The sequence below is a fragment of the Collinsella sp. AF11-11 genome, from assembly GCF_003465485.1.
Taxonomy (GTDB): Bacteria; Actinomycetota; Coriobacteriia; order Coriobacteriales; family Coriobacteriaceae; genus Collinsella.
The window spans coordinates 40368-94599 of the sequence record NZ_QSAS01000008.1 but is presented as its reverse complement, the minus strand read 5'-3'; the positions used below and the strand labels follow the sequence as shown (position 1 = coordinate 94599).

The window sequence follows — 54232 nt, the reverse complement described above, 5'->3', positions numbered from 1 at the left end:
AAAGCTGGCCGCTGCGCGGCCAGCAGACTAAAGTCTTGAATAAAAAAACCGCCCCGTATGGAGCGGTTTTGCCCTTTATATATCGAGCGCCTCGGCCATCGCTGCCGTAGTGATTGCCGTGGTTCCACAGCAACTGCCCACCATTGCGGCGCCGGCATGTCTCCATTCGATGCATGCGCGCGCGAAAGCTTCGGGATTCTCGTGCCATACGGGGCCATCCTGAGTCTGGACCGGATCGCCTACGTTGGGACGCACCGTGACGGGAGTAGTCGCCGATGCAACCATCCTGGGCACCGCCGCATTCGCGGCCGCGAGCGAACAGCAATTAACACCAACCGAGTTTGCGCCGTGTTTTTCGGCGTACAAAACGGCTGCCTCGATGTTGAGGCCATCGCCCAGCAGGTCGCCTTTATCGTCAACGACAAAACTCACCAGAACAGGCATGCCGTCGGCGGCATCTCGGACGCCGGCAAGCATGGGCTGCAGATTACGGATAGACGTCACCGTCTCGATCAGCAGACCGTCAACACCAGCATTGAGCAAGGCGTGCGCCTGTTCGCGCGCAATGCCTCGGATTTCACGATACTCGGCAGAGTCCTCGGCAAACCACTCAATACCGATCGGGCCCATCGAGCCCAGCAGTAGCTGAGGGTGCGCCTGGCGGGCATCGTCGACGGCCCCGCGATTGACCTCCGCCACGGACGGCGCAATCTGGTCGTGCTTGAGGGCATAGCTTGATGCCTGAAAGGTATTGGTAATGAGCACCTGCGCGCCGGCGGCGACATACAAGCGATGGATACGAGAAACGGTCTGCGGCTCTGCCAGATTCCAAAACGCCGGTGGAATGTCGGCGGCATCGTACTCACTCAACAGAACACTGCCCATGGGGCCCTGCGCCAACAAGGTCTCGCTCGACAAGCGGCGCGTAAGTTCCTCGGCACCAAAGCGGTTGTAATAACTCGTATCCATATATATCCCGCTATTCCTCGACGCTGATTCCCTGCTTTTCGAGATAGGCGAGCCAGCGGCTCATCGTGTCCTCGGATAGCGCATGCTCCATCATGCAGGCCTCGGAATCGGCTCGCTCAAATTCGACACCGAGCTCCTGAACCAAAAACGTGCGGATGAGGCGATGACGGTACCAGATAGCCGTGCCAACCTCGCGGCCGCGATCGGTCAGGATCACCTTGCCGTAGTGCGATTGCTCGACAAGCTCGGATGCCTTGAGAGCCGAAACCGCTTTATTGACCGATGCCTTGGAGACGCCAAGGCGCTGCGCGATGTCGACCGATCGAACGCCGTTGGTTTCCCCCTCTTCGCTTTCAATGCGAACCATGCACTCCAAGTAGTCTTCGTTCGCCACCGTCAGATGTAGTTCGCGCGAGCTATTTGTCGTATCCATGATCTTCCGTCCCTTCTGCATTCAATGGCTGATTCTACCCCATCCAAGCGTCGCGGTATGCCGTGGCATACCGTGCTAGAGTTCTTGTTGCACACGACGACCAAGATTGGAGCGGTCTTTATGGAAAACACCACCACGAACCCCGATGTCCTCGAGCGCTTTTTGCGCTACGTCCAGATCAACACGCAGTCCGAGGATGCAAACTGCGACCAGGTACCCTCGAGCGCCGTTCAGTTTGACCTTGCCAACGTGCTGGCTGAAGAGCTGCGCGAGCTTGGTGCGGAAGATGCCCACGTGACCGAGCACGCCTATGTCTGCGCGCATATCCCCGCAAGTGCGGGCGCTGAGGACAAGCCCGCCCTGGGCCTGATCGCCCATCTCGACACCACCGAAGTTGCACCGGGTGCCGGCGTGAAACCGCACATCGTACACTACGAAGGCGGCGACCTGGTCTGCGGCACGGTTGACGGTAAGCCCGTTGCCATGAGTACCGCCAAGCTTCCCGCCCTGAACGACCTCGCGGGTGAGGACCTGGTCTGCAGCGATGGCACCACACTGCTGGGCGCGGATGACAAGGCAGGCGTCGCCGAGATCATGTCGCTTGTCGCGCGTATCGCTCAGGACCCTTCTCTGCCCCATCCCGCACTCGGCATTTGCTTCTGCCCTGACGAGGAGATCGGCCACGGAGCCGAGCTGTTGGATATCGATACCTTTGGCTGCAAGTACGCCTACACGGTCGACGGTGGCCCCATCGGCGAGCTGGAGTGGGAGTGCTTTAACGCTGCCGAGGCGACCGTCCGCTTTGAGGGCCAGTCCATCCACCCGGGCGACGCCAAAGGCCGTATGGTCAACGCAGGCAATCTGTTCTGCGACTTCAACGCGTTGCTCCCCTACGTACAGCGCCCGGAGTATACGGAAGGCTACGAGGGCTTTTATCACCTTGAAGGTGTATCTGCAACCGTCGATCACGCCACAGCGCGCTATATCGTCCGCGACCATGACGCCGCCAAGTTCCAGCAGAAACTCGACCTTATTGATGCCGCCGCCTCGATGCTCAACCAGCGTCTGGGTGAGGAGCGCGTGACGGTCGAGATTAAGCAGCAGTATCGAAATATGGCCGAGATCGTTCGTGACTATCCCGAGCTTATTGATGTTGCCAAGGAAGCCTACCTTGCCTGCGGCGTTGAGCCCCAAGTGCTGCCGATTCGCGGCGGCACCGACGGCGCGCAGCTGTCGTTCCGCGGTCTGCCCTGCCCCAACCTTTCCACCGGCGGCTATTGCTACCACGGCGTCAACGAGTTCGTCCCGGCCAGTTCGCTCGTCAAGATGACCGACGTCCTGCAGGAGCTCGTAGCCCGTTTCGCATAAGCCTGGCTGCATAAGCCCAAAAGACGATTCGCCCCGTCCTCAACCGAGAACGGGGCGAATTTTATGGTGCAGGGAGTGTCCCCAAGTGCCGGCACAAAAGGAACGTCCCCAAGTGCCGAACAACGACTAAACGAGCGAGGATTATTCGACACTCAAATGCCGAGAGTGGATAATCTCCCACTTTGAGCCCACAAACAGACCAAAAACGGGAGATTATCCACTCTCGCTTTGCGGGCACTCATTTAAGTACGTCCCCAATGACTACCCTGACTAATCATTGGGGACGCCGATGTCTTGGCAACGCCAGCGAGCGGGTCGCATTTGAGACAAGGTGACGTGAAACGAAAGGGCGCTGACCTTCTGGTCGCGCCCTTGAAGTTGAACGTCAGATTGTCCAAATGCGGCCCGCGCAGCGTCAAGCGGTTACGCGGTTTGGTAAAACCGCGTAACCCTAGTAGTTGGCCTCGTAGCCGTTGCCGTCGCCGGTCGGCTCTTCGTAGTAGTCCGAATCGCTCGAATCGCTTGAGTCATCGGAATCGTCAGAGCTGACCGATGAGGTTGCGGTACCGTTTGCGTAATCGTCAGACGTGTTGTTGTTCAGGTCGCCGATCGTAGAGCTGGAACCGTCGGAAAGACCCATGGTGTTGGGACCCTTGGGATCCTTGCCAGCATCGACGCGCTCCATCATTTCCTTGAGCTCGTCCTCGTAGACAAAGACGTAGCTCACACCGTCGATCATGGTGCTGTCGTCGGCGTACGAGGGCAGGTTGGCCGAGTAGATACCGTCGACATCCATACCGCGCATGGCGTTGACCGTAGCCACGATATCCTGAACGCTCATATCGGTTACGAGCATATCGGACAGCGAATTAACCAGGCCAAAGATCTTCGTGGCATCGAAGTTATTGAGAATCTGGTTGGCAAGGGCGCCAAGCACCTGACGCTGGTGGCGCATGCGCGTGTAATCGCCGTCGGCATAGGTGTAGCGGCAGCGGGCATAGGTAAGGGCGGTGGCACCGTCCATATGCTGCTGGCCAGCGGTAATCTTAATATCCAGGTGCTCGGGGTCGTCAACATCATCGGTTGCGTTAATGTCGATACCGCCAACCGAATCAATCAGCGCCTGCATACCGTCGAAGCTGACCTCGGCATAGTGGGAAATCTGAACACCGCACAGCTCGTTGACCGCCTCGACCATGGCCTCGGCGCCGCCAACGGTATGGCAGGCGTTGATCTTCATGGTCTCGCCCTTGTACTCGACCTTGGTGTCGCGCGGAACGGAAATGAGCGTCGCCTGCTTTTGCGTGGGGTCGATGCGTGCCAGGATAATCGAGTCGGCACGATACGTATCCTCGCCCGGACGGCCGTCGGTACCAAGAAGCAGCACGTAGAACGGATCCTTTGCCTCATCGGTGTCAACCAGAACCCGACGCAGATTGTCGGTAATGACATTAGAATCGCCGAGCTTGCCCATAATGGTGGCAAACCACAGGCCGGCAGCGGTAGTGGCACTCAACAGCACGCCAAGCACGACAATGAGCGCGACGTGACGAATCGTGTGGCTACGACGACGTTGGCGAGCGCGCTCGGAATAGCGAGCCACGTTATCGCGACTGTAGATCTTGGCCTGCGCACCAGTTGAGGGTCTTCGGGTGGTGGTATCCGCGAGGGGCTTTTTATTAAACATAGGCAACCTGTATTAGTAGATGACGGGATCGGGGACGGTAGCATGCTCGACATGCGCGCCAAGCGCCTGCAGCTTTTCGACAAACTGCTCGTAGCCGCGCTTGATGTGATGGATAGCCGAAACCTCGGTCGTCCCGTCGGCGATCAAGCCCGCTACGACGAGGGCCGCTCCGCCGCGCAGATCGGGCGAGGTAACCTGTGCACCCGAGAAGCCCTTGACGCCATGAATCATGGCATGATGGCTCTCGATACGAATGTCGGCACCCATGCGCACCAGCTCAGAGGCAAACATAAAGCGATTCTCGAAGATGTTCTCGGTAATAACGGAACTGCCGCCGGAGAGGGCGGAGAGCACCATAATTTGTGCCTGCATGTCGGTCGGGAAGCCGGGGAACGGAAGCGTCTGGATGTCGACAGGCTTGATACGCTCGGCACGGTTCACATGGACGCCATCCTCGACGCGCTCGCAGTCGATACCCATGAGCTCCATCTTCTTGAGCACCATACCCAAGTGAATGGGACAAAAGCCCGTGACATCGACACCGCGATCGTCTGCCATCAACGCACCGGCGACGATAAAGGTACCGGCCTCGATGCGGTCGCCCACTACGCGATGGGTAACAGGATGCAGCTCTTCCACGCCCTCGATGGTCACGACAGGCGTACCGGCGCCAACAATCTTGGCACCCATTTCGTTGAGCATGTTGGCGAGATCGACGATCTCGGGCTCGCGGGCGGCATTGTCGATAACCGTGGTGCCCTGCGCGCGCACGGATGCCATAATGAGGTTCTCGGTCGCACCGACACTGGCAAACTCGAGCGTGACGGTGGTACCGCGCAGGCCCTGAGGCGCGCTGGCGTTGATGTAGCCGTGGGCGGTATCAAACTCGACGCCCAGGGCCTCGAGACCCAGAATATGCATGTCGATCTTGCGGGCACCTAGGTTGCAGCCGCCCGGCATGGCGATCTTGGCGCGATGGAAGCGACCCAGCAGGGGCCCCATGACGGCGGTGGAAGCACGCATCTTAGCGACGAGCTCATAGGGAGCCTCCCAGGAATCGACCTGAGAGGTATCGATCTCGAGCGTGTGCTCGTCGAGAACATCGATCGTAGCGCCCATGCCCTTGAGCACCTTGCCCATCACGTGGACATCGGAAATATCGGGCACGTTCTGCAGCGTCGTCTTGCCCGGCGCCAGAAGCGTTGCCGCCATGAGTTTGAGCGCGGAGTTCTTAGCACCCGAGACGGGCACGGAGCCTCCGATGGCGTGGCCACCCTCAACGCGGATAATATCCAAGGTCTACCCTTTCAAAAAGCATGCCCGGGGTGGCTGGGCCATCCCGGGCATGATGTGTTCGCAAATGGTCGAACGCTAAATCGTTTGACTATTGGGCAAGCTTGAGCTTACACCATGCGATTTCATTATAGAGGTAGGCGCGGCGTGCATCATCCTCCGACAAATTACCCAGCTTCTCTTCAAAACCTTGAATATCAGCTTTAAGCTTGTCGGCATCGACGGTCGCCAAATCGCAAGCGCGCTCGGCGAGAACGGTCACGACATCGTCCGCAACCTGGGCATAGCCGCCGGCCACGGCAAACGTGTGGTCGACAGTGCCCATGGCCTTATCGGAAACGCGAACGTAACCGCGGTCGATCGTGCAGATCTCGCTGGAGTGAGCAGGCAGAATGCCAAACTCGCCATCCGTGGACGGAATCGACACAAACGCAGCGTCGCCCTCATAGGCGCAGCTCACGGGGCACACGATGCGGATACGCATAACCTACTTCTCCCCCATCTTGCGGGCGCGCTCGCGCACGTCCTCAATCGTGGAAGCATAGCGGAAAGCCTGCTCGGGCAGGTCATCGGCCTTGCCGTCGACAATCTCGGCAAAAGAGCGGACGGTATCCTCGACGCGGACGTAGACACCGGGGTTGCCGGTGAACTTCTCGGCGACGTGGAAGGACTGCGAGAGGAACTGCTGAATCTTACGGGCACGGTTGACCGTAAGGCGCTGCTCCTCGGACAGCTCGTCCATACCCAGAATGGCGATGATGTCCTGAAGGTCGGAGTACTCCTGCAGGAGCTCCTGGACCTTGACGGCGACACGGTAGTGCTCCTCGCCAACGATCGAGGGATCGAGAGCGTCGGAGGAAGATGCGAGCGGGTCGATAGCCGGGAACAGGCCGAGCGACGAAATGCTACGCGAAAGAACCGTGGTGGCGTCGAGGTGCGTAAACGTCGTGGCAGGCGCCGGGTCGGTCAGGTCGTCTGCGGGGACGTAGACAGCCTGGACGGAGGTAATGGATCCCGTCTTGGTCGAGGTAATGCGCTCCTGGAGGTCACCCATCTCGGTAGCCAGTGTGGGCTGGTAACCAACGGCGGACGGCATACGGCCCAGCAGTGCGGAAACCTCGGAACCCGCTTGGGAGAAGCGGAAGATGTTGTCGATGAACAGCAGGACGTCCTGGCCGCGATCGCGGAAGTACTCAGCGGTGGTAAGGCCGGCCAGACCGATGCGCAGACGCGCTCCAGGCGGCTCGTTCATCTGACCATAAACCAAGCAGGTCTTGTCGATAACGCCAGACTCGCTCATCTCGAGGAACAGGTCGGTGCCCTCGCGGGTACGCTCGCCGACACCGGTGAACACCGAGGTGCCGCCGTGCTCCTGGGCGAGGTTGTTGATAAGCTCCTGAATCAGAACGGTCTTGCCGACGCCGGCGCCGCCGAACAGGCCGGTCTTGCCGCCACGGATGTAGGGCTCGAGCAGGTCGACGGCCTTGATGCCGGTCTCGAAGATCTCGGTCTTGGTGGTGAGCTCGTCAAAGCGGGGCGCTGCATGGTGGATGGGGTAGAACTCCTCCACCTCGGGCATGGGCTTGCCGTCGACGGGCTTGCCCATGACGTTCCAAATGCGACCGAGCGTCTTGGGACCAACGGGCATCTTCATGGGCTCACCGGTATCGGTGGCGATGAGGCCGCGCTGCAGGCCGTCGGTCGAGGACATGGCGACCGTGCGGACGACGCCGCCCGGAAGCTGGCTCTCGACCTCAAGGATCGTGCTCAGATGACCGATCGGGGTCTCGGCCTCGACCGTGAGCGCGTTGTAGATCGGGGGCACCGCGCCGTCAAACTTGACGTCGACGACAGGGCCGATGATTCGCACGATGCGACCATCACCGGCAGTCGTCTTCTTGGTGGCTTCCTCGACCGCAAGCTTTACGGTGTTATTAGCCATTACTGTTCCTCCAATGCTGAGGCTCCGCCGACGATCTCGTTGATCTCGGTCGTGATCGAAGCCTGGCGCACGCGACTATACGTGCGGGTAAGGGTCGAGATGATCGCGGTGGCGTTTTCCGTCGCGGAGTGCATGGCCTTGCGGCGTGCACCCTGCTCGGCAGCCGCCGAATCGATCAGGGCCTGGTAGATGACCGTCAGGATATAAGACGGCACAAGCTTGCCGAGAACATGCTCAGGAGAGGGCACGAACTCGAACGTGGACGAGATGCGCTTAGGGGCGTCGGTCTCGTTCTTACGCGGACCGTGGGCCATAGCGATCATCTCGGGGTCGAGCGGCAACAGATGCTCGACGCGAAGCTCCTGATCCACGCGGTTCTTGGCGTGGTGGTAGACAAGCTCGACACGGTCAAGCTCACCGGCACGATACGCATCGCAGATATGAGAGGAAATCATGCGGGCCTGATTGAAATCGGGCTCAGAGGAGTTGCCCTCAAAGTGCATGACAACGTTTGCGCGGTCACGGAAATACGTGGCCGGCTTACGCCCGCACGCGATGATCTCGCACTCGATGCCGTCGTTCGCCCAAGAAGCGGCGAGCTTTTCGGCCGTGCGCTCCACCGTCGTATTGAAACCGCCGGCAAGGCCGCGGTCCGAGGCAATAACGACAATCAGGCCATGCTTGACGCTCTCATGCTTCTGCAGCATGGGATCGGTGCCCGAACAGGAGGCGTCGCCGGCGACCGTCAACATGACGTCGGTCAGCGCCTCCTTATAGGGCTCGGCCTGCTTGGAGCGATCGAGGGCACGACGGATCTTGGCCGTAGAGACCATCTCCATCGTGCGCGTGATCTGCTTGGTCGTGGTAACCGAGGAGATTCGCTTCTTAATGTCGCGAAGGTTGGCCATGGGGCTTAGTTCTCCTCTGATCCAGAAACATCCGAATGGTGCTTGGCCATGAACTGCTGCTTGAAGTCGCCGATGACGCGCAAGAGCTCAGCCTTGGTGTCATCATCGATCTTCTTGGCGCGAACCTTGTCGAGCAGCGAGCCAAAGCCATTGTCCATGTACTCGATGAGCTCGGCACGGAAGGGCAGCACGTCGGCGATCTCCAGGTCATCCAGGAAGCCCTCGTTGCCAGCGAACAGCGTAACGATCTGCTCGCCAACCTCAAACGGCTTGTAACGCGGCTGCTTCAGGAGCTCGGTCATGCGAGCACCATGGGTCAGCTGCTTCTGAGTAGCCTCGTCGAGGTCGGAGCCGAACTGCGTAAAGCCAGCGAGCTCCTGGTACGAAGCGAGGTCCAGACGGAGGTTGCCGGCGACCTGCTTCATGGCCTTGGTCTGCGCATCGCCACCGACGCGGGACACGGAGATGCCCACGTCGACTGCCGGGCGCTGACCCTGGAAGAAGAGCTCGGACTGCAGGTAGATCTGACCATCGGTAATGGAAATGACGTTGGTCGGAATGTAGGCCGAGACGTCGCCGTCCTGGGTCTCGATGATCGGCAGTGCCGTCATGGAGCCGTAACCGTTCTTCTTGGACATCTTGACGGCACGCTCGAGCAGACGAGAGTGCAGGTAGAAGATGTCGCCAGGATAGGCCTCGCGTCCGGGCGGACGATGCAGCGTCAGCGACATCTGACGGTAGGCCACAGCCTGCTTGGACAGGTCGTCGTAGATGACGAGCACGTGGCCGCCGGGGTTGGTCTCGCTGGCGGGCTTGCCGTCCTCGCCGTTGTACATGAAGAACTCGCCGATAGCGGCACCGGCCATAGGCGCGATGTACTGCATAGGGGCGGAATCGGCAGCGGTGGCCGAAACGATGATGGTGTAGTCGAGCGCACCGTGCTGAGCGAGGGTCTCGCGGATGTTGGCAACCGTGGAGGCCTTCTGGCCGATGGCGACATAGATGCAGACCATGCCCTTGCCGCGCTGGTTGAGAATAGCGTCGATGGCGATGGCGGTCTTACCGGTCTTACGGTCGCCGATGATGAGCTCACGCTGACCGCGGCCAATAGGCACCATGGAGTCGATAGCGAGCAGACCGGTCTGAACCGGCTCGCACACCGGGGTACGGTCGATGACGCCGGGGGCCTTGAACTCGATGGGGCGACGGTGCGTAGCGACGATGTCGCCTAGGCCGTCGATGGGCTGGCCGAGCGGATTGACGACGCGGCCGAGCATGGCGCGGCTCACGGGGATATCCATAATGCGGCCAGTGGTGCGGCACTCGTCGCCTTCCTTGATGGAGTCGACGGCACCGAACAGAACGGCGCCGACCTCGTCACGGTCAAGGTTCTGGGCAAGGCCGAAGACGGTCTCACCGGTATCGGAGCTCTTGAACTCCAGAAGCTCGCCTGCCATGGCGCTCTTGAGGCCGGAGACGCGCGCGATGCCGTCGCCTACCTCGTCGACCGTTGAAACCTCATGCGTATCGACCGTCGCGGAGAGGCTCGTGAGCTGCTCCTGCAGTTTCTTGGCGATATCCTGGGCATTGAGGGTTTCGGACATTAGGCTTCACCTCCGTACGAATTAGCAGAGTTTGCGAGGGTCTCCTGCGCGATGCGCAGCTGCGTCTTGACGGAAATATCACGACGCTCGCCGCGGGCCTCGAGCACCAGGCCGCCCACGATAGACGGGTCGACCTGCTCGATAAGGAATACCTTGCGGCCGAAGTCCTGCTCGCATTTCTTAGTGATGGTTTGACGCAGCTCGTCGTCGAGCGGGATCGCCGTGGTGACGGTCACGCCCACTACATCCTCGTCTTCCTCGGCAACATACTTAAAGGCAGCTGCCACCTTGGGAAGAAGGTCGAGCTGGTCGCGCTTGGACATGGTGTCGAGCACGGCGATGATCTCGGGGCTGGCAGAAGCCAAGCGCTCGATCATCTCGAGGTCCTCGAACACATGGTTCTCGGCCTTAGCGGCTTCCAGAAGGGAGCGCGCGTAGGTCTCGAGCACCTTGTCCTGATAGCGGCTAGTCGGCATTCAGGCTACCTGCTTCCTGGATGTAGCGCTCGATGAGCTTCTTCTGCTCGGTCTCGTCCTCGAGTGCCTCGCCCACGATCTTGGTGGCGACGGCAACGGACAGGTCGGCGATGGAGCTCGCGGCACCGGCGTAAATGGACTTGCGCTCGTCCTCGACGGTCGTATGGGCCTTGGCGATGATCTCCTCGGCCTCCTTGTGAGCAGCCTCGATGATACGGGCGCGCTCGGACTCGGCGTCCTTACGGGCCTCGAGAACGATGTCGGCAGCCTGACGACGGGCGTCGGTGACGATCGAGTCGGACTCAGCGCGCTTGGCGATAGCCTCCTGCTTGGTCTTCTCGGCCTCGTCGAGGCTCTCCTCGATCTTCTTGCCGCGCTCCTCCATGGTTTTCATGATGCCCGGCAGGGCGACCTTGGCCAGCACGATCCAGATAATCAGGAAGGCGATAAGCGCCGGGATGAACTCCGCCATCTTAGGGATGAGGATGTCCGCACCGGCAGCGCCGTCCTCGGCGAACGCGGAAACCGGCATGAGCAGCGCGGCCGCGGACGCGGAGAGTGCGATCGCGCTCTTCTGGGATGAAAGATTCATACTTGACGCTCCGTGCTATTTAACGATCAGCGCGACAACGAAGCCGATCAGAGCCAGAGCCTCGCCGAAGGCGGAGCCCATGATGAAGACGGTGAACACGCGGCCCTGGACCTCAGGCTGACGGGCCATAGCACCCGTAGCACCCAGAGCAGACAGGCCGATAGCAAGACCAGCGCCGATAACACCGAGACCGTAACCGATAACTCCCACGATTCCTCCTTTGTCGTGCGTGTCTTATTTCACGCAGGATAACCTTTTTATAACTGCCGGGCTCCATGGGTACGGGCACCGGCGGTTTAACGAATTGCCTTACCTTTAAGGCGCGAACGGAAGACTACTCCTCCTCTGCGACCTCCTCCGCCTCGGAGACATACACGGCGGTAAGGACCGTGAAGACGTAAGCCTGGATAGCGCCGACCACAAGCTCGATCGCATAGATCAGGATGAGGATGGCAAGCCAGGCCAGCGAAGGCAGGGCGCCGACGGCGTGCGCCGCGGAAACCTGCTGAAGCAGCGGCTGCATGAACATGCTCGCCATGATGGCGAACGAGCCCATGACCACGTGTCCTGCGAACATGTTGCAGAACAGACGGACGGCGAGCGTGATGAGGCGCAGGAAGGTCGAGAAAAGCTCGACGACCCACACGAGCACGTTCATCGGGAAGCTCACGCCCTGCGGGGCGAGGCTCTTGATGTAGCCGATCACGCCGTGAGCCTTGCATCCGTAGTAGATGAAGTACACGAAGGCGAAAATGGCGAGTGCGGCGGTGGAGCCGATTGCGCCGGTGCCGGGCTTCATTCCCGGGATCAGGCCGATCATGTTATTGATCAGGATGAACAGGAAAAGCGAGCACAGGAACGGGAAGTGCTTCTTCCAGTTCTCACCCACGACGCCCTTGCCGATATCGTTCTCGACGTACTCGATGATGTACTCGAAACCGTTGACGAAGAAGCCCTTGGGAACCAGGGTCTGCTTCTTCTTGAACACGGCCAGGACGATCAGGAGCACGATCGTGGAGACGATCAGCCAAAACGAGTACTGCGTGATGCCGCAGCTCAGATCGCCCACGACAGGGGTGGAGCTGAACTCGCTGACCAGATGATTAATCTCATCAGGCAGCTTTTCAAAAATTTCCACGACTTACCTTTCGACCTCATGAGGATCTCGCAGCGCCTTGGCGACACGAACCGCGCAGGCAGCCATAAAGGCCACGAAGCCGATCGCCTCGCCCAGGAGGAACATGCGAAATGCCTCTCCGAACAACACAAACACAACCAAGGTAAAGACGAGCAGGGCGATTGCCGAGACCGCCAGACTCACCATACCCTTGAGCATGTCCGCATTCTGTTTATCGTCAAGAACCGGCTTGAGCGTAAAGACAAAGGGAAGGAAGGCAATTGCGCCCGCGATGGCGCCTGCAACGATAGCGAGCAGATCGGCTATCTGAAACACTGGCGTCCTCACCTTCCTTTTTAACGCTTCACAGAACAGTTCCCGCCAAACATTGGTGACTATTGTACGAGCCAATCGCTAAAGTACAACCGAAAAAGCATCGGTTAATACGCACCTGTTCGTTTTCTTAAGACCTTCTTTATGCCGCAGGTACGGTAATACGTTTTTCTCGAACCCTGCAGGGCAAAACGTCCGTTAACAGGAGTGCGCGCGGTCGCCTTTTGTTCGTCCGCGCGCACCGTTTCTTCGTATTTGCAGCCGCGGCCGTTTAGCCCAGCGACTAGAGCGTGCCGTAGATGCGGTCGCCGGCGTCGCCGAGGCCGGGAACGATGTAGGCAGCCTCGTTGAGATGGTCGTCGATGGCGCAGGTATAGATATGTACATCGGGATCCTTCTCGGTCAGCGACTTGAGGCCCTCGGGGGCCGCGACGATGCACAGCATGCGGATGTCCTTGACACCGCGCCCGCGCAGGTAGCTGATGGCCATCTCGGCCGAACCGCCCGTGGCGAGCATGGGGTCGACGACCAGGCAGATGCGCTGGTCGATATCCTTGGGCATCTTGCAGTAATACTCGTGCGGCTCGTGGGTGACCTCGTCGCGCTCCATGCCGATGTGGCCCACGCGAGCGGAGGGCACCAGGTCGAGGATGCCGTCGACCATGCCAAGGCCCGCACGCAGGATGGGCACGATGGCGAGTTTCTTGCCGGCGAGCTGATTAAACGTTGCGGTGGTGATAGGGGTCTCGACCTCGACGTCTTCCATAGGCAGGTCGCGCATGGCCTCGTAGCCGTCAAAAAGCGCGAGTTCGCGCACGAGCTGACGGAACTGGTTGGTGCCGGTGTTTTTGTCGCGCAGGATCGACAGCTTGTGCTGGACGAGCGGGTGATCGACAAGCGTCACACGGGACGCATCGTAGGTGACGGTCATGGGTTGATTGCCCCTTTCGTTGCGGCCGCAAAACGGCCTTGCTGACAAGGCGCGCAGCAATGTTGCCGCCGCACGCCATGCATTAGTTTAGCGGTTTGTTGTATCGAGCAGCCCATCGCAGCCCTACTGTGAGGTGCTGAGCGAGCGCCTGACTGCATCACGCCAGCCCGCAAGGTTTTGCTCGCGGCGCTCGGCGGACATGTGGGGAAGGAAGGTCCTAACGATCTGGGCATTTTGCTCCAGCTCTTCCAGGTCTTCCCAATAGCCGACGGCAAGACCCGCCAAGTACGCGGCACCGATTGCCGTGGTCTCCACCGTCTCGCATTGCAGCACGGGGATATCCAGCAGGTCGGCCTGGAATTGCATGATGAACTCGTTGCGCGAGGCACCGCCATCGACAGACAGGCGCTCAATCGAAAGCCCCACGTCCTGCTCCATGGCGCGCAGCACGTCGTAGCTCTGATATGCCATGGATTCGCAGGCGGCACGTACGATGGTCGCACGGCTCGAGGCGCCGGTCAGACCGCACACGATACCGCGAGCATGCGGGTCCCACCAGGGAGCACCCAAACCCGCAAAGGCCGGAACGAAGTAGCAGCCCTCGTTGTCGCTAATCGAAGCGGCGAGTTGTGCCGACTCGCTCACGCTCGAGATGATGCCCATGTTGTTGCGAAGCCAGTTCATCGTTGAGCCGGCGGCAAAAATAGAGCCCTCGAGCGCATAGCTGACTTTGCCGTCCGCAGCGATACCGATGGTGGAGACCAGGCCATTCTTGGATTCGACGATCTCGTCGCCGGTGTTCATGAGCATAAAGCAACCCGTGCCATAGGTGTTTTTGGTCTGGCCGGGACGGAAACAGCAGTGGCCGAACAGCGACGCCTGTTGGTCACCCGCCACGCCCATGATGGGCGGCATGTTGGTCATGATGTCGCTCGCGACGCGGCCGTAGTCGCCCGAGCTCCAGCGAACCTCGGGCATCATGGAACGTGGAACGTCAAAGAGTGCCAGCAGGTCGTCGTCCCAATCGAGCGTATGGATATTAAAGAGTGCCGTGCGGCTGGCATTGGTGTAGTCGGTGGCAAAGACCTGGCCGCCGGTGAGGTTGTAGATGAGCCAGGTGTCGATGGTGCCAAACATGAGGTCGCCCGCCGCCGCGCTTTCGCGTGCGCCGTCGACGTTGTCGAGAATCCACTGCACCTTGGAGGCCGAGAAATACGGGTCGAGCGTGAGTCCCGTGCGGGAGCGCACCAGCCCTTCTGCGCCCTGCTCGACAAGCTCGTCGATCAGAGGTGCGGTACGGCGGCACTGCCATACGATAGCGTTATAGATCGGCTGACCGCTCACGCGATCCCAGACCACCGTGGTCTCGCGCTGGTTGGAGATGCCGATGGCGGCAATGCGGTCGGAGTGGATACCGCTCTTAAACTGGACTTCCATCATGACGGCGATCTGGCTAGCAAGGACCGCCATGGGGTCTTGCTCTACCCAACCGGGACGCGGGAAGCTGGTTTTGACGCTGCGACGTGCCTGCGCGACGATGCAGCCGTACTCGTCGACGATGGTCGCAAGTACCGAGGTGGTGCCGCAGTCGAGCGCCATGATGTAGGAACCGCCAAAGTCAAACGAGGCATCTTCCATGCCCAGGCTGCCCAGATTCAACGACATCGCTTAAACCTTTCTATTGCATCGGGTCGGACAGGACCCGTTCGATCTCTGATGCGGGAAGTGCGCCTTGGCGCAGGATCTGGAGCTCGCCGTGCTGAAACGACACGATGGTCGAGGCGTCGCGACACGGGGTCTCACCGGCGTCGACGGCAACATCGACCCCCTCCAGGATGCGACCCTCCACCGTGATAAAACTTGCCGGCGCGGGCGCGCCATGCGTGTTGGCGCTGGTGCAGGCAAGGGGGCTGCCACAGGCGCGAATGAGCGCCTGCACCACGGGCGAGGCCGAAGCGCGAAGTGCCACCGTGTCGTCGGCAGCGCGCATAAAGGTCGGCACGCAGGGGGCTGCCTTGACCACGATAGTCAGGGCTCCCGGCCAGCATCGTCGCGCGAGTATGCGGGCATCTTCCGGGATATCCACGCCATAGCGGTCGAGTGCTTCGACGCCATCGACCAGCCAAGCGACGGTTTGCGTGAGTTCACGTTGCTTGAGAGTGAAGATACGGCGATAGCCGGTGCCGAGCGCAGGAACTGCGGCGCCATTGACGGCAGCCTGCGGATCGCGCGGCCACGATGGGAATTCGCTTGTATCTTGGGGCACGGCGTCCGAGAAGGCGTTGACTGCCACGGCGACACCGTAGACGGTCTCGGTCGGGATCAAAGCCAGGCCGCCGCGGCCGAGCACCTCGGCCGTGCGCTCGACGGCAAGCCGATGCGGCTCGCGCGTTCCCTCGTATACCCGATAGACCGTCTGCATGTGTATGCCAGCCCCTTACGCTCTGGTGCAAGTTTGTTTACTGTGGGGCATTCTCGCACGAAACGTTCAACCTATTTGCCCAGAGCGCATGTTGGTTTGGTGAGCGGCTCTAGTAGTCGGTGAAAGTGAGGGGGTTATTGGACTGCGACGAACTTCTTTGGCCTGCCGGCGTGGCGTTCTTGGGCGGCGTAGCGCTCGATGCTGTCTATCGTTATCATCCGACGGCCGTCGACGAGTTCAACATCGAGCTTTCCGGCTTTGACCAGCGCGGTAATCCGCGGAGCGGAGACTTTGAGGTCCAGCGCTGCGTCTTTAAATGTCCGGCACGCCGCTTCCCGAGCGTCCTCGTGGTCGATTTCGACTGAAAGGGCCACGACCTCGGCCGAGCGTTCGTACCCTGCCGGAGTCAAACCGTTGTTGAGGTCGTCGGCCAAAAACGCCATCAGTGCCTCGGTAGCATGGGCAATCGCTTCTTCGCGCGTATCGCCATCGGCAAAGGCGCCGGGAATCTGCGGGAAGCTAGCGCAGTAACCGTCGTCTTCTTTTATGAGAACGCAGTCATAGGTAAATCGCTGCCTCATTTTGCCTCCAACTACCATCCAGCTTGGCGACGAATACTTGCCCACGTGCCCTTCTTTGGTCGATCACCACCAGAGCCGTTCACGGTGACAACACGGTCACCAGAAACATACTTAGCATGACTACCGACTTGCGCGACCTTCACGAATCCATCGTGCTTGAGTAGGGCAATGATTTCCCGAAAGGTAGGAGGTTGCATGGGCCGACCTCTTTCAGCCGTCCTAATTATAAACTAGTTTATAATTTTTGCTAACCAGTTAATAAATATTACTGGCGCTGTTTGGGCTCGGTGACGATGGCTCGGACGATGCGGGGGCGATCGGTGAGGTCGTGGACGATGCGCACGTCCGACAGACCCGCTTGGCGGCAGAGCTCGGCCGCAGCGTCGAGCGCGCCCTCGTAGAGCTCGCAGGCAAACAGGCCGCCGGCGCGCAACATGTAGGGCGCCGCGTTGAGCAGGCGGCGGAAGATATCGAGGCCGTCGGCACCGCCCTCGAGCGCCAGATCGGGCTCAAAGTCCTTGACCTCGTGCGGCAGCAAGCGCATGACATCGGTGGGGATGTAGGGCGGGTTGGAGACGAGTACGTCAAAGGTGCCCCACTCTTCACGGGGAATGGAGCTCACCAGGTTCGTGAGGCTGAAGGCGACCTCGTCGGACGTGAGGCCAAGCGCATCGCGGTTTTTGGTAGCAAGGTCGATGGCGCGCGGCTCGATATCGGTAGCAGTGCAGGTGACGTGGCCGCGACGCTCCCAGGCGATCGAGAGCGAGATACAGCCCGTGCCGCAGCCGACCTCGAGAACGCGGGCAGTGCGGGGCTCGGCTGGGGCAGGCGCAGCGGCATCCTGAGCTGAAACCGTCTCCTGGTCGGCGCCCTCGATGGCGATGTCGTATTCGTCGAGCTCGGGCTCGGCGGCTTTTGCGGCTTCGGCTTCTGCTGCTTGCGCGGCGGCTTCCTCGGCCTCGCGATCGGCAAGCTCCTCGGCATAGGCGCGGCTACCGAGCACGTCGCTACCCAGCGCAGCCTCATCGGCGGCCGTCAGGTTGGCAGCACGGCGCTCGGCGGTTGCGCGTTCGTCGGCCAGCGCCGCCTCAGCTTTGCGGGCCTGCTCGACCTCATCGTTCCAAGGCAGCTCAACACGCTGACGGGCAGCGGCCTCGGGGCTCAGCACCTCGGTATCCAGATAGTTCAGGACTTCTTCGACGAGCATCTCGGTCTCGGGGCGCGGGATGAGCACGCCGGGGGCGCACGCGACGTCGATCATGCGAAACTGCGTGCTGCCGGTGATGTACTGCAGCGGCTCGCCTTTGGCGCGACGAACGACGGCCGCGTGCATGGTCTCGAGCTGGGCTGCGTTAAGCGTCTCGTCCATGCGCATATACAAGTCGATACGCGCCAGGCCCGTGGCCGCGCACAGCAGCCACTCGGCAGAAAGACGGGGATGCTCCTCGCCGCGCTCGGCCAGGTACTCCTTGGTCCACTCGAGACAACGCTTGATGGTCCAAATCTCGTTTGCCATGGGGCCCTCCCCTCTTAAGCGCCGGACGGCGCGCGAATGTCGGAGCAGATTGTAAGCGAGGCCAGCGCTTGGCAAGGGGCGATTAAAGGCGATTATCGAGAATCAGCCCAGAATTTTGCTTGGAGCCTGCCTAGAGTGTTCATTCGTCGACGTCTAAATCTGCATCCGTCAAGCTTTTGGCAAGGTTGCCCCAAAACTGACCAATATCTAACCAAGAACTTGCCACATCGCTTGACGCACGACCCATCAAAAATCGCTCCGCGACTTCTTGAACGATATTTTGAGCAATATTTTCGATAGCGGACTTATGCCGTCAATTACCTTAAGCAGGTAAGCAGCTCAAATGACATCACAGCCGACTGAATAAAATATCAAGGCAATGTACCCAACCTAGTCATTTAAGAACGTCCCCAATGACTACATCTAAGGCGCCGCAGGTTGAGCATAAGTCAGCGAAAACGCCCCTAAGCGAGCAAGGTGACGTGAAAGAGGAGGGAAGCGTACTTTGGTACGCGACCGACGATTGAACGTCAGATTGCCGCTTAGGGGCGCTTGCAGCGTCGAGTCGTTACGCGGTTTGTAAAACCGCGTAACCTACACGGCCTGTGCCAGCTTCTCGGCACGCTCGGCGGCGGCGAGCGCCTCGATGACGGTGCCGAGCTGGTCGCCCAGGAGGACGCCATTGTAGGTGGAGTTGAAACCGATGCGGTGATCGGTCACGCGGTCCTGGGGCTGGTTGTAGGTACGGATCTTCTCGGAACGGTTGCCGTGGCCGATCTGGCTCTGGCGCTCGGCACCGAGCTCTGCCTGCTGCTTCTCGAGCTCCATCTCGTACAGACGGGCGCGCAGCATCTGCATGCAGACTTCGCGGTTCTGGATCTGGGAGCGCTGTTCCTGCGACTGCACCACGGTGTTGGTGGGCAGGTGGGTGATGCGCACGGCGGAATAAGTGGTGTTAACGCACTGACCGCCAGGACCGGAGGCGCAGTAGGTGTCGATGCGCAGGTCGGACTGGTTGATCTGGACGTCGATCTCCTCGGCTTCGGGAAGTACGGCGACGGTCGCCGTGGAGGTCTGGATACGGCCCTGGGACTCGGTCTTGGGAACGCGCTGGACGCGGTGCACGCCGGACTCGAACTTCATGACGGAGTAGACGCGGTCGCCCTCGACCTTGAACTCGATGGACTTAAAGCCGCCGGCCTCGCTGGGGCTGGAGTCGAGCACGGTGGTCTTCCAGCCGCGCGACTCGCAGAAGCGCTGATACATCTTGTACAGATCGCCGGCAAAGATAGCCGCCTCGTCGCCACCGGCGGCGGAGCGAATCTCGACGATGGTGTTCTTGTCGTCGTTGGGGTCGCTCGGGATGAGCATGTACTTAATGTCTTCCTCGAGCTGGGGAAGCTTGGCCTCGTTTTCGGAGATGTCCATCTGGAGCATCTCCTTCTCATCGGCATCGGTGGTATCGTGCAGCATTTCCTTGGCAGCCTCGATGTCATCGAGCGCGCCGATGTACTCGCGCGAGGCGGCAATGAGGTCGGACTGGTGCGCGTACTCCTTGTTGAGACGCGTGAACTCCTTGATATCGGAGGCGACGGCCGGGTCGGAAAGCTTCTTCTCGAGTTCCTCGTAGGCCTTGATAATCTTTTCGAGCTTGTCGCGCATGGCGGGACTCCTTTATATGCGTGAAGGTGAAAATCGGCAGAGCTGATGGGGCGCACGGCGCCACTGCGGGGGTAAGCCCAGCTAGAACATGTCGATCTTCAGATACATGCGCATCCCTTCGCGTATGGGGTACATAGTTGCGGTCTAACCCATACATGATAGCGTGCGCAGGCAAACCTGCATATAACCCGCACGGAATGAGTGGACGTAGCCGTTGGGGACGTTCCTTAACGGCTAGTCGTTTAAGAACATCCCCAACGGCTAACAAAGGAAGCGTCGCTTTGTCACATTCTAGAGCGTTTGAAGCAGGGCGATGAGGAAGCGAACACCCTGGAGGTAGGCGCGGCGGGTGATGCGCTCGTTGGTGCCGTGGACGCCGCGGTCGCACTCGTCATCGTCGACCACAAACGCCGAAAAACGAATGCATTCGGAGCAAATGTGCTGGTAGTTGGCAGCGTCGGTCGCGCCGATCACGGTCGAGGGGACAATCGCCAACGGCTCGGATGATCCGTTTTCCTCCGTCCCCTTTGGATCGCGGAAATAGCGGGCGGCGATGGAGCGAACCGCCTCGAGGCCGGGACCACCGATACGCGGGGACGGCGAGGGCTCGGAGCTGCCGGGGCCCAGCTCCACTTCGACACGACCGGCAAGGTCCGCCGCGGCAGTTGCCTCACGGCAGCGCGCCACAACATCGGCCACGCTCGTGCCTTCGAGCATGCGGAAGTTAATGTTGACCCACATATCCTGCGGCATTACGTTGGCACCGGCACTGCCGCCCTCGATCTGCGTGGGCGCGCAGGTGGTCGTCACCAGCGGATAGAGCTTCTTGCTGGCGAGGCAATCGCGGACAATGGCGCCGCCGTTGGCGGCAATTTCATCGGCCGTGTAGAGCCCCAGCTCGACGAGCTGGGCGGCAAGCAAGTCGGTCACGCGCGTCGGCCACTCGATATCGCAGATTGCGGTGGTGGCACGGCTCAACACCTCGAGCGACGTGCCGCCGTAGGGATTGGAAGAATGTCCACCCGCGCTCTTTGTCTTGAGCACAATGTCGGCATAACCTTTCTCAGCCAGGTCGGCGTGCATAAGCCAACCCTCGCCCGCACTGTACTCGGCAGCCGGAACGATGCGGTAGTCGCCCTCGTCGATCAGGTACTCGAGCTCAACGCCGCGCTCCTCGAGCGCGCGGCCGATGGCGCCTGCGCCGTACTGCGTCGTCTCCTCGTCCTGGCCAAAGGCCAGGAGCAGTGTGCGCTCGTGCTGCCAACCGTGCGCCAGCGCATACTCGACCGCTTCGAGAATGCCTGCGACCTGGTCCTTCATGTCGATCGCGCCGCGGCCCCAGATGTAGGTATCGTCCACGTGCCCGCTAAAGGGGGCGTGCGTCCAATCGGCCTCGGTACCCGGCACCACGGGGACCACGTCCATGTGGCCCATGAGCATAACGGGCTTGAGAGCGAGGTCGGAGCCGGCAAGCGTCACCAATAGCGAATGGTCGATGAGCTCGACCTCGCCCGCCGCGAACACGCGCGGCCAGGCCTGCTGCATATAGGCGCGCAGGTCGTCGAACGGCTGCCAGTCCACCGCCTCGGCATCCATGCTCGAGATGGTCGGAAACGACAGCACGCGACCCAAGCGCTCGCTCGCGCCAGCTTCGTCCAAATCGGCAAAATCATCCTCATGCGCAAAGAAGCGCCAAACCTCGGCCATGACATCCTTTCGATTGTGATGACGAGGGCCGCCCCACCGGAGCGGCCCTGCTACATAAGCGTTTGCGGTCGGTTATTTGTCCTCGAGATAACGCGAGAGGAACTCGCGAGTGCGCTGGTGCTTGGGATTGCCGAAGAGCTCGGCCGGCGCGGCGTCCTCGAGCACCACGCCCTTGTCCATAAAGACCACGCGATCGGACACCGTGCGGGCAAAGGCCATCTCGTGCGTGACGACGACCATGGTCATGCCATCGGCAGCGAGCTTGCGCATGACCTCGAGCACCTCTCCCACGATCTCGGGGTCGAGTGCGGAGGTCGGCTCGTCGAACAGCATGATCTGCGGATTCATGCACAGGGCACGGGCGATGGCCACGCGCTGTTTTTGACCACCGGACAGGCGGCCCACGGCGGCGTGCGCGAACTTTTCGAGCCCCACGCTCGTCAGATGCTCCATCGCGACTTTCTCGGCCTCGGTCTTGCTCATCTTTTTGAGCGTGACGGGCGCGAGCGTGCAGTTGTCGAGCACATCCATGTTGTTGAATAGGTTGAAGCCCTGGAACACCATGCCGATGTCCTCGCGCAGCTTGTTGATATTGCAGCGCTCGGCCGTGAGGTCCTGGCCATGGAACCAGATATGGCCCGCGTCCGGGGTCTCGAGCAGGTTGAGGCAGCGCAGGAAGGTCGACTTACCCGAGCCCGAGGCGCCGATGATGGTGACGACCTCGCCGGGATTAACGGACAGGTCGATGCCCTTGAGTACCTCGAGCGAGCCGAAGCTCTTGCGCAGACCCTCGACGCGGATAAGCGGCTCTTTAGTTTGTGCAGCGGTCACAGCGCCGGTGGTAGTGGTATCTGCCATGATGATTCTCCTCGTCTTGCGCCTAGTTGGAGCTGGGCAGTGTGGCCGGAGCCTCGGCGCCGAGCTTTTTGCCAAAGGCCTCGAGCAGGCGGCTCGCCACAAGCGTCAGGATCAGGTAGACCACGAGCGCCACGCAGTAGACCTCCATCTGGCGGTAGTACACGCCGGCGACGGTGGTGGTGGCGTACATGAGGTCGAACACGCCGATGACCGAAAGCACCGACGAGTCCTTGATGTTGATGATGAGCTCGTTGGTGAGCGCCGGAATCGCGTTTTTAATGCCCTGGGGGAACACGACTTTGCGCATGGCCTGCCACTGCGACAGACCCAGCGAGCGCGCTGCCTCGGCCTGGCCGGAATCGATGGACTCGATGCCGCCGCGCAGGACCTCCATCATGTAGGCGGTGGAGTTGAGCGAGATGGTGACGAGGCCGGCGGTGAAGGTGCTCCAAATCTGGTTGGCCTGGGCGGTCTCGAAGCCCATACCGCGCAAAACGGTGAAGCCCGCGTAATAGATGAGCAGGCCCTGGACCATCATGGGCGTGCCGCGCACGATGGTGGAGTAGACGGTCGCAAAGCCGCGGCCGATACTCTTAAAGAAGCGCACCAGGTCGTTATCCACGCGGTCAAACGTCTGAATACGCAGGAACACAAAGAGCAGTGCCAGGAAAAAGGCGATGACCGTGCCGAAGGTGGCAAGCGCGATGGTGATCTCGATACCGCGAATGAAGAAGTCGCCGCTCTTGTAGGTCATGTAGACCAGGCTCGACAAAAAGTCGCTGGGGTTGGAGTCCGAGACAATGCTCACCTGTACCAGGTCGATAAACGACATGACGCAGCGGTCGATGAAGAAGATCGCCGCGATGGCAACCACGACATAGCTGCCCAGGCGCGCGCCGCGACGGCAACGCTCGGATGCAAACGGCGACTTTTGGCGATAGTCATTCCAATGCATGAGCTTGGTGACGAGCGCTGCCGCCGATACGACAATCCAAGCCCACAGAATCGCCCAGAGGCAGTCCTGGAACACACCCGTGGGCGCCAAGAAGCTCAGCGGCGTGGGGTTGCGCTGACTAAACGCCAGACCGAGCGCCGCGATAACGCTCGTGCCCAGGTATACATAACGGTGGTCGGCCTTGATAAAGGAGGCCAGACGATTAATGGCTTTCATGCTGCCTCCCTATGCCGGCTGACGGTCGAGGCACGCGTCCCACATTTGGTCGCGCTCCTCTTGGCTAATGCCCTTGAGCGTCTTATCGATAAGTTTGAGCAGATTGTCCGAGCCCTTGCGGCAGCCGACGTTTGCCGTGACCTCCTGCTTAAAGCCCTCGCCCTCGGCAAATTGAATCGGCACGATACCCGGGTTTTGGGCCATATAGCCCTTCTCGTTCTCGGTGTTGTAGGTCACGGCGTCGCAGGTGCCCTGCAGCAGGTTCGAAAACACCGTGGGCACCGAATCGACCGGATTCTTGTGAACGACGCCCGGGATCTCGTCGATGACGGTATCGAGCATCGTGTCCTTTTGGCCGAGCACCGTGGCGCCGCTAAAGTCGCTGAGCTTGGTCGCGTTTTGGTAGGGCGAGCCCTCTTTTACGAACAGGCCAAAGTAGCCGATAAAGTACGGGTCGGAAAAACCGACGGACTCCTCGCGCTCGGGCGTAGCACTCATGCCGGCGATGATAAGGTCGATCTGGCCGTTGTTGAGCGAATCGATGAGGCCCGAGAAGCTCTGTTTGACGGCAACGGGCTCGCCGCCAAGGGCCTTGCAGACGATCTTTGCGATCTGAACATCATAGCCATCGGCGTAAGCGCCCTGCACGTTGTCGATGGGGATGGTGTACTCGCTGGCCTCGGAGACCTGCCAGTTGTATGGGGCGTAGGCCGCCTCCATGCCAATACGAATCTTGTCCTTGCCGATCACGGAATCGGACAGGTCGTCGCGGCCGCCGCCCGTGGTGGTCTGGACCACCTTGAGCGTGGACGGGCGCTGGCAGCCGGCAAGTGCGCCGGCGACGACGGAAGCACTCGCAGCGAGAGCGCTACCCAAAAAGATGCGACGGCTGCATACCGGCTGTGGATGCGCGTCGCGCTGTAGTCGAGGTTGCATCTGATGCCTTCCCTATGTCGTTTTGCTGACAATAAGACAGGATATACGTCAACAACCAGCAGCGCGGCATGTGCGCGAAAAATTAATAGACACACGAGGACGATTGGCACAAAGTAACCTGTCCCCATGTACCACTTGGCATGAAAAAGGCAAGGCATAGACCTTCTGGTCATGCCTTGCCTTTTTCATGCCAAATTGTCGCTCTGGGTGGCGCGCAGCGTCGACCGGTCCGTCGTTCGTTAGAACGGCGGAACCTCTAGAGCAGGGTAACGCTAAAGCTGCGAACGTCCGTCTCACCCGGTGCCAAGGTAATGGTGTTGACCTTGTGCTCAAAGACGTCGTCCTCGGTGTCCATGGTGGTGTGGCCGGTCCAGGGCTCGAGCGCCACAAACGGGGCGTCGTTGGCGGCAGACCACACGCCGATGTACTTAAAGCCCTCAAAGTCGATCTTGACGCCGTGGCCCGACTTGCGGCCGCGCAACGTGAGCGTGGAACCCGGGGCATCGGTGAACATGATGGCGTCGTTATCGAAGCTGCGGTGCGTGATGGGCAGCACGTCCGAGTTATCGGGAGCCTTGTAGCTGCCCTCGAACGTCATAAGACCGTCGGGCGTGATGATGGGAGCCTCGTTGGTCCAAGCCTCGGTAAACGCCAGCTCGTAATCCTCGAACGCCTCGTCTTCGGCACCGGGGGCGGGCACGTTGAATGCAGGATGACCGCCCACCGAGAACGGCAGGGCCACGTCGCCGGTGTTGGTGACGGCAAAGGCCTGCGTGAGCGTGGCGTCGCCGGTCAGGGCATAGGTCATGTTGAGCTTAAAGTGGAACGGGAACGCCTTGAGCGACTCGGGCGTGTCAGTGATCTCGTACGTTACCGAGGAGCCGTCCTCCGAAACCTCGACCAACTTGTGCTCGACGATGCGAGCGAGTCCGTGGCGCGGCATCTCGCAGGTGCCGGCCGCAGATGTCGCCATGTTGTTGCGCAGCGATCCCACGATGGGGAACAGGATAGGCGCATGCTTGCCCCAAAAGGCCGGGTCGCCCTGCCACAGATACTCGTTGCCGTTGAGGGCAAGGCTCGTGAGCTGGGCGCCCATGGAATCGATGGCCGCGATGAGGCCGCCGCGCTTGATGGTAGTGACGGTGGACATGCTACTTCCTCCAATAGTAAACAACGGTGTCGAGGGCTATTGTCCCACTCTTGGCGGCGGGGTTAAGCGACAGGTGCAGTTATTGAGCAATAGCGTAAAGGTCAAACCCGCCCTGCGGCGTGCTATCGACCGTATCGGGCGCCTGTGAATTAAAACTCACCGGAACCATGCGCTTTGAGGCACGGTAACGCGTGCCGTCGGTGGCGACGGGCGGCTCATCGACCGTGAGCTCGTAGTCGCCGGGCTTGAGCTCGATGCCGTCACCTTCGGAATTGACGTATTGGTACTCGTCGATCGCTTGCCCCTTGAGCGTGCGACCCACGATATGGACGAGCATCTGGCTGTCGCCGCGCGCGGTGTCCCACGTCGCGCCGTCCTTGACCTCGACCGATACATGCACCGAGCGCGTGCGGCTGAGCGATTGCTCGACAGACATCTCGACCTTGGCGGCGTCTTGGCGCTGCTGCTCGACATGACCCCAGATGCTGCCGATCGCCGAGCAAGCGATGACGCCGGCCATAAAGGCGATGAGAATGGGGCCGAGCGGAGAGCGACGGCCCGCGTCTTCCTCGCGAGCCAGGTTGGGGCGATGGGTGGGGGCGGGCGCCTGGGCACCCTGCGCGGGCACGTCGAGTATGCTGAAGGATGCCGTGCTGTCGGGATCGATAGTGTGACGCGGCTGCGGGGTCTTTGCCGGCGAGATGGACATGTCGGCTGGCTCACCCAGTGTGGCCGTGGCATCGGCCTTTGCCTCGTCGGCCTCAGCCTGGGCCCAAGCCTGCTCAAAGGTCAGAGGCTCGGCGGCATCGGAGGCGGCGTCAGGCTCGACAGCAGCATCGCTGCCGGTCTCGTCCTCGTCGCTCGACACGTCACGCGGCGCGGGCTCGTCCCACTCCTCGTCCGGAGCCTCGCCCTCGCTATACCACCATTCAAAGTTATCGATATCCATACGGGGCGCCCCCTTGGCCTCGCAAATAAACACTTGCTAGCCTTATACCCCCAGATGACACGGGAGCTCGCCGGCACAGACAGGAAAAGCGTCACAACATTCGACGCTTTTCCTCGTTTTCGAGATTTTCATCGAATGTTGTGACGGTTTGGGCAGCAGCCACACCACGAATGTGACGAAGGAGCAGTCCCCTTGTCACATCTAGAGGGCGACGGGGATTTGGATGCAGCAAAAGTCCTCTTGGTGGGACTCGTCGTAGCTCGTAGTATCGAGGTAGCAAAAGTCGAAGGCGTTGCCAACGGGCTGGAGCGCGTGCTTGTCCATGCAGGCCACGACGGCGCGGATGCCCTCGGGCTCGTACGGCATGCCCCAGCGGCTCATGCACAGATATGTGCCCTCGGGCAGCACTTCGATGCCGATCTCTGCCAGCTCGGCGGGATCGCTCGGCAGCAGCTCCTCGACACCGCGCGGTAGCACGGCAAAGGAGCCGGCGCCGGCGACGGGGTCGTCGGAATGCAGCGCCTCACGACGCAGCATGGCACCCCAGCCGCGCATAGGGCGCGTGCCCGTCAACGCACGCATGCGCAGGATGGCCCGCATGAGCGTGGGGTGAAGCATCGAGCGGCCGCGCTCGATATCGCCTGGAAACTCCTCAAAGACCACGAAGCGGCGCTCGAACTGCTTGAGCTCCGGCTTGCCCTCGCGCTCGCGCCAGTAAACTGCCTCGTCGTAAAAGCTCAGACGCTCCTGCACGCTCGCACGCTCGGCTTTGAGCCCGGCAATCTGCTCGTCGAGCGCCTGCACCCGCGAGCGCAGGTGGTCGGTCATCTCGCTAATGTCGAACGTCGAGGCTAGGCGGTCGATCTCATCGAGTTCGAGCCCTAGGTCGCGCAGCATGCAGATCAGACGCATGAGCGGGATCTGCGTGGGCGAATAGAAACGGTAGCCTTTTTCGTTAACCACGGCGGGCTTAAACAGGCCGATCTTGTCGTAGTAGATGAGCGTTTGGCGCGAAACGTTAAACAAACTCGCCATCTCGCTAATCGCATACATGCCCGTCTGCATAGGTCCTCCCGACACATCCTTTTTGCGCACAAAGCCCGCCGCCCACAGGGGCAGCGGGCTCAAACACTACTCGTATCCTACCCTAAAGACGCCTATGACCAGCGCTTATAGTTTGCGCATGACACGCCGACGGCCTCGAGCGCCTTGGCGGCGATGTGGTGCACCGCGTCATCGAGCGTGGCGGGGCCGTTGTAAAACGTGAGCATGGGCGGCATGAGCATGACGCCCGGTACGCGCGCAAGGCGCGCCATGTTGTCGACATGAATGGCGCTGAAGGGCGTCTCGCGCACCATGAGCACCAGGCGGCGCTGCTCTTTCATCTGCACGTCGGCCGCACGCAGCAACAGATTGTCGCTGTAGCCGCTCGCGATGCCGGCGAGCGTCTTCATGGAGCACGGGGCCACGATCATACCGTCGACCGGATAGGTGCCGCTTGCGATGGCGGCGCCGATGTTCTTGTTGTCGTAGACCACATCGGCGTGCGCGACAAACTCGTCGAGCGTCATGCCGAGCTCCTGCTCGATGGTGATCTCTCCCCCGCGCGTGACGACAAGCGCCGACTCGGCGCCGGCCTGGCGCAGGCATTTGAGGCACTCAAGGCCCAGCGCGGCACCGCTGGCGCCCGAAACGCCAACGACGATGCGACGGGGACGGACAGAAGACTCAGGCATGACAACTCCTAACAACAAAATGGCAGCTATAGGTCGGGCAATGTCAGCGAGCGCGCGTCTGGCGAGGCAAGGTGCCCCGAAACAAGAAGGCATAGGGCTTATGCCCATGCCTTCGCAGTTGAGGGGCAGATTGCCCGCCAGGCGCGGGCGCAGCGTCGAGTGGTCCGACGTTCGGTAGAACGCCGGAACCTTAGAAAGCAATCTCCTTGGCCCACTTGTCCTTGTCGATCTCCATGAACTGCGAGCGAATGAAATTCTTCTTGAGGTCGAACGGAACCGTGCAGTCGAAGATGGCCTTGCAGGCGATGCCGTGCTCGCGAATCGTGGGGTCGAACGCGGGGTCGTTGGACGGGTCGAGCACGTGGCAGTGGCAGCCGGGGATGGTGATGAGGTCGACGTCGGCCTGGAAGCGCGTGGTCATGGCCCACATCACGTCGCTCATATCAAAGATGTCAACATCCTCGTCAACCAAGATCACATGCTTGAGCTCGGAGAATGCCGAGAAGGCGAGCATGGCGGCGTTGCGCTGACGGCCCTCGTCATTTTTGCTCGACTTCTTAAACTGCATGATGGCAACGAACTTGCCGCCGCCGCAGGGTGCAGCGTGGACGTTGAGCAGGCGGCCCGGGATAGCGGTCTCGACCATCTTGTAGATGGAAGCCTCGGTGGGGATACCGGCCATGGACACGTGCTCGTGCGAAGGGCCGATGCAGCTCTCCATAATGGGGTTGACACGCGTGGTGACGGCGGTGATCTTGATCACCGGGCAGACCTTGGCGCCGCCGGTGTAGCCGGGGAACTCGGGCATGGCGTAGCCGTGGCCGTTGACGTCCTCGTTGATGGTCTCGTCGTGCATGAGGTAGCCCTCGAGCACGTACTCGGCATTGGCGATGCACTTCTGCGGAACGGTGACGCAGTCGGCAAGCTCGACAGCGTGGCCGCGCAGGGCGCCGGCAATTTGCAGCTCGTTGAAGCCGAGCGGTGTGGTGGGAGCCTCAAAACCGCAGCACATGTACACGGCGGGGTCCAAACCGATGGAGATGGAGATGGGCATGTCTTCGCCGCGCTGGCAGTACTCGTCAAAGAACGCGCCCAAGTGACGGCTGCCGGGGGTAATCCACATGGCAAGCTTATCCTTGTCGACGCAGGAGAAGCGGTGGATGGTCACGTCGGACTGGGAGCCGTCGGGGCTCGTGCCGTAGGCGAGGCCCATGGTGATGTAGGGGCCGCCGTCGACGGGCGTGTTGGTAGGAGCGGGAACGATCTTGCGCAGGTCAAAGCCCTCGTCGGTCGCCTTGTACACGACCTCCTGACAGTCGACGTGCGCACCCTCGGCGATCTGCTCGGGCGCGATCAGGTTCTCGAAGCGCTTGCCGATCTCGAGGCCCAGGTGCTCCTCGTCCAGGTCGAGCAGGGCGGCAACGCGCTTGCGGCTGGCAAGCATGCCGATGCAGACCTTGGCATCGTCAAAGCCCTTGACGTTGTTGAAGACCATCGCCGGACCCTCTTTGGTCGGACGCATAACGGTGCCGCCGGCACCGACGTGGCGATAGACGCCCGAGACCTCGGCGTCCGGATCGACCTGGGTGTCGGTCTCGAGCAGCTGGCCGGGCATCTCGCGCAAAAAGTCGAGTGCAGAACGCAGGTCGTGAATCTGGGAAGCATCGTTGACGGACATGGGTGGTTGCTCCTTTCGGGAGAGTGCCCGGCGGCGGTGTACCGCCGGGCTGGGTAACGTAATGGGACCGCAGCGCTCATGGGTGGAGCACTCGACCACTCGCAGCTCATGCGCTCAGCTGCCTACAGCCAGAGCGCTCGGCCGCTTACATCAGGCCAAAGAGGTGGAACCAGGCGGCCTCGACCAGCACGACGATAAAGACGACCGCGGTAAGGGGAATGCCCATGCGCATGGCCTCTTTGGAGGTGTAGCCGCCGGCGTCCTTGCCCTCGCCGATAAGGATCGGCAGGTTATGGAACGGCAGGATGTAGTGGATGTTGATGGACGTGAAGACAATGAGCGCCACGGCGAGCGGGCTCACGCTGGAGCCGGCCGCGAAGCTGATGAACGCCGGCACGCACACGCCGAGCACGGCCATGACCGAGCCCATGAACATGTGGATGATCATGGAGAGCGCGGCGACAAGCAGGGCGAACAGAAAGATGTTCTCGGGCACGGAGCTGGGAAGCACGACATCGGCGATCCAGGCGTTCATGCCGGTGGCACCGCCCACGGAGCCCACGGCCATGGCGGCCGTCAGGAACATGAGGGACTTGATGTCGACAGCGTTCCAGCTGGCGGGGGTGAGGACCTCACCGACGATGGGCATAGCGAGGGCAACGCCGATGGCCAGGGTGACCCAACCGATGTAATCGCCCGAGACGGTGAGCCACAGCGCGATGGCGATGACAAGCCACACGATGGTGCGGATCTCCTTGACGGAGAGCTTGCCGAGCGCAGCCTGCTTGGCCACGATCTGCTCGCGATCGTAGACGAGTTCCTTGCTGGGCTTAAAGAGGAAGAGGCCCAGGAACAGGGTGCACAGCAGCGCGACCAGCATGGGCACACTCATGTACAGGAACCAGTCGACAAACGACGGGCTCATGCCGCCGGCCTCGGCGCTGTACTGCGCAACGAGCGGGTTGAGCGTGGAGTCGCCCGTCAGGAAGAACATGGAGCCCGGGGCGGCAGCGGCAAACACGAGGAAGCCGAGCTTGCCGCGGTCGTCGTCACCGTAGCCGGCGGACTCGGCGATGACCGAGACGACGGCGAGGATGAGGAAGGCGCGGGGGAACGGATGCGGGATCAGCAGCGACAGCACAAAGGTGAGCGCGAAGATCGAGATGATGAGCGACTTGGCGTCGCGCACGAACTTGAGCATAAACGCATAGGCGATGCGCTCGCCCAGGCCCGACTCCTTGACCGCGCTGGCGATGAGATAAGCGCCGATGACGAGCCACATGGTGGCTTTGGTCCACGAGCTAAACGTGGAGGCGACCGTCGCCGAGATGCTCGCGGCGCCCGTGTCGTCCACGCACACCTTAAACAGAACAAGCAGCGCGCAGTAGAGCAGGCCCACAAAGCCTGGCTGCGCCACGCCACATGCCCAGAACACCACCGTGGCGAGCGTCAGTGCCAGACAGGTCTGGCCGCCGACCGTGAGCTCGACCGTCGAGCTCAGCTCCGCCAAAGGAAGAAATTTCACCAGCAAAAAGACAACGATACCCAGCACAAAGCCAATTTCGCGCTTGGTGATCTTAAACGCCTTCTTTTCCGCTTCCATCTCCCCACCTTTCTTGTTGAGGGCGCTCCGGATTCGCAGCCACGTTGCCGCTTAAAAAGGGGCGCCCGTTATCGGACACCCCTTACGTTGCGCTGTGTTGCGGCAATACAGTCAAGCGGATTTTTTGGATGAGAAGCGATTCCCTGGACAAAAAGCGTCACAACATTCGACGCTTTTCCTCGTTTTCGAGATTTTCATCAAATGTTGTGACGGTTTGGATGTGGCAAAGGGACTGTCTTTTTTCACATAGCGAGGGCTGCGCGGATGGAGGGGACCTCCAGAGCCTCGCGGAGCCAAGGGGCCAGCTGCTCGGGGTGGCCCTGCAGGTAGCCTTTGAGCTCGGATGGGGTCACGCGTCGTACCTCCGAGATCTCCTCTTGGTTGATATGCAGCTCGCCCGGCTCAACATGGGCAAGGAAGACCTCGCACCACTCGCACTCGCAGCGGCCGTCGCCGTGGTCCTCGCGATACACCACGCGACCGAGGTGCTTGAGCTGATCGGGCTCGCGCGTAACACCAAGCTCTTCGTTGATGCGACGCGCCGTGGCGGCGACAACGTCTTCCCCGGGGAGCGGATGACCGGCACAGCCATCGGCCAGCACCCCGCCCCACAGGCGCTTGAGCGGACTGCGGCGACAGAGCAGCAGGCGCGCGTCTTCGCCCTGACCCTCGACCAAAAGCGTCAAAAATGCCTGGTGCAGAATGCCCTCGCCCACATGGGCTTCGATGCGATCGACGGGGCCGAGCGCCTCGCCAGTCGCGCCATTGACCGCCACGACCTCGGCGCCGGCGCCACCCTCATCCCAGCCTGCGCGCAGGATGCGGGCTGCGGCGCCTTCGAGCGCGGCGATGAGCTCCTTGGTGGTATCGAGCATGCGCCGCAAGTCGTCCGCGGTCGCGTTCTCCACATGAAAGCCCGTGCTTGCAACGACCGGCACGCCAAAGCGCGTGGCCAGCGCCGCCGCGATATCGTGCGCCGGGATCTCGTCTCGATGACACGGAACGGCCAGGATGCTCACCGTCGCCGTACGGCCGGGCTCGGGGCGCGGAATGGCCTGCGCCGTGGCGCCCAGGTGTGCGAACTCCGGCGAGCAGGCGTACACCGCCATGCCTCGCGGCGTCACCGTCAGCTGGGCCTCGAGCGCAAACTTGCCCTCGCCCACCGCAACCTTTGTCGTATGCATACCCATGGGATCTCCTGTCGCCCGCGATGTACCTGAGACCATCTTCGCCTGTATTGCGACTATACAGGCAAGCACAGCCTGCGACAAAGGGGGCAGGCACCTGACACATTCTGTTAGAGTTGCAGGGATTGAATCCCGCTTATTCATGCGACATTGGAGTGACAACCTTGACCGCCGCAACCACGTCTAAAAGTAAGTCAACCGCCGCCGCGCTCTCCCCCGCGCGCACCAAGCTCTGCCTGGCGCTGCTCGTGCTGTTGGGATTCTCGCTCGGCTGCTCAGAGTTCGTGGTCATCGGCATCGAAAGCGACTTGGCAACGGAACTCGGAATATCACTTGCCACTGCAGGCCAGCTCATCAGCGTGTTCGCGCTCGTCTACGCCATCGCCACGCCGGTGCTTGCACTCAGCACGGGGCGATTCCGCCGCTATCAGCTGCTCGTGTGCTATAGCATCGTCTTTGTGCTCGGCAACCTGGTCATGGCGTTGGCGCCCAACTTCCAGGTACTGTTTATCTCGCGCATTGTCCTGGGCTCTGTCTCGGGCGCACTGCTCGCCGTGGGCGTGACGTACATCCCCGAGCTGCTGTCCCCGCAGCAAACTTCGCTTGCCATCTCGGTGGTATATGGTGCGTTTTCCGTGGCAATGGTCTTTGTCACTTCGATTGGCAAGTTCGTGGCCGACACGCTCGACTGGCACGTGGCCATGTACGGCACGCTGACCTTTGCCGTTCTGATCTGCGGAGCGCTCGTGGCGTTTATGCCGCGCGCTGGGCAAACCGACGAGCCTGCCACCTTTCGCGAGCAGGCGGGTCTGCTGCGCGAGCCGAGCATCATCACCGGCATGCTCATCTTTTTGTTTGGCGTAGGCTCGGTCTATGTGTTCTACGGCTACGTGACGCCTTATCTTGAGCAGGTGCTGGGCATGGGCACCGTTCAGGCGAGCACCACGCTTATGGCCTACGGCGTGTTCTGCCTGATCTCGAACATCCTGGGCGGATGGATCGACGCACGTTTTGGCATGAAGGCACTGCTTGTGACGTTTGTGCTGCAGGCTGCGGCGTTGCTCGGGCTGTTTGCCGTGGGCGGCACCATGCCGCTCGCGCTGGTCTTTGTCTTTAGCTTGGCGCTGCTCATGTACCTGTTCTCGGTGTCGTGCATCACGCACTTTATGGACGTGGCACGCAGCCGCCACCCCAAGTCGATGGTACTCGCAAGTTCGGTTGAGCCCATGGCGTTTAACGTCGGCATTTCGTTTGGCACCGCGGTAGGCGGAGCCGTGGTAAGCGGAGTTGGCATTGTCTGCGTGGGCGCGGTTGGTGCCGCGTTCTCGCTTGTGGCCTGGGCGCTTACGCTGGTGACGATTAAGCTGGCACGTTGGGAGCGCAAGCGGACGAGGGCGTAGGCGTAGATGAGATACTCGAGCTCGATGGTGGTGATCGAAAGGAAACCGCATATGCAACGTGTACTGTTTATCTGCTATGGAAATATCTGTCGCTCGACGATGGCTGAGTCGGTGTTTACCGAGCTGGTGCGGCGCGCCGGGCGCGCGGGCGAGTTTGTCATTGATTCCGCTGCGACCTCGACCGAGGAGATTGGCAACCCGCCACATCACGGTACCGTTGCCAAGCTACGCGAGGTCGGGATTCCCGTCGTCGCACATCGCGCACGTCAGGTGCGTCGCGCGGAGTATGGCGACTGGGATCACATTGTCTATATGGATGCTGAGAACGCGCGCGGCCTGCGTCGCCTCTTTGGCGACGACCCCGACGGCAAGATTACGCGCCTGCTCGATTGGACCGATCGTTCCGGCGACGTGGCCGATCCCTGGTACACCGGCAACTTCGATGCCACCTACCGCGACGTACTCGACGGTTGCATCGCTATGCTCGAGCAGCTGTAGGCAAGCGAGCTCGCGAGGTGCGCCATTGGCATAAAACGAGCGTGGATTATCTCCCGCATACAAATTGAGCGTGGATTTTCTCCCACTTTGAGCGTTCAAGTGCGCTCTAAACGGGAGAAAATCCACGCTCATTTTCTCGGTGGGAGAAAATCCACGTTCAACTACTCGTCGACGATCTCGGCGAGCCAGACGTTGAGGGTGTCGACCTCGGGGCAGCAGAACTTTGCCGTACCAGGCTCGTTGCCAGGCACGGTTCCGCCATAGCGCAGGATATCAATATAGGGAAAGCCCACATGGCAGGCCATGGCGCACATCTTGCCGCGGTCTCGGTCGAAATCAAAGACGTCGCCCGGCTTGTGACCATGGTGGCAGCGGCACGCACCCAGCTGGTCCACGCAGCTCACGCGGATACGCGGACGCTTGCCGCGCGGCGCGCCGAGCGGCTTGTTCTCGCCCGTGGCCTCGGTACCACTCTCGTCGGCGTTACTCATGGTCAATCACATCCAGGCAGGCCTCGATGGGAAGGCCGGCGGACTTATCCTCCTGGTCGGCATTGCGCTCGATAAGCTCGGCTACTACGCGCATGGCATCGCTCGTCGCGCGCTGCAGACTCCAACCTGCCATAACGCGGCCGACGAGCACCGCCGAGAACGTGTCGCCCGTGCCCGGGAAATAGACCGGAATGAGCTCAAAGGGAATCGTGAAGTACTCCCCCGCTACATGGTCGTAACCGATAACCGCGTTCGTGCCATTGACCACGGCGCTCGTAATGACCACCGACTTGGCACCCAACTCGCGCACGGCGTCCACAAGGACGCGGGCCTCATCGGGCGTGATCTGCTCTGCAATAGGCGTATCGGTGAGCAGACAGGCCTCGGTGTAGTTGGGCACCGCGTAGTCTGCGCACTCCAGCAGGTGCCGCATAAGGCCAATCGTGGACTCGGGCACGCCGGCATAGAGCTTGCCGTTGTCGCCCATGATGGGATCGACGAACACCTTGGTGCCCTTTTGCGCGCGGCGGTGGCAAAAGTCCGAGATGATGCGCGTCTCTTCCTCGGTCACGATAAAGCCGGTGGAGATGGCGTCGAACTCAAAGCCGAGCTCCTCCCAGATAGCGAGACTCTGGCGCACGTACTCCGTGGTGTCGTGGATGTAGAACTTGGGGTAGTTGAGCGTATCGGAAACGAGGGCCGTCGGCAGGTTATGGATACGGTAGCCCATGTGCGACAGCACCGGCAGCATGGCGGAGAGCGCGACCTTGCCGTAGCCGCACATATCGTTGATCAGCAGCAGCTGAGTATTCTTCATGAGGGTCTCCCTTGTTTCGGGTGCGGCGCAGCAGCGCCACAGTGCGACTAAGTGTAGCGCAGGAGGCATTGTGGGCGGAGGCGAGCGGTACGAAGGGCAAATTGTTGCGGAAAGGTTTCGGAAATGGGGGCTGTTTGCTCCATGGCGGCCTAGTTGATGCTACTCATATAGCGCCATTTCAAAACTATGCATATTTACTACGTTTAACCGCCCGCCTCTAACCACAACGAATTTCTCTCCAACAAAACCGCAGGTAGATAGCTTGCGTTTTTTCAGAAACAGCTGTTGTGGTCAGCGATGCTGGATTCATCGTAGTAATTAGGCATAGTTTTTGGCAAGGCCGCTTCGAAAGGCATCATCGCAGCCCAAAACGATACCTTTTCCTCCGTCCCCCCAGGGATCAGATTGCCGCTTGGGAGCGTTTGCAGCGTCGAGCGGTTACGGCGTTTGGTAAAACGCCGTAACTTAATAAGTTTGGTACCTTGACATTCATTTCTTATGCTCCTAGATTAGTTAGGCACAAAACAATTGCACTACCTAACTAAAGAAAGGAGCGAAGCTTAGATATGTGTGTTGAACCACTCGTCCTTCCGCATGAGCCCGGCGGTGACCCGTCGCAACCGGTAGACATACCCGAAGCGGTCAGCGCCGAAGACAAACTCGCCAAGCGCATCCTGAGCGGCCTGGGCTTTTGCGGCCATTACATGCATTTTCATGGCGGAGGCGTGTCCGGCAAGGCGCCCATCATCTGCCTGCTGGCCAAGCAACCCGGCGGCGAGATGTCGCAGCAGGAGCTCGGCATGCACTTTGACCTCAAGCCGGGATCGCTTTCCGAGATCCTGTCCAAGCTCGAGCTCAACGGCCTCATCGAGCGCAGCCGTAACCCCAAGGATCGACGGCAGCTCACCATTCGCCTGACCGAAACCGGCCGGGAAAACGCCCGCATCGACCAGGCAGCCCGCATTCGCTTTAGAGAACGGGCCTTTAGCGCGCTCACCCACGACGAGCGCGAGGACCTCGCCGAAATGCTCGAGAAAATCCGTGTAACCTGGGAGGAACTGGATGATTAAAACCCTCATGGGCAGCATCCGCGACTATATGAAAGTCACCGTTGCCACGCCGTTGCTCGTGCTTGGCGAGGTGCTCTGCGAGATGCTGATTCCATTTATCACCGCCAACCTGATCGACGCTATCAAAGACGGCGCCACCGTAGCCGAGATGCTTCCCACCGCAGGCTTTTTGGTGCTCATCGCGCTGACATCGCTTGCTTTTGGCGCCGCGGCAGGCGTCACCTGCAGCCATGCGAGCTGCGGCTTCGCCAAGAACCTGCGTCACGACCTGTTCTACAAAATCCAGACGTTCAGCTTTGCCAACATCGATGAGTTCTCGAGCTCCTCGCTCGTCACGCGCCTGACCACCGACATCAACAACGTGCAGCAGGCCTTTATGATGATCATCCGTATCGCCGTGCGCGCGCCGCTGGTCTTGATCTTCGCCTTTACCATGGCATTTATCATGGGCGGCAGCGTCGCCATGGTCTACCTGGTCATCATTCCGCTGCTGGGCTTTGGACTGTTCTTTATCATCTTTAAGGTGCGTCCCATCTTCTCGCGCGTGTTCCACAAGTACGACGCCCTTAACGAGTCCGTCGAGGAAAACGTCACCGGCATGCGCGTGGTCAAGAGCTATGTGCGCGAAGACTTTGAGAAGGAGAAGTTCGCGACCGCCGCACGCGACGTCCAGATGGACTTCACCCGCGCCGAGAAGCTGCTCGCCTTTAACAACCCCATGATGAACATCTGCGTCAACGGCGCGTTCGTCGTCATCATCTACCTGGGCTCCAAGCTCATCATCACGAGCCAGGGCACGCTGTTCGACGTGGGCCAGCTCTCCTCGACCTTTACCTATGGTTTCCAGATTCTCATGAGCCTGATGCAGCTGTCGATGATCTTTGTCATGGTGACCATGGCCGACGAATCGGCACACCGCATTGCCGAGGTGCTGGCCGCCGAGCCCACGATCGCCGATCCCGCCGAGCCCGTGCTCGAGGTTGCCGACGGTTCCATCGACTTTGACCACGTGAGCTTTAAGTATTCCAAGCATGCGAAGCGCCAGGCGCTCGACGATATCGACCTGCACATTACGAGCGGCGAGACCATCGGCATCATCGGCGGCACCGGCTCGGCCAAGTCCACGCTCGTTAACCTCATCGCCCGCCTGTACGACACCACCGAAGGCGCTGTGCGCGTGGGCGGCGTGGACGTGCGCGACTACGACCTGGACGCGCTGCGTCACCAGGTCGCCATGGTGCTGCAGAAAAACGTGCTGTTTAGCGGCACCATCGCCGAGAACCTGCGCTGGGGCGACCCGAACGCCACCGACGAGGAAGTCCGCGAGGCAGCGCATCTGGCCTGCGCCGACGAGTTTGTCGACGGTTTCCCCAAGGGCTACGACACCTGGATCGAACAGGGCGGCTCTAATGTTTCGGGCGGTCAGAAGCAGCGCCTGTGCATTGCACGCGCCCTGTTGCGTCGCCCCAAGATCTTGATCCTGGACGACTCCACCAGCGCCGTCGACACCAAGACTGACGCCAAGATTCGCGCAGGCCTGGCAAGCTATCTGCCCAACACGACCAAGCTCATCATCGCCCAGCGCATCAGCTCCGTGCAGGACGCAGACCGCATCATCGTCATGGAGGGCGGCCGTATCGCGCAGATCGGCAACCATGACGAGCTACTCAAGACGAGCGAGATCTACCGCGAGACCTTTACCTCGCAAAACAAGATGTCTGCCGAGGGCGAAGGGGCCGTCGAGGCCGACACCGAGGCATCCGCAACGCAAGCTCAGACCCAGGAAGGAGGCGAGGCACATGAGTAAGGCAACGACCGCCGAGCGCGCGCTCAACCGTAAGGGCGGCACCATGTCGCGCCTCATCAAGACGCTCTTTGGCTTCTATCCCGTGCTTTTGCCCCTTGTCGTCGCCGGCGTGGTGCTCTGCGCCATCATCAACTCCATCGGCGCGACCTTCCTGCAGAGCGCCCTGCAGATTATTAGCGAATCGTGGCAGTCGGGCGATTGGGAAGCCGCACAGCCCAAGATTCTGCAGCTCGTGACCACCCTCGCCTGCATCTACGGCGTCGGTGTCCTGTCCTCGCTCTTCTGGAACCGCGCCATGGCTATCGTCACGCAGGGCTCGCTGGAGAAGCTGCGCGAGATGATGTTCAACCGTATGCAGGACCTGCCGATCCGCTACTTCGACACGCACCAGCGCGGCGATATCATGAGCCACTACACCAACGACATCGACACGCTGCGTCAGATGATCAGCCAGTCGCTGCCCAACCTGCTCATGACGATCATCATCATCGTCACGGTGTTCTTTATCATGCTGTACTACAGCGTGTGGATGTGCCTGGTCATCATCGCCGGCGTCGCCTTTATGACCTTTATGACCAAGCTGCTCGGCTCCAACTCCGCGCGCTTCTTCATTGCGCAGCAGACCGAGCTCGGCGTGGTCGAGGGCCATATCGAGGAAGTCATGAACGGTCAGAAGGTCGTCAAGGCGTTCTGCCACGAGTCTGCCGCCGAGGCCGATTTTGACGAGCGCAACGAAAAGCTCTTCGAAGTCTCCCAGAAGGCCAACATGTACGCCAACATCCTCATGCCCATCCTTATGAACCTGGGCAACTTGCTCTACGTGCTGGTGGCCCTTGCCGGCGGCATTTTCCTGGCGCTGGGCGTGCCCAACCTGAGCATCTCGGGCATGGCGCTGTCCATCGCCGTCGTGGTGCCGTTCCTTAACATGACCAAGCAGTTCTGCGGACAGATCGGCCAGATCTCGCAGCAGATCAACGCCGTGGTCATGGGCCTCGCCGGCGCCGACCGCATCTTTGAGCTCATCGACGAGAAGCCCGAGGCCGACGAAGGCTACGTGACGCTCGTCAACGCACAGGTGAACCCCGAGACTTGGGAGTTCGAGGAGGCCGACCACCACACCGGCATGTGGGCATGGAAACATCCGCACCGCGCAACCGGCGAGATCGAGTACGTGCCGCTGCGCGGTGACCTGGTCATGGACAACGTGGACTTTGGCTACACGCCCGACCACGAGGTGCTGCACGGCGTGTCCGTGTTTGCCAAGCCGGGCCAGAAGGTCGCGTTTGTCGGCGCCACCGGTGCCGGTAAGACGACCATCACCAACCTCATCAACCGCTTCTACGACATTGCCGACGGCAAGATCCGCTACGACGGCATCAACGTCAACAAGATCCGCAAGGCAGATCTGCGCCGCTCGCTGGGCGTGGTGCTGCAGGACGTGAACCTGTTCACCGGCACCGTGATGGACAACATCCGCTACGGCAACCTGAGCGCCACCGACGAGGAGTGCATCGCGGCGGCAAAGCTCGCCGGCGCCGACGACTTTATCACCCGCCTGCCCGACGGCTACGACACCATGCTCACCGGCAACGGTGCCCAGCTGTCGCAGGGCCAGCGCCAGCTGATCTCAATCGCCCGCGCTGCCGTCGCCGATCCGCCGGCAATGATTCTGGACGAGGCCACGTCGAGCATCGACACCCGCACCGAGGCCATCGTGCAGGAGGGCATGGACAAGCTCATGGAGGGCCGCACGACGTTTGTCATCGCGCACCGCCTCTCCACCGTGCGCAACTCCGATGCGATCATCTGCCTGGATCACGGCCGCATCATCGAGCGCGGCAACCATGACGAGCTGATCGCTAAGCGCGGGTATTACTACCAGCTGTACACCGGCGCGTTTGAGCTGGAGTAGGACCAGTTACTGACGGAGGGTGCCCCGGGGGCGTCGGGGTAATTCCTCCGTGCTCAAACATTCTCGCTGCGCTGCGAAACTGCGCGCGGAGGAAATACCCCGCCGCCCCCGGGGCACCCTCCTGCGCGCAATCGCCCGTCATTTAGAGCGGAATAAAAGTTTGTGAGCCCCTGGTCGTTTGGCCAGGGGCTCGTTTTGTGTGGGTGTTTTGGTTGGCAGGAGCTGCATATTATTCGTATAATTTATCGTAAGTTCCCGTACATCGATTGGAGCCTTACATGCCTGCCATTAAGCCTGTTTCCGATTTACGCAATTACAACGAGGTGCTCTCCGACGTCCACGAGGGCTCCCCGGTCTTTCTGACCAAAAACGGGCACGGTTGCTACGCTGTGCTCGACATGAAAGACTACGACCGGTTTTGTGCCATCAGCACGCTGATGTCGGAGCTTGAGCGCGGGCGCAGCTCGGGCGAGGAGAGCGGATGGGTCTCGTCGGACAACGTCGCCGCACACTTCCGCCGCAAGGCCGCAAGCCATGCATAGCTGCGAGATCGTCTACTCTCCGCTGGCTCTGCAAGATCTCGACGATATCTGGGACTACATTGCCGTCGAACAGGACAATCCCGCAGCAGCGGAGAGAATCGTAGAGGGCATCCTCGCTCGGATAGACCTGCTATCCAGCTTCCCAGAGTCGGGTACGCCACTCTCTTCGATCTATCCCCTACGCTCCGATTACCGGTTCGTGGTCTGTGACAGCTATCTCGCGTTTTACCGTTTTCACCAGAAGGTCTATATCGACCGCGTCCTCCACGGAAAGCGCGATTACCTGCAAATACTGCTTGCCGAATAAACAAGCCCCGATATAAGTAGGCCCCTTATCCAGGACCATGCCCGATGCAGCTAAAAAAGCCCCGTCCTAAATTAGCTACTTGAGGAGTTGGGCCATGGCGTTGACGAATTTTTGTACTTGGAGGGTTGGCTCGAGCGGGTAGTGCAGAAAGACCGGCACCTCACGGCCGCACAGGAACGGCACGCCCACAAAGGCCGGGTGCACGCCCGACCATGCGCCGCAGGTGAGCACCGCGTCGCCCTTTTCCTCGGCCTCGTTAAAGAGCGCAAAGTCAAAGCTGTCCACGTCGATCACGTCCACGCCGCCGTCGGCCAAAAGGTCGATGCGCAGGCTGTCCATGGCGTCGTTGCCGTGGCGCAGTACGCGCAGACGCATACCCTCCAAGTCGGCGATCGAAATACGGTTCTTGCGTGCCAGCGGGCTCGTGCGCGGCAGGTCGATATAAAACGGCACGTTGACAATGCGGAGCTTTTGGCAGGCATCACCCCAGCGTGGGGTAGAAAAACTCGACTGCACCACATCCACCTCGCGCCCCAGACTGCGCATGACGGTCTCGCGCTCATCGTAAAGGTCCCCCACCGGCACAATCTCAAAACGCAAGCGCGGCTCCATGTCGTGCACCTGCGGCCACAGCGCGAGCGTGTGGCGCCCCGGGCACATCATCGATACGCCCAGGCGCACCGCACCGCCATCGCCCGCCGCTCGCCGGGCGCGGCGCAACGCATCCTCGGATTGGCGCATGATCGAGCGCGCGTCGTCCACCAACAGCGCGCCCGCCGGCGTCACCTTGACGCCCGAGTGCGAGCGCTCGAACAACGTGATGCCAAACTCGGCCTCGAACCCCGACACCTGTTTGACGAGCGCCGGGGTCGACACGCGCAGCTTTGCCGCGGCACGCGAGAAACTTCCCAGCTCCACGGCGGCCGAAATAGCGTCAAGTCGTCGATCGTACACGTCAATCTCCCGTTTTCGCACGCGCGGGCCCACAGCGCCGCAGGGGGTCGTTTTCGCAGGTCACACGCTCAATCGAGAACAAACCTCAATGCACAGTGTAAACCTACGGTTAATGCCATTCTAACAAATATGCAATTCACCTGCGCGAACGCTAAGCATACGATAACCAGCGAAAACCACGTGGGTCGGTTAATGGGAGCGACCCACTGGGAGGCACAAGAAGGGAAGTTCCTATGAGCAATTGGCTTAAGCTCGAGGGCGATGTCTGCGCCGTGACCGGCGCACTCGGCGGCATGGGCGTCGAGATTTGCCGCGAGTTCGCCCGCAACGGCGCCAACGTCGTCCTGCTCGATCTGGACGAGGAAAAGGTCAAGGCCGCTGCCGCCGACCTCGCTGCCGAGTTTGGCATCCACGCCGAGGGCTACAAGATGAACGCCACCGACGAGGCCGAGGTTCAGGCCGCCGTCGACGCCACCATCGCCAACTTCGGCCGCGTCGACGTTCTCGTCAACACCGCCGGCATTCTGCGCTTCGCAGCCATGGAGGACCTGCCGCTGAGCGACTGGAACGAGGTCCTCAACGTCAACCTTACCGGCTACTTCATCACCTCGCAGCGCTTTGGTCGCGAGATGATTAAGGCCGGCCAGGGTCGCCTGGTTCACATCTCGACCGTTGCCAGCCACTCCCCCGAGACGTTCTCGGGCGTGTACAGCTCCACCAAGGCGGGCGTCAACATGATGTCCAAGATACTGGCTGCCGAGTGGGGCCCCTACGGCGTGCGCTCCAACTGCGTCGAGCCCTGCTTTGTCAAGACCCCCATGTCGGCGAGCTTTTACGCCGACCCCGAGGTCGAGAAGAGCCGCAGCCGCCTCATCGCCACGCGCCGCATCGGCGAGGTCAGCGATATCGCCAACGCCGTCATGTTCCTGGCGTCCAAGCGCTCGGACTTTACCACCGGCGACGCCATCAAGGTCGACGGCGGCTTCTCCAATATGATGGGCGACCTCACCGCCAAGCCCGGCGGCCGTCGAGCCTTTGCCGACAACTACCTCAAGAACAAGGGTGTCGAGCTTTGGTCCGACGAGTCTGGCGTCGCAAAGCCCACTGACCAGTAAACCAGCCTGACAGGGAGGCCCCGCGGACGTGTCCGCCCCTCCCCCGCATCGATTAGAAAGAGTCCAATGGCTTCCACCAACTCCAACAAGGGTCGCGCCGTCGTGCTTTCCGCCGCGTGCGTCACCATGTTCTTTATCAGCTCCATCGCGCTGTATTCCGTCGTGAGCAAGAACCTGCTCGCCGTCTACCCCGAGTGGTCCAGCGCCCTTACCTGGGCTTTCCCGGTCTTTCAGACCATCATGGCCGTGACAGGCATCTTCGCCGGCCGCATCTCCGATAAGATCGGCCCCCGCAACGTCGTGATCGCCGCCGCCGTGTGCTACGGCCTGGGCTGGTTCATGTCTGGCACCGTCACCGAGCCGTGGCAGTTCTACCTGTGGTTCTCGCTCGTCGCCGCCATCGGCAACGGCCTGGGTTACAACCCGGCGCTCACCACCGGCCAAAAGTGGTTCATCGACAAGAAGGGCCTGGCCTCCGGCATCACCCTGGCCGCTTCGACCGCCGGCCCCGCCGTGCTGTCCCCGGTGCTCGCCTCGCTGCTCATCCCGAGCCTGGGCATCTTTGGCGCCCTCAAGGCACTCGGCGTCATCTTCTTTGCGATGATCGCCGCCTCCGCCCTGTTCCTGAAGGCCCCCGAGGCCGGTTGGCTGCCCGAGGGCTTCGAGGCCCCCAAGGGCGGCGCACACGCCGGCACCTTCGGCGACCTCACCCCGGGCGAGATGGTCAAAACCCCGCGCTTTTGGATCCTCATCGTCACCTTCGCCTTTGCTGCCACTGCAGGCACCCTGCTCGTGGGCAAGGTTGCCTCCATCGCCGCCGTCCAGCTCTTCGCCGACCCCACGTGCGCCGCAGCTGTCGCCCTCGGCGGTGTAGTGGTCTCCGTCAACACCTGCGCCAACCTGGTCGGTCGTCTGTCCTTTGGCCAGATCATTGACAAGCTCGGCGCCTACAAGTCGCTGCTCATCAGCCTTGTCGTCACCATCGTCGCGCTCGTCATCATGTCGATGAGCTTTACGCAGAGCATGTTCTTTGTGGCGCTCGCCCTGCTCGGCTTTAGCTTTGGCGCCCTGCTCGTCATCTACCCGCCGCTCACCGGTGGCGCCTTTGGCACCAGCAACATCGGCGTCAACTACGGCATCATGTTCTTGGGCTATGCCGCTTCCACCTGGATCAGCCAGCCCATCACCGCTGTGCTGTATCACGCCGAGGCCGGCAGCGCCGCCTACCAGCAGTCCTTCTACGGCGCCATCGTGATCGCCGCCATCGCCGTCGTGCTCACCGTCTACATGATGGTCTCCGACAGCAAGAAGAAGTCCGCCTAGTTTTACCGATGCGACAAAGGGACAGACCCTTTGTCGCATTCCACCGGTCACCAGTATTAAGGAGTCGAAATGTCTGAGCTCAACCCCGTCCGCATCGCCGTCATCGGCGCCGGCGCCATGGGCCGCAACCACATCCGCTTTGTCACCGAGGAGCCCGAGGCCGAGCTCGTCGCCATCGCCGACGCCTTTGAGGGCGCCCGCGCCACGGCCGAGGCCGCCGGCGTGCCGTTCTTCACCGATCCCGCCCAGATGATGGACGAGATCAAGCCCGAGGCCGTCATCATCGCCACCCCCAACGACCTGCACCTGGGCGTTGCCCGCGAGGCCATCAAGCGCAACATCGTGCCGTTGGTCGAAAAACCGATCTCCAACGATCTCGAGGATGCCCAGGCCTTCGCCGCCGAGGCCGAGACCGCCGGCGTGCCCGTGCTCGTGGGTCAGCACCGTCGCCACAACCCCTTCGTCAACAAGGCCAAGGAGATCATCGAGTCTGGCGAGCTGGGCAAGCTCACCGTGTCGAGCTTCCACTACATGATCTACAAGAACGACGAGTACTTCGATGTCGAGTGGCGCCGCAAAAAGGGTGCCGGCCCGATCCTGGTCAACCTGGTTCACGACGTCGACCTGCTCCGCTACCTGCTGGGCGAGCCCGTCGCCGTCCAGGGCATGCAGTCCAGCGCCGCCCGCGGCTTTGAGACCGAGGACTCCGCCGTGGTCAACGTTCGCTTTGCCGACGGAGCGCTCGCGAGCATGACCATCTCCGACGCCACCGCCAGCCCCTGGAACTGGGAGGCGACCGCCCGCGAGGATCCGCAGTACCGCCCCTTCGACGCCGACGCCTACTTCATCGGCGGCACCAAAGGCGCCCTGTCGCTGCCCCGCCTGCACCAGTTCTCCTACGACGGCGCCTCCAACTGGCACAAGCCGCTGCAGATGGAGATTCCGGCCGTCGACCCGGCACTGCCGCACAAGATGCAGCTCAAGCACTTTGTGAAGGTTGTCCGCCGCGAGGTCGAACCCGTCGTGACCCCCGCCGACAACGTCAAGACGCTCACGCTGCTTAACGCCATCAAGGAGGCCGCCGAGACCGGTCAGCTCGTCGAGCTGTAATGCCTTAAGAGCGGCCGCGGCAGAAACCCCATGCCGAGTCCCTCGGTCCGCCACAAATAAGCCCCTCTTCTTTGCCCCGCGAGCAGCCTCCTGCCCGCGGGGCATTTTGCTACCTTGCCGACGATTTTTCTGGAGCAGGAGCCATTTTGTACCTCGGATTGATTCGTTCGCCACGAAATGGGCCTATCTACTACGTTTAACCGATTGCCCTCAACCATGCCAAATTTCGAGAAATAAAAACCGCAGGTAGACAGGTTGCGCGTTCTCGGAAAACCGGGGATGGTCGACCCATACGGTTCAAACGTAGTAGATAGGCCGTTTTCATGGCGCGGCCCCAAAACAGTCTTTTGGGACGGGTGGTATCCTTGGTGGCTCTGTGCTGCAAATGCACCATAAACGCAAGGAGTTCCATGGATCTTATCGCCCAGCTCGCCCGCGAGCTCAACCTTAAGGCCGCCAACGTCGAGGCAGCCGTCAAGCTCATCGACGAGGGCAACACCATCCCCTTTATCTCGCGCTACCGCAAGGAAGCAACGGGCGGCATGGACGACGTTGCCCTGCGCGCGCTCGACGAGCGCCTGTCCTACCTGCGCAATCTTGAACAGCGTAAAGAGGACGTCATCCTGCTCATCGACGCCCAGGGCAAACTCACGCCCGAGCTCGAGCAGCAGATTCGCGAGGCCACACAGCTCCAGCGCGTCGAAGACCTCTACAAGCCCTACCGTAAAAAGCGCATGACCCGTGCGCAGAAGGCCCGCGAGGCCGGCCTGGAGCCGCTCGCCAATATGATCATCATGCAGGCATCGGCCAAGGGCAGCGCACTCGACGCCGCTGCGGCATACGTCAACGAACAGGCCGGCTTCGACACGCCCGAGAAGGCACTCGCCGGCGCCGCCGACATCGTGGCCGAGACGGTGGCCGAGGACCCGGAGAACGTCGCCGACCTGCGCACCTTTACGCAAAACACCGCCGACATCGTCGTCGAGGCCACCGACCCCGCCGAGAAGACCCCCTACGAGCCCTACTACAACTACGACGAACCCGTGCGCAAGATCCCCAACCACCGCATCCTTGCCATCGACCGCGGCGAGCGCGAGGGCAAGCTCCGCGTACGCGTCAACGTCGACGGCGCCGCCGCCACGGCACGCCTCGGTAGCCGTTGGCCCCGACGCCAGGGTGTCTTCGCCCCCGTCTTCGATGCCGCCATCGCCGACGGCTACAAGCGCCTCATGGCGCCCTCCCTTGAGCGCGAGGCCCGTGCCAAGCTCACCGTTCGCGCCCAAACCGAGGCCATCAACGTCTTTGCCAAGAATCTCGAGGGCCTGCTCTCGGCCCGCCCCGTGCGCGGCGCCCGCGTGCTCGCGCTCGATCCGGGCTACCGCACCGGCTGCAAAGTCGCCGTCATGGACGAGACCGGCAAGCTGCTCGACCACGGCGTGGTCTATCCCACCAAGCCGCGCCACGACGTCGCCGGCACCAAGCGCGAGCTCGCCCGCCTCGTCAAGAAAGACGGCGTCAACACCATCGTCATCGGCAACGGCACCGCCAGCCGCGAGACCGAGGAAGTCGTCTCGGAGTTCATTGCCGAGCAGGCGCCCGGGCTGCGATACACCATCGTCAACGAGGCCGGCGCATCGGTGTACTCCGCCTCCGAACTCGCGAGCCAGGAATATCCTGACCTGGACGTCACCGTACGTGGCGCCATGAGCCTGGGCCGCCGCCTGCAAGATCCGCTGGCAGAACTCGTCAAGATTCCGCCCCAGTCTATCGGCGTTGGCCAGTACCAGCACGACCTTGACCAGGCCGAGCTTTCGCGCACCCTGGGCCACGTGGTGGAAGACGTCGTCAACCGCGTGGGCGTCGACGTCAACACCGCGAGCGCGAGCCTGCTGGGCTACGTATCTGGTATCACGCCGAGCGTAGCCAAAAACATCGTGGCCTACCGCGAGGAAAACGGCGCCTTTACCGATCGCCGCCAGCTCAAGAAGGTCCCCAAGCTGGGACCCAAGGCGTACCTCAACGCCGCAGGTTTCCTGCGCATCAGCGGCGGCAAGAACCCGCTCGACGCGACAAGCGTCCACCCCGAAAGCTACGAGGTGGCCACGGCCGTCCTGGAGCACGCCGGCGTTGCGGCAAGCGAGCTCAGCCGCGGCGGCGTGCCCGATATCGAGCGCCGCCTGGGCAGCATCTCGGCGCTGGCAAGCGACCTGGACTGCGGCACCTTAACGCTCATCGACATTGTCAACGAGCTCAAGAAGCCCGGTCGCGACCCGCGCGACGACGCGCCCGAGGTGGTCTTTAGCCGCTCGGCGCTTTCCATCGACGATCTGGAGCCCGGCATGGAACTCAAGGGCACGGTGCGCAACGTCGTCGACTTTGGCGCCTTCGTCGACGTGGGCGTGCACCAGGACGGCCTCGTGCACATCTCCAAGCTGGCCAACCGCTTCGTCAAGCACCCCAACGACGTGGTGTGCGTCGGTGACACGGTCAAGGTGTGGGTTGAAAAGGTCGATCGCGACCGCAAGAAGATCTCCCTCACCATGGTGCAGAGGAAGTAAACCGCCAAAGCAAGGGTCCCCCCTCTCGCGACGTGCAAAATCGCGAGTATTCTGCATATTCCACCGTTCCGGATGCCCCTCAGAGACGAAAAAGCAAGAAACAGCCCCCGTTTTAGCGTCATCAGAGCCAAAACGGGGGCTGTTCCATGCTTCACCCAGCTGGTAAAAGCCTTTACCTTGCTGAATACTCTCAATTTTGCACGGCGCAGGCGGGGGTACCTTTGTCCACGGCAGGATATGGAAGCCTATCACCAACCTACCGGCAAGTTCGTGTCGGCAGCCCCGGCCTTTCCTTTGCCTAGCGCGACCCTCGCGAAGCGCGTGAGCGATAGGGAAAGGAAAGGCCGGGGCGAACAACCCGCGATGTAGCCAGCGTTCGCGTTACGGCAGGATATGGAAACCGAGCGAGGCGATATCCTTGGCAAAACCGCGCACGGTATCGAGCGAGACCTCATACGGGTCACGGCCGATGTTCTTACGCTTGGCCAGGATGCTGTTTGGCACCGTGATGATCTGGCAACCGCATCCTTCCGCCTGGTAAATATTGATAAGCTCACGCGTGGACGCCCACAGGACCTCGCAGTTGGGCTTGGCGGCGGCCTTCTTCACCGACTCCGTCATAAACGGAATGGGATCGACGCCGGTGTCAGCGATACGGCCGGCAAAGAGCGAGATGATGGATGGCGTCTCGGCATCAACGGCCTCGACCATCTCGTCGACCTGCGCAGGCGTAAAGATGGTGGTGACGTTGACCTTGATGCCGTCGGCCGAAAGCTTGCGGACCAGCTCGGCGGTGGACTCGCCCTTGGTAGTCACGCACGGAATCTTGACATAGACGTTCTCGGCCCAGGTAGCGATCTCGCGCGCCTCGACCTCCATGGTCTCGACGTCGTCGGCAAAGACCTCAAACGACACGGATACATCGGTGATGTGGGTCAAGACCTCTTTGGCAAACGCGCGGTAATCCGTCACGCCGCCCTTCTTCATAAGGGACGGGTTGGTCGTGAAACCCTGAACGTTGCCGTTCTCGTACATGTCGAGCATGCCCTCGAGATTTGCACCGTCAGCGAACACCTTGATTGCCATCTGCCTGATTCCTTTCGCTTGCACATGGGCGATAAACTGCTAAACACTTTACCTACGTTTATCAAGGCGTGAGCTGCGGGTTTTCATCTTCTCGGCGAACGGTTTTGCAGTTTTACCATTTTTATATCGACACCCCAGCGGCAAAACGTTTTTGCTGATCATCGCGGTTGATTCCGTTCGCGGCGCAGAGACAGCGCTTCACCGGTACGTTTTCACAACCACTCCAAAACAAAAGCGGTGACGCCTCATTTGAGACGCCACCGCTTCCGTGTAGGAGCCGGTTATCGGAGCTCCGCCCGATTAGGGCTTAACGTATGCCTGGATTACTCTTCCTCAACGTGGTTAATCACAGCACCCTTGGTGTGGATGAAGTTGGGGACGAAGGCGACGATCAGAAGGACAGCAAGAATCGCGTAGACACCGGTGGTACCGAAGGCCTCGGCAGCGCGGCCAAGCGTAATACCAATGACGGAGAAATCGAAGTCGCCGAACGTAGTGTTCTTGAAGCCAAAGACGTCAAGAACGGGCAGGAGCAGGGCCGGGGCAAAGGTGATGAGCAGGCCGTTGACGAAAGCGCCAAGAGCTGCGCCCTTGCGACCGCCGGTAGCATTGCCGTAGATGCCTGCGGTAGCACCGCAGAAGAAGTGAGGAACCATGCCCGGGATGATGAAGATGCCCAGGGTAGCGCCCACGATGAACATACCGACCACGCCACCGATAAAGGAAGCGACAAAGCCGAGGATGACGGCGGTGGGAGCATAGGGGAAGAAGACGGCGCAGTCGACGGCGGGGATGGCACCGGGGATCAGCTTGTTGGAGATGCCCTGGAAAGCCGGGACCAGGTCGGCAAGGATCATACGAACGCCGTTATAGACGATGGTGACACCAACGGCAAAGGACAGGGCACAGGTCAGGGCATAGACAATCACGTTGTCGCCGCCAGCGGTCTTGGTGACGACCGCAGGATCTGCGATGTAAGCGGCGAAAGCGGTAACCAGGTAGAAGAAGGCCATGGTAAGAGCCGTGGAGATGGTAGTGTCGCGCAGGAAGGCGAACTTCTCGGGAACCTCGATCTTCTCGGTGCTGTTCTCCTCGGCGTCCTTAGCAAAAAGCGTACCGACTGCAGCGGAGATGTAATAGGCGAGTGAACCGAAGTGGCCCATGGCGATTTCATCGCCATCGGTAACCTTCTCGGTGAAACGCTGACCAACGGCGGGAAGCATAGCGCTCACGAGGCCCAGGAACATGCCGCCCACGATGACAAGCTGGACATCCTGGAAGCCAGATGCCTGCAGAACGGCAGACAGCAGGCAGGCCATAAACATGCTGTGATGGCCCGTCAGGAAGATGTACTTAAACTTGGTAAAGCGGGCAATGATAATGTTCACGACATAGCCGAGAATCAGGATCATCATGGTCTGAACGCCGAGGACGCTCTGAGCCATCGAAACAACGACCTCGTTGTTGGGCACGACGCCGGTGATGTGGAAACCGGTCTCGATGAAGGTACCCAGCGGAGCAAGGTTCTCCTGAACAACAGCGGCACCGGCGGACAGCATGATGTAACCAAGAATGGGCTTCAGGGTGCCCGTCATCACCTTGTGGGCAGGACGCTTAAGCGCGACAAGGCCCACAAAGGCAAATAGACCCATAATCCACGCTGGCTTGGTCAGAATCGATTGGATAAACTCAAGTATGGGAAGGATGGCTTGCATCTGCGCTTCCTTTCTCTCTAACGTGGGCGCGTTTCCCTCTTCCACAGGGAACCGCCCTTTTTTGTGCCGCTTTAGGCGTTAGCGGCGGCCGCCTTGATTGCCTCGAGGGCGTCTTCGCGGATCTTCTTCTTGTTCACATAGCTGCGAACGATCACAACGTTGCCGTGGAGCTCGGGGGCGAGTTCTTTAACGGTGATGAACAGATCCGGATTTGCGGAAGAAGCACCGTTCAGGTCCATAGACTCAACGTCGGCCTCGATGCCCTCCTCCTCGCAAAGCTCCTCGACTTTGCCAGCGAGCATCAGGCTGGACCCGATGCCGTTTCCGCATACGGTGATGATATGCATGGCAACCTTCCTCTCCTACACGTGACGGTTTTCCTTCTATCCAAAAGCGGCGACGCATCGCCGTGCCATTAAGGCCTAAAAGAATGAACGCATGGTCTCCAAAACCTGCTCGGGCGCATCGCATGCGCTGAGCTTGGCAACGCAGTCCTCGTCCTCGAACATCTGCGAAAGCTCCGCCAAGCAGCCAAGATGAGCCTTGGGGTCGGGTGCGCAAATACCCACGAGCACGTGAACCGGATCGAAATCCTCGTGTCCAAACGCAATGGCAGGGTCAAGCGTGACGATACAGATCCCCGCTTCACTCACATTGCCATCTGCCTGAGCGTGGGGCATGGCGATGCCCTCTTCCAAGACCATATAGGGGCCGAATTTGTGAACCGATGAAATCATGGCGTCAACATAGCTCTGGTCGCATTTGCCAGCGTCTACGAGCAACTTACCGCATGCCCTGATCGCTTCCTCCCAGTCGGAGGCCTCGACGTGGCAGGCAACAAGCTCGGGCTTAAGAAGATCGGTCAGCATGCTCGTCCCCTACTCCTCGGGCAGGATATGAAAACCAAGCGCCTGAATGTCGCGGGCAAAGCCCTTGACCGTATCAAGCGAGTACTCAAGCAAATCTTTCCCGAAATTCTTGCGCTTGGCAAGAAGGGCATTGGGGACCGTAATGATCTGGCATCCAACGGACTCCGCCTGGAAGATATTGAGGACCTCGCGCGTAGACGCCCAGAGAACCTCGGCAGCAGGCTTAACGGCAGCCTTCTTTACGGACTCCGCCATGAGGGGCAGCGGGTCGACGCCGGTATCGGCAATGCGACCGGCAAAGATGGACAGAATAGAGGGGGTCTCAGCAGAGACGGCATCGACAAACTCGTCGACCTGCTCGGGCGTGAAGATAGTGGTGACATTCACCTTGATGCCGTCGGCAGAAAGGCGCTTGACCAGCGCGGCAGTGGACTCACCCTTGGTGTTGAGCGCCGGGATCTTAACGTAGACGTTGTCTGCCCAGGTTGCGATCTCGCGAGCCTCGGCTTCCATACCCGCCTCGTCGTCGGCGAATACCTCAAAAGAGACCGACACATCAGTAATGTGCTCAAGAACCGTCTTGGCAAAAGCGCGGTAGTCGGTCACGCCGCCGGCCTTCATAAGGGAAGGATTGGTCGTGAAGCCCTGAACGTTGCCATTGTCATGCATGTCAAGCATACCCTCGAGGTTAGCGCCGTCGGCAAACACCTTGATCGCCATGTTCGGTCCTTTCTCATCTAACACTATTGCTATCGAAAGCCTTCTTCTTTGTTTCAAAAGCTTTTCGGTTTTCTTTTATAAACCATTTCAAAAGCTATCGAAAGCTCAATTGTCAACTTTCCGTGAACGGTCGAATATCGGGCGTGAACGTACTTCTTTTGGGCGGCACCTTCAGAATGAGACTCTTTATAGCCCGTTTACGTGCGAACTATCTGCTACGCATGCATTTGTGACATGCCATTCCGTTCTTTTGATTCATTCGAATTTGCCTTGTTCTTTTCATATCGATACGTTATATTTCGATTACGAAAGGCGCATCTTTTACCTTTTGTTCAAAAGGAGCGGCATATGGCATCTACTTCAGACCTTTCACCGGCCGAGCGTCAGCGATTTATCATGAATTGGCTGGCCGAAAAGCCAAATATCTCGGTATCCGACATCGTTCGCCGTTTTTCGGTTTCGGAAGTCACCGCACGACACGACCTCATCTCGCTGGAATCCGAAGGCAAGCTGCGTCGCGTACGCGGCGGAGCGGTATCGCTTTCTCGCTCCAACGCAATCTCGTATCCCGAGGAGCGCATCAATGTCCAAGTCGAGGCCAAGGAGGCCATCGCCGCAACCGCAGCAACTCTTGTTGATGATGGCGATGTTCTGGTAATTGATATCGGCACCACAGGCTTTTACTTCGCTAAGGCCCTCATGGACAAGCGTGAGATCACCATTATCACCGGCGATCTTGCAATCGCGAACTACGCCAGCTTCAATCTCCCCAATGCTTCGGTAGTGCTGCTGGGCGGCTCCGTGCGCAAGGGGCACCTCTATCTCGCGGGCGCACTGACGCTCGACTGCATGAGCAAACTACATGCCGACAAGGCGTTTGTCAGTGCTGACGGATTCCACCCCGACCACGGTTTTACCGTCGAGCACGACTTCTCGGCCATGATCAAGCATATGTACCTTACCAACTCAAACCAGGGCTACATGATGGTTGACCAGGGAAAGTTCAACAAGACCAGTTTTTATCAGTCCGCGCAGATCGATGACCTCGACGGCATCATCGTTGATGGAGACAACGAGGGCATCATGACGGCGGCGATCGAGAGCAGTCGCAGTCATCCCAAGCTCTATA

Annotated in this window: 52 protein-coding genes; 13 read left to right on the top strand and 39 right to left on the bottom strand. The window is 60.7% G+C overall.

Annotated features, from left to right (window positions below):
- Positions 1–75: 75 nt before the first annotated feature.
- Both DWV58_RS06545 and DWV58_RS06540 read right to left on the bottom strand, forming a co-directional pair.
- Positions 76–969 (bottom strand): homocysteine S-methyltransferase family protein, encoded by an 894-nt coding sequence (locus tag DWV58_RS06545; RefSeq protein ID WP_117776576.1) that lies wholly within the window; start codon positions 967–969, stop codon positions 76–78.
- Positions 970–979: 10 nt separating this feature from the next.
- Positions 980–1402: a metal-dependent transcriptional regulator gene (locus tag DWV58_RS06540; RefSeq protein ID WP_040359600.1), complete on the bottom strand. Its 423-nt coding sequence runs from the start codon at positions 1400–1402 to the stop codon at positions 980–982.
- Between the two features lie 120 nt (positions 1403–1522).
- Between DWV58_RS06540 and pepT the strand changes: the two genes are divergently transcribed.
- Positions 1523–2770 carry a peptidase T gene (gene pepT, locus DWV58_RS06535; RefSeq protein ID WP_117776575.1) on the top strand — a complete coding sequence of 416 codons (1248 nt, stop codon included), beginning with the start codon at positions 1523–1525 and terminating at the stop codon, positions 2768–2770.
- Positions 2771–3221: 451 nt separating this feature from the next.
- Here the strand turns inward: pepT and DWV58_RS06530 are convergent, their stop codons facing one another.
- From DWV58_RS06530 to DWV58_RS06390, 29 genes are all read right to left on the bottom strand, one after another.
- A complete protein-coding gene (locus DWV58_RS06530) occupies positions 3222–4457 on the bottom strand; it encodes an LCP family protein (protein ID WP_089573100.1) in 1236 nt (411 codons plus the stop codon).
- Positions 4458–4469: 12 nt separating this feature from the next.
- Positions 4470–5753: a UDP-N-acetylglucosamine 1-carboxyvinyltransferase gene (murA, locus tag DWV58_RS06525; RefSeq protein WP_117766713.1), complete on the bottom strand. Its 1284-nt coding sequence runs from the start codon at positions 5751–5753 to the stop codon at positions 4470–4472.
- Positions 5754–5841: 88 nt separating this feature from the next.
- Positions 5842–6234: an ATP synthase F1 subunit epsilon gene (gene atpC / locus DWV58_RS06520; protein WP_117776573.1), complete on the bottom strand. Its 393-nt coding sequence runs from the start codon at positions 6232–6234 to the stop codon at positions 5842–5844.
- A 3-nt stretch (positions 6235–6237) separates the two neighbouring features.
- A complete protein-coding gene (gene atpD / locus DWV58_RS06515) occupies positions 6238–7692 on the bottom strand; it encodes a F0F1 ATP synthase subunit beta (protein ID WP_006235717.1) in 1455 nt (484 codons plus the stop codon).
- Positions 7692–8600, bottom strand: a complete 909-nt coding sequence (gene atpG, locus DWV58_RS06510; protein ID WP_006235716.1) for an ATP synthase F1 subunit gamma — start codon at positions 8598–8600, stop codon at positions 7692–7694. Before atpG ends, atpD begins: the two co-directional genes overlap by 1 nt.
- 5 nt (positions 8601–8605) lie before the next feature.
- Complete coding sequence (gene atpA / locus DWV58_RS06505) at positions 8606–10204, bottom strand: F0F1 ATP synthase subunit alpha (RefSeq protein WP_035138794.1); 1599 nt, start codon at positions 10202–10204, stop codon at positions 8606–8608.
- On the bottom strand, positions 10204–10680 hold the full coding sequence (locus DWV58_RS06500) for a FoF1 ATP synthase subunit delta (RefSeq protein ID WP_006235713.1): 477 nt from the start codon (positions 10678–10680) through the stop codon (positions 10204–10206). The genes atpA and DWV58_RS06500 overlap by 1 nt, the downstream gene beginning before the upstream one ends.
- Complete coding sequence (gene atpF, locus DWV58_RS06495; protein WP_117716380.1) at positions 10670–11272, bottom strand: F0F1 ATP synthase subunit B; 603 nt, start codon at positions 11270–11272, stop codon at positions 10670–10672. Before atpF ends, DWV58_RS06500 begins: the two co-directional genes overlap by 11 nt.
- A 15-nt stretch (positions 11273–11287) precedes the next feature.
- Positions 11288–11482 carry an ATP synthase subunit C gene (locus tag DWV58_RS06490; protein ID WP_022094262.1) on the bottom strand — a complete coding sequence of 65 codons (195 nt, stop codon included), beginning with the start codon at positions 11480–11482 and terminating at the stop codon, positions 11288–11290.
- A 124-nt stretch (positions 11483–11606) separates the two neighbouring features.
- A complete protein-coding gene (gene atpB, locus DWV58_RS06485) occupies positions 11607–12410 on the bottom strand; it encodes a F0F1 ATP synthase subunit A (protein ID WP_022094263.1) in 804 nt (267 codons plus the stop codon).
- A gap of 3 nt (positions 12411–12413) precedes the next feature.
- Entirely contained in the window at positions 12414–12725 is a 312-nt protein-coding gene (locus tag DWV58_RS06480) for a hypothetical protein (RefSeq protein ID WP_035138788.1), read from the bottom strand.
- Positions 12726–13005: 280 nt separating this feature from the next.
- Positions 13006–13653, bottom strand: coding sequence for a uracil phosphoribosyltransferase (gene upp, locus DWV58_RS06475; RefSeq protein WP_117776572.1), 648 nt, complete (start codon positions 13651–13653; stop codon positions 13006–13008).
- Positions 13654–13776: 123 nt separating this feature from the next.
- A complete protein-coding gene (gene glpK / locus DWV58_RS06470; protein WP_089573103.1) occupies positions 13777–15318 on the bottom strand; it encodes a glycerol kinase GlpK in 1542 nt (513 codons plus the stop codon).
- 13 nt (positions 15319–15331) lie between these two features.
- Positions 15332–16075 (bottom strand): L-threonylcarbamoyladenylate synthase, encoded by a 744-nt coding sequence (locus DWV58_RS06465; RefSeq protein WP_089573104.1) that lies wholly within the window; start codon positions 16073–16075, stop codon positions 15332–15334.
- Positions 16076–16209: 134 nt separating this feature from the next.
- Positions 16210–16701, bottom strand: coding sequence for a type II toxin-antitoxin system HicB family antitoxin (locus tag DWV58_RS06460; RefSeq protein ID WP_128620077.1), 492 nt, complete (start codon positions 16699–16701; stop codon positions 16210–16212).
- On the bottom strand, positions 16668–16853 hold the full coding sequence (locus DWV58_RS10160) for a type II toxin-antitoxin system HicA family toxin (RefSeq protein WP_089573106.1): 186 nt from the start codon (positions 16851–16853) through the stop codon (positions 16668–16670). The genes DWV58_RS06460 and DWV58_RS10160 overlap by 34 nt, the downstream gene beginning before the upstream one ends.
- Positions 16854–16921: 68 nt before the next feature.
- Positions 16922–18172, bottom strand: a complete 1251-nt coding sequence (locus DWV58_RS06450; protein ID WP_117776571.1) for a HemK/PrmC family methyltransferase — start codon at positions 18170–18172, stop codon at positions 16922–16924.
- A 594-nt stretch (positions 18173–18766) separates the two neighbouring features.
- Positions 18767–19834 (bottom strand): peptide chain release factor 1, encoded by a 1068-nt coding sequence (prfA, locus tag DWV58_RS06445; RefSeq protein WP_055252487.1) that lies wholly within the window; start codon positions 19832–19834, stop codon positions 18767–18769.
- 291 nt (positions 19835–20125) lie between these two features.
- Positions 20126–21541, bottom strand: coding sequence for a M20/M25/M40 family metallo-hydrolase (locus DWV58_RS06440; RefSeq protein ID WP_117776570.1), 1416 nt, complete (start codon positions 21539–21541; stop codon positions 20126–20128).
- Positions 21542–21613: 72 nt separating this feature from the next.
- Complete coding sequence (locus DWV58_RS06435) at positions 21614–22399, bottom strand: amino acid ABC transporter ATP-binding protein (RefSeq protein ID WP_117776569.1); 786 nt, start codon at positions 22397–22399, stop codon at positions 21614–21616.
- Between the two features lie 22 nt (positions 22400–22421).
- Positions 22422–23570, bottom strand: coding sequence for an amino acid ABC transporter permease (locus tag DWV58_RS06430; RefSeq protein WP_117776568.1), 1149 nt, complete (start codon positions 23568–23570; stop codon positions 22422–22424).
- Between the two features lie 9 nt (positions 23571–23579).
- Entirely contained in the window at positions 23580–24506 is a 927-nt protein-coding gene (locus DWV58_RS06425; RefSeq protein ID WP_117776567.1) for a transporter substrate-binding domain-containing protein, read from the bottom strand.
- Positions 24507–24762: 256 nt separating this feature from the next.
- Positions 24763–25656, bottom strand: coding sequence for an aldose 1-epimerase family protein (locus DWV58_RS06420; protein ID WP_117776566.1), 894 nt, complete (start codon positions 25654–25656; stop codon positions 24763–24765).
- A gap of 79 nt (positions 25657–25735) precedes the next feature.
- Positions 25736–26605 (bottom strand): hypothetical protein, encoded by an 870-nt coding sequence (locus DWV58_RS06415; protein ID WP_117776565.1) that lies wholly within the window; start codon positions 26603–26605, stop codon positions 25736–25738.
- A 201-nt stretch (positions 26606–26806) separates the two neighbouring features.
- The gene (locus DWV58_RS06410) at positions 26807–27670 is read right to left on the bottom strand and encodes a MerR family transcriptional regulator (RefSeq protein WP_117776564.1); all 864 of its coding nucleotides are present in this window, start codon (positions 27668–27670) and stop codon (positions 26807–26809) included.
- A 92-nt stretch (positions 27671–27762) separates the two neighbouring features.
- Positions 27763–28341 (bottom strand): UbiX family flavin prenyltransferase, encoded by a 579-nt coding sequence (locus DWV58_RS06405; protein WP_117776563.1) that lies wholly within the window; start codon positions 28339–28341, stop codon positions 27763–27765.
- A 190-nt stretch (positions 28342–28531) separates the two neighbouring features.
- Positions 28532–30019, bottom strand: a complete 1488-nt coding sequence (locus DWV58_RS06400; RefSeq protein ID WP_117776562.1) for a UbiD family decarboxylase — start codon at positions 30017–30019, stop codon at positions 28532–28534.
- Between the two features lie 145 nt (positions 30020–30164).
- Positions 30165–31622: an SLC13 family permease gene (locus DWV58_RS06395; protein ID WP_199586020.1), complete on the bottom strand. Its 1458-nt coding sequence runs from the start codon at positions 31620–31622 to the stop codon at positions 30165–30167.
- A gap of 242 nt (positions 31623–31864) precedes the next feature.
- Positions 31865–32806 (bottom strand): isopentenyl-diphosphate delta-isomerase, encoded by a 942-nt coding sequence (locus tag DWV58_RS06390; protein ID WP_158564537.1) that lies wholly within the window; start codon positions 32804–32806, stop codon positions 31865–31867.
- A gap of 167 nt (positions 32807–32973) precedes the next feature.
- Between DWV58_RS06390 and DWV58_RS06385 the strand changes: the two genes are divergently transcribed.
- A complete protein-coding gene (locus tag DWV58_RS06385) occupies positions 32974–34209 on the top strand; it encodes an MFS transporter (RefSeq protein ID WP_233540531.1) in 1236 nt (411 codons plus the stop codon).
- A 51-nt stretch (positions 34210–34260) separates the two neighbouring features.
- On the top strand, positions 34261–34707 hold the full coding sequence (locus DWV58_RS06380; protein ID WP_199586018.1) for a low molecular weight protein-tyrosine-phosphatase: 447 nt from the start codon (positions 34261–34263) through the stop codon (positions 34705–34707).
- Between the two features lie 161 nt (positions 34708–34868).
- Here the strand turns inward: DWV58_RS06380 and DWV58_RS06375 are convergent, their stop codons facing one another.
- Positions 34869–35198 (bottom strand): TIGR04076 family protein, encoded by a 330-nt coding sequence (locus DWV58_RS06375; RefSeq protein WP_199570679.1) that lies wholly within the window; start codon positions 35196–35198, stop codon positions 34869–34871.
- Complete coding sequence (locus DWV58_RS06370) at positions 35191–36015, bottom strand: PfkB family carbohydrate kinase (protein ID WP_117776559.1); 825 nt, start codon at positions 36013–36015, stop codon at positions 35191–35193. The genes DWV58_RS06375 and DWV58_RS06370 overlap by 8 nt, the downstream gene beginning before the upstream one ends.
- Positions 36016–36581: 566 nt before the next feature.
- On the opposite strand from DWV58_RS06370, the gene DWV58_RS06365 reads away from it, so the two are divergent.
- The 5 genes from DWV58_RS06365 (at position 36582) to DWV58_RS06345 (ending at position 41653) form a co-directional block, all read left to right on the top strand.
- Positions 36582–37085 (top strand): MarR family winged helix-turn-helix transcriptional regulator, encoded by a 504-nt coding sequence (locus DWV58_RS06365; RefSeq protein ID WP_117776558.1) that lies wholly within the window; start codon positions 36582–36584, stop codon positions 37083–37085.
- A complete protein-coding gene (locus tag DWV58_RS06360) occupies positions 37078–38892 on the top strand; it encodes an ABC transporter ATP-binding protein (protein WP_117637688.1) in 1815 nt (604 codons plus the stop codon). The genes DWV58_RS06365 and DWV58_RS06360 overlap by 8 nt, the downstream gene beginning before the upstream one ends.
- On the top strand, positions 38885–40804 hold the full coding sequence (locus DWV58_RS06355) for an ABC transporter ATP-binding protein (RefSeq protein WP_117776557.1): 1920 nt from the start codon (positions 38885–38887) through the stop codon (positions 40802–40804). Before DWV58_RS06360 ends, DWV58_RS06355 begins: the two co-directional genes overlap by 8 nt.
- A gap of 278 nt (positions 40805–41082) precedes the next feature.
- The gene (locus DWV58_RS06350) at positions 41083–41346 is read left to right on the top strand and encodes a prevent-host-death protein (protein ID WP_117646279.1); all 264 of its coding nucleotides are present in this window, start codon (positions 41083–41085) and stop codon (positions 41344–41346) included.
- Positions 41339–41653: a type II toxin-antitoxin system RelE/ParE family toxin gene (locus DWV58_RS06345; protein WP_117776556.1), complete on the top strand. Its 315-nt coding sequence runs from the start codon at positions 41339–41341 to the stop codon at positions 41651–41653. The genes DWV58_RS06350 and DWV58_RS06345 overlap by 8 nt, the downstream gene beginning before the upstream one ends.
- A gap of 75 nt (positions 41654–41728) precedes the next feature.
- On the opposite strand, the gene DWV58_RS06340 is transcribed toward DWV58_RS06345, so the two are convergent.
- Complete coding sequence (locus DWV58_RS06340; RefSeq protein WP_233540530.1) at positions 41729–42607, bottom strand: LysR family transcriptional regulator; 879 nt, start codon at positions 42605–42607, stop codon at positions 41729–41731.
- 233 nt (positions 42608–42840) lie between these two features.
- Between DWV58_RS06340 and DWV58_RS06335 the strand changes: the two genes are divergently transcribed.
- The 4 genes from DWV58_RS06335 (at position 42841) to DWV58_RS06320 (ending at position 48713) form a co-directional block, all read left to right on the top strand.
- Complete coding sequence (locus tag DWV58_RS06335; protein WP_117776554.1) at positions 42841–43722, top strand: SDR family NAD(P)-dependent oxidoreductase; 882 nt, start codon at positions 42841–42843, stop codon at positions 43720–43722.
- A 66-nt stretch (positions 43723–43788) separates the two neighbouring features.
- Positions 43789–45045, top strand: coding sequence for an MFS transporter (locus tag DWV58_RS06330; protein WP_117582972.1), 1257 nt, complete (start codon positions 43789–43791; stop codon positions 45043–45045).
- 69 nt (positions 45046–45114) lie between these two features.
- Complete coding sequence (locus DWV58_RS06325) at positions 45115–46155, top strand: Gfo/Idh/MocA family protein (RefSeq protein WP_117776553.1); 1041 nt, start codon at positions 45115–45117, stop codon at positions 46153–46155.
- A 410-nt stretch (positions 46156–46565) separates the two neighbouring features.
- Positions 46566–48713 (top strand): Tex family protein, encoded by a 2148-nt coding sequence (locus tag DWV58_RS06320; RefSeq protein ID WP_117776552.1) that lies wholly within the window; start codon positions 46566–46568, stop codon positions 48711–48713.
- 381 nt (positions 48714–49094) lie between these two features.
- On the opposite strand, the gene DWV58_RS06315 is transcribed toward DWV58_RS06320, so the two are convergent.
- From DWV58_RS06315 to DWV58_RS06295, 5 genes are all read right to left on the bottom strand, one after another.
- Entirely contained in the window at positions 49095–49799 is a 705-nt protein-coding gene (locus tag DWV58_RS06315; RefSeq protein ID WP_199586016.1) for a transaldolase, read from the bottom strand.
- A 323-nt stretch (positions 49800–50122) separates the two neighbouring features.
- On the bottom strand, positions 50123–51514 hold the full coding sequence (locus DWV58_RS06310) for a PTS ascorbate transporter subunit IIC (RefSeq protein WP_117635569.1): 1392 nt from the start codon (positions 51512–51514) through the stop codon (positions 50123–50125).
- A 71-nt stretch (positions 51515–51585) separates the two neighbouring features.
- Entirely contained in the window at positions 51586–51861 is a 276-nt protein-coding gene (locus DWV58_RS06305) for a PTS sugar transporter subunit IIB (RefSeq protein ID WP_117776550.1), read from the bottom strand.
- Positions 51862–51936: 75 nt separating this feature from the next.
- Positions 51937–52383, bottom strand: coding sequence for a PTS sugar transporter subunit IIA (locus DWV58_RS06300; RefSeq protein ID WP_117776549.1), 447 nt, complete (start codon positions 52381–52383; stop codon positions 51937–51939).
- A 9-nt stretch (positions 52384–52392) separates the two neighbouring features.
- A complete protein-coding gene (locus tag DWV58_RS06295) occupies positions 52393–53103 on the bottom strand; it encodes a transaldolase (RefSeq protein ID WP_117564350.1) in 711 nt (236 codons plus the stop codon).
- A gap of 348 nt (positions 53104–53451) precedes the next feature.
- Between DWV58_RS06295 and DWV58_RS06290 the strand changes: the two genes are divergently transcribed.
- A partial coding sequence (locus DWV58_RS06290; RefSeq protein ID WP_199586014.1) for a DeoR/GlpR family DNA-binding transcription regulator occupies positions 53452–54232 on the top strand: 781 nt, incomplete at its 3' end.

Bases quoted from the DNA above. Each gene is read 5' to 3' on its own strand.
- DWV58_RS06545 (WP_117776576.1), bottom strand. From the start codon at position 969: ATGGATACGAGTTATTACAACCGCTTTGGTGCCGAGGAACTTACGCGC.
- DWV58_RS06540 (WP_040359600.1), bottom strand. From the start codon at position 1,402: ATGGATACGACAAATAGCTCGCGCGAACTACATCTGACGGTGGCGAAC.
- pepT (WP_117776575.1), top strand. From the start codon at position 1,523: ATGGAAAACACCACCACGAACCCCGATGTCCTCGAGCGCTTTTTGCGC.
- DWV58_RS06530 (WP_089573100.1), bottom strand. From the start codon at position 4,457: ATGTTTAATAAAAAGCCCCTCGCGGATACCACCACCCGAAGACCCTCA.
- atpC (WP_117776573.1), bottom strand. From the start codon at position 6,234: ATGCGTATCCGCATCGTGTGCCCCGTGAGCTGCGCCTATGAGGGCGAC.
- atpD (WP_006235717.1), bottom strand. From the start codon at position 7,692: ATGGCTAATAACACCGTAAAGCTTGCGGTCGAGGAAGCCACCAAGAAG.
- atpG (WP_006235716.1), bottom strand. From the start codon at position 8,600: ATGGCCAACCTTCGCGACATTAAGAAGCGAATCTCCTCGGTTACCACG.
- atpA (WP_035138794.1), bottom strand. From the start codon at position 10,204: ATGTCCGAAACCCTCAATGCCCAGGATATCGCCAAGAAACTGCAGGAG.
- DWV58_RS06500 (WP_006235713.1), bottom strand. From the start codon at position 10,680: ATGCCGACTAGCCGCTATCAGGACAAGGTGCTCGAGACCTACGCGCGC.
- atpF (WP_117716380.1), bottom strand. From the start codon at position 11,272: ATGAATCTTTCATCCCAGAAGAGCGCGATCGCACTCTCCGCGTCCGCG.
- upp (WP_117776572.1), bottom strand. From the start codon at position 13,653: ATGACCGTCACCTACGATGCGTCCCGTGTGACGCTTGTCGATCACCCG.
- glpK (WP_089573103.1), bottom strand. From the start codon at position 15,318: ATGTCGTTGAATCTGGGCAGCCTGGGCATGGAAGATGCCTCGTTTGAC.
- DWV58_RS06465 (WP_089573104.1), bottom strand. From the start codon at position 16,075: ATGCAGACGGTCTATCGGGTATACGAGGGAACGCGCGAGCCGCATCGG.
- DWV58_RS10160 (WP_089573106.1), bottom strand. From the start codon at position 16,853: ATGCAACCTCCTACCTTTCGGGAAATCATTGCCCTACTCAAGCACGAT.
- DWV58_RS06450 (WP_117776571.1), bottom strand. From the start codon at position 18,172: ATGGCAAACGAGATTTGGACCATCAAGCGTTGTCTCGAGTGGACCAAG.
- prfA (WP_055252487.1), bottom strand. From the start codon at position 19,834: ATGCGCGACAAGCTCGAAAAGATTATCAAGGCCTACGAGGAACTCGAG.
- DWV58_RS06440 (WP_117776570.1), bottom strand. From the start codon at position 21,541: ATGGCCGAGGTTTGGCGCTTCTTTGCGCATGAGGATGATTTTGCCGAT.
- DWV58_RS06435 (WP_117776569.1), bottom strand. From the start codon at position 22,399: ATGGCAGATACCACTACCACCGGCGCTGTGACCGCTGCACAAACTAAA.
- DWV58_RS06430 (WP_117776568.1), bottom strand. From the start codon at position 23,570: ATGAAAGCCATTAATCGTCTGGCCTCCTTTATCAAGGCCGACCACCGT.
- DWV58_RS06425 (WP_117776567.1), bottom strand. From the start codon at position 24,506: ATGCAACCTCGACTACAGCGCGACGCGCATCCACAGCCGGTATGCAGC.
- DWV58_RS06420 (WP_117776566.1), bottom strand. From the start codon at position 25,656: ATGTCCACCGTCACTACCATCAAGCGCGGCGGCCTCATCGCGGCCATC.
- DWV58_RS06415 (WP_117776565.1), bottom strand. From the start codon at position 26,605: ATGGATATCGATAACTTTGAATGGTGGTATAGCGAGGGCGAGGCTCCG.
- DWV58_RS06410 (WP_117776564.1), bottom strand. From the start codon at position 27,670: ATGCAGACGGGCATGTATGCGATTAGCGAGATGGCGAGTTTGTTTAAC.
- DWV58_RS06405 (WP_117776563.1), bottom strand. From the start codon at position 28,341: ATGCCTGAGTCTTCTGTCCGTCCCCGTCGCATCGTCGTTGGCGTTTCG.
- DWV58_RS06400 (WP_117776562.1), bottom strand. From the start codon at position 30,019: ATGTCCGTCAACGATGCTTCCCAGATTCACGACCTGCGTTCTGCACTC.
- DWV58_RS06395 (WP_199586020.1), bottom strand. From the start codon at position 31,622: ATGGAAGCGGAAAAGAAGGCGTTTAAGATCACCAAGCGCGAAATTGGC.
- DWV58_RS06390 (WP_158564537.1), bottom strand. From the start codon at position 32,806: ATGCATACGACAAAGGTTGCGGTGGGCGAGGGCAAGTTTGCGCTCGAG.
- DWV58_RS06380 (WP_199586018.1), top strand. From the start codon at position 34,261: ATGCAACGTGTACTGTTTATCTGCTATGGAAATATCTGTCGCTCGACG.
- DWV58_RS06375 (WP_199570679.1), bottom strand. From the start codon at position 35,198: ATGAGTAACGCCGACGAGAGTGGTACCGAGGCCACGGGCGAGAACAAG.
- DWV58_RS06370 (WP_117776559.1), bottom strand. From the start codon at position 36,015: ATGAAGAATACTCAGCTGCTGCTGATCAACGATATGTGCGGCTACGGC.
- DWV58_RS06365 (WP_117776558.1), top strand. From the start codon at position 36,582: ATGTGTGTTGAACCACTCGTCCTTCCGCATGAGCCCGGCGGTGACCCG.
- DWV58_RS06360 (WP_117637688.1), top strand. From the start codon at position 37,078: ATGATTAAAACCCTCATGGGCAGCATCCGCGACTATATGAAAGTCACC.
- DWV58_RS06355 (WP_117776557.1), top strand. From the start codon at position 38,885: ATGAGTAAGGCAACGACCGCCGAGCGCGCGCTCAACCGTAAGGGCGGC.
- DWV58_RS06350 (WP_117646279.1), top strand. From the start codon at position 41,083: ATGCCTGCCATTAAGCCTGTTTCCGATTTACGCAATTACAACGAGGTG.
- DWV58_RS06345 (WP_117776556.1), top strand. From the start codon at position 41,339: ATGCATAGCTGCGAGATCGTCTACTCTCCGCTGGCTCTGCAAGATCTC.
- DWV58_RS06335 (WP_117776554.1), top strand. From the start codon at position 42,841: ATGAGCAATTGGCTTAAGCTCGAGGGCGATGTCTGCGCCGTGACCGGC.
- DWV58_RS06330 (WP_117582972.1), top strand. From the start codon at position 43,789: ATGGCTTCCACCAACTCCAACAAGGGTCGCGCCGTCGTGCTTTCCGCC.
- DWV58_RS06325 (WP_117776553.1), top strand. From the start codon at position 45,115: ATGTCTGAGCTCAACCCCGTCCGCATCGCCGTCATCGGCGCCGGCGCC.
- DWV58_RS06320 (WP_117776552.1), top strand. From the start codon at position 46,566: ATGGATCTTATCGCCCAGCTCGCCCGCGAGCTCAACCTTAAGGCCGCC.
- DWV58_RS06315 (WP_199586016.1), bottom strand. From the start codon at position 49,799: ATGGCAATCAAGGTGTTCGCTGACGGTGCAAATCTCGAGGGCATGCTC.
- DWV58_RS06310 (WP_117635569.1), bottom strand. From the start codon at position 51,514: ATGCAAGCCATCCTTCCCATACTTGAGTTTATCCAATCGATTCTGACC.
- DWV58_RS06305 (WP_117776550.1), bottom strand. From the start codon at position 51,861: ATGCATATCATCACCGTATGCGGAAACGGCATCGGGTCCAGCCTGATG.
- DWV58_RS06300 (WP_117776549.1), bottom strand. From the start codon at position 52,383: ATGCTGACCGATCTTCTTAAGCCCGAGCTTGTTGCCTGCCACGTCGAG.
- DWV58_RS06295 (WP_117564350.1), bottom strand. From the start codon at position 53,103: ATGGCGATCAAGGTGTTTGCCGACGGCGCTAACCTCGAGGGTATGCTT.